59 protein-coding genes and 4 tRNA genes (1 of these 63 running past the window's edge) are annotated in these 56,152 nt (G+C 68.5%); 54 read left to right on the top strand and 9 right to left on the bottom strand.

Translation table 11 applies throughout. The features are described 5' to 3' along the window. Window positions 1-44: 44 nt before the first annotated feature. On the top strand, window positions 45-1,289 hold the full coding sequence (locus tag G4X40_RS03590) for an MCE family protein (protein WP_277831250.1): 1,245 nt from the start codon (window positions 45-47) through the stop codon (window positions 1,287-1,289). Window positions 1,290-1,310: 21 nt separating this feature from the next. After that, on the top strand, window positions 1,311-1,964 hold the full coding sequence (locus G4X40_RS03585) for a class I SAM-dependent methyltransferase (RefSeq protein WP_277830185.1): 654 nt from the start codon (window positions 1,311-1,313) through the stop codon (window positions 1,962-1,964). A 15-nt stretch (window positions 1,965-1,979) separates the two neighbouring features. Here the strand turns inward: G4X40_RS03585 and G4X40_RS03580 are convergent, their stop codons facing one another. The 3 genes from G4X40_RS03580 to G4X40_RS03570 form a co-directional block, all read right to left on the bottom strand. After that, the gene (locus tag G4X40_RS03580; RefSeq protein WP_277830183.1) at window positions 1,980-2,786 is read right to left on the bottom strand and encodes a hypothetical protein; all 807 of its coding nucleotides are present in this window, start codon (window positions 2,784-2,786) and stop codon (window positions 1,980-1,982) included. Between the two features lie 31 nt (window positions 2,787-2,817). Then, window positions 2,818-3,234, bottom strand: coding sequence for a VOC family protein (locus G4X40_RS03575; RefSeq protein ID WP_277830181.1), 417 nt, complete (start codon window positions 3,232-3,234; stop codon window positions 2,818-2,820). A 320-nt stretch (window positions 3,235-3,554) separates the two neighbouring features. Then, entirely contained in the window at window positions 3,555-4,448 is an 894-nt protein-coding gene (locus tag G4X40_RS03570) for a 1,4-dihydroxy-2-naphthoyl-CoA synthase (protein WP_277830180.1), read from the bottom strand. Window positions 4,449-4,554: 106 nt separating this feature from the next. Between G4X40_RS03570 and G4X40_RS03565 the strand changes: the two genes are divergently transcribed. Further along, window positions 4,555-5,193 (top strand): PaaI family thioesterase, encoded by a 639-nt coding sequence (locus G4X40_RS03565; RefSeq protein ID WP_277831248.1) that lies wholly within the window; start codon window positions 4,555-4,557, stop codon window positions 5,191-5,193. 90 nt (window positions 5,194-5,283) lie between these two features. After that, window positions 5,284-5,733, top strand: coding sequence for a DUF6918 family protein (locus G4X40_RS03560; RefSeq protein WP_277831247.1), 450 nt, complete (start codon window positions 5,284-5,286; stop codon window positions 5,731-5,733). A gap of 116 nt (window positions 5,734-5,849) precedes the next feature. On the opposite strand, the gene G4X40_RS03555 is transcribed toward G4X40_RS03560, so the two are convergent. After that, window positions 5,850-6,731: a LysR family transcriptional regulator gene (locus tag G4X40_RS03555; protein WP_277830179.1), complete on the bottom strand. Its 882-nt coding sequence runs from the start codon at window positions 6,729-6,731 to the stop codon at window positions 5,850-5,852. 130 nt (window positions 6,732-6,861) lie between these two features. Here G4X40_RS03555 and G4X40_RS03550 point away from each other — a divergent pair, with 130 nt between their 5' ends. Together G4X40_RS03550 and G4X40_RS03545 are read left to right on the top strand one after the other, a co-directional pair. Then, window positions 6,862-8,259 carry an NAD(P)/FAD-dependent oxidoreductase gene (locus tag G4X40_RS03550; RefSeq protein ID WP_277831246.1) on the top strand — a complete coding sequence of 466 codons (1,398 nt, stop codon included), beginning with the start codon at window positions 6,862-6,864 and terminating at the stop codon, window positions 8,257-8,259. Window positions 8,260-8,313: 54 nt separating this feature from the next. Continuing rightward, entirely contained in the window at window positions 8,314-9,294 is a 981-nt protein-coding gene (locus G4X40_RS03545) for an o-succinylbenzoate synthase (RefSeq protein ID WP_277830177.1), read from the top strand. A 33-nt stretch (window positions 9,295-9,327) separates the two neighbouring features. On the opposite strand, the gene G4X40_RS03540 is transcribed toward G4X40_RS03545, so the two are convergent. After that, window positions 9,328-9,501: a LysM peptidoglycan-binding domain-containing protein gene (locus G4X40_RS03540; RefSeq protein WP_277830176.1), complete on the bottom strand. Its 174-nt coding sequence runs from the start codon at window positions 9,499-9,501 to the stop codon at window positions 9,328-9,330. 345 nt (window positions 9,502-9,846) lie between these two features. On the opposite strand from G4X40_RS03540, the gene G4X40_RS03535 reads away from it, so the two are divergent. From G4X40_RS03535 to G4X40_RS03515, 5 genes are all read left to right on the top strand, one after another. Beyond that, complete coding sequence (locus tag G4X40_RS03535) at window positions 9,847-9,972, top strand: hypothetical protein (RefSeq protein ID WP_277830175.1); 126 nt, start codon at window positions 9,847-9,849, stop codon at window positions 9,970-9,972. 262 nt (window positions 9,973-10,234) lie between these two features. Further along, on the top strand, window positions 10,235-12,616 hold the full coding sequence (locus G4X40_RS03530; protein ID WP_408642105.1) for an APC family permease: 2,382 nt from the start codon (window positions 10,235-10,237) through the stop codon (window positions 12,614-12,616). 185 nt (window positions 12,617-12,801) lie between these two features. Continuing rightward, entirely contained in the window at window positions 12,802-14,487 is a 1,686-nt protein-coding gene (locus tag G4X40_RS03525) for an FAD-dependent oxidoreductase (protein WP_277830174.1), read from the top strand. Between the two features lie 79 nt (window positions 14,488-14,566). After that, window positions 14,567-16,213, top strand: coding sequence for a 2-succinyl-5-enolpyruvyl-6-hydroxy-3-cyclohexene-1-carboxylic-acid synthase (menD, locus tag G4X40_RS03520; protein WP_277830172.1), 1,647 nt, complete (start codon window positions 14,567-14,569; stop codon window positions 16,211-16,213). 22 nt (window positions 16,214-16,235) lie between these two features. Next, a complete protein-coding gene (locus G4X40_RS03515) occupies window positions 16,236-16,649 on the top strand; it encodes a DUF3592 domain-containing protein (RefSeq protein WP_277830171.1) in 414 nt (137 codons plus the stop codon). Between the two features lie 3 nt (window positions 16,650-16,652). On the opposite strand, the gene G4X40_RS03510 is transcribed toward G4X40_RS03515, so the two are convergent. Then, the gene (locus tag G4X40_RS03510) at window positions 16,653-18,041 is read right to left on the bottom strand and encodes a lipase family protein (RefSeq protein WP_277830169.1); all 1,389 of its coding nucleotides are present in this window, start codon (window positions 18,039-18,041) and stop codon (window positions 16,653-16,655) included. A gap of 131 nt (window positions 18,042-18,172) precedes the next feature. On the opposite strand from G4X40_RS03510, the gene G4X40_RS03505 reads away from it, so the two are divergent. Both G4X40_RS03505 and G4X40_RS03500 read left to right on the top strand, forming a co-directional pair. Beyond that, complete coding sequence (locus tag G4X40_RS03505; protein WP_277830167.1) at window positions 18,173-18,871, top strand: demethylmenaquinone methyltransferase; 699 nt, start codon at window positions 18,173-18,175, stop codon at window positions 18,869-18,871. 157 nt (window positions 18,872-19,028) lie between these two features. Continuing rightward, the gene (locus G4X40_RS03500; RefSeq protein ID WP_277830166.1) at window positions 19,029-20,819 is read left to right on the top strand and encodes a protein kinase family protein; all 1,791 of its coding nucleotides are present in this window, start codon (window positions 19,029-19,031) and stop codon (window positions 20,817-20,819) included. Window positions 20,820-20,841: 22 nt separating this feature from the next. On the opposite strand, the gene G4X40_RS03495 is transcribed toward G4X40_RS03500, so the two are convergent. After that, the gene (locus G4X40_RS03495; RefSeq protein WP_277830165.1) at window positions 20,842-21,576 is read right to left on the bottom strand and encodes a TetR/AcrR family transcriptional regulator; all 735 of its coding nucleotides are present in this window, start codon (window positions 21,574-21,576) and stop codon (window positions 20,842-20,844) included. Between the two features lie 104 nt (window positions 21,577-21,680). Between G4X40_RS03495 and G4X40_RS03490 the strand changes: the two genes are divergently transcribed. The 14 genes from G4X40_RS03490 (at window position 21,681) to G4X40_RS03425 (ending at window position 34,648) form a co-directional block, all read left to right on the top strand. Beyond that, window positions 21,681-22,883 carry a lipid-transfer protein gene (locus tag G4X40_RS03490; protein WP_277830163.1) on the top strand — a complete coding sequence of 401 codons (1,203 nt, stop codon included), beginning with the start codon at window positions 21,681-21,683 and terminating at the stop codon, window positions 22,881-22,883. Between the two features lie 59 nt (window positions 22,884-22,942). Then, window positions 22,943-23,374, top strand: a complete 432-nt coding sequence (locus tag G4X40_RS03485) for a type II toxin-antitoxin system Rv0910 family toxin (RefSeq protein WP_277830162.1) — start codon at window positions 22,943-22,945, stop codon at window positions 23,372-23,374. Continuing rightward, window positions 23,371-24,261, top strand: coding sequence for a MaoC/PaaZ C-terminal domain-containing protein (locus G4X40_RS03480; RefSeq protein WP_277830161.1), 891 nt, complete (start codon window positions 23,371-23,373; stop codon window positions 24,259-24,261). The genes G4X40_RS03485 and G4X40_RS03480 overlap by 4 nt, the downstream gene beginning before the upstream one ends. Window positions 24,262-24,321: 60 nt before the next feature. Continuing rightward, complete coding sequence (locus G4X40_RS03475) at window positions 24,322-25,191, top strand: SDR family oxidoreductase (protein WP_277830160.1); 870 nt, start codon at window positions 24,322-24,324, stop codon at window positions 25,189-25,191. A 3-nt stretch (window positions 25,192-25,194) separates the two neighbouring features. Next, window positions 25,195-27,396, top strand: a complete 2,202-nt coding sequence (locus G4X40_RS03470) for an acyl-CoA dehydrogenase (RefSeq protein WP_277830159.1) — start codon at window positions 25,195-25,197, stop codon at window positions 27,394-27,396. Between the two features lie 92 nt (window positions 27,397-27,488). Next, a complete protein-coding gene (locus tag G4X40_RS03465) occupies window positions 27,489-28,064 on the top strand; it encodes a hypothetical protein (RefSeq protein WP_277830158.1) in 576 nt (191 codons plus the stop codon). A gap of 23 nt (window positions 28,065-28,087) precedes the next feature. Then, on the top strand, window positions 28,088-28,744 hold the full coding sequence (locus G4X40_RS03460; protein ID WP_277831244.1) for a DUF6308 family protein: 657 nt from the start codon (window positions 28,088-28,090) through the stop codon (window positions 28,742-28,744). Between the two features lie 167 nt (window positions 28,745-28,911). Further along, window positions 28,912-29,829, top strand: a complete 918-nt coding sequence (locus tag G4X40_RS03455) for a restriction endonuclease (RefSeq protein ID WP_332520398.1) — start codon at window positions 28,912-28,914, stop codon at window positions 29,827-29,829. 238 nt (window positions 29,830-30,067) lie between these two features. Further along, window positions 30,068-31,564, top strand: a complete 1,497-nt coding sequence (locus G4X40_RS03450) for an HNH endonuclease signature motif containing protein (RefSeq protein ID WP_277830156.1) — start codon at window positions 30,068-30,070, stop codon at window positions 31,562-31,564. A 221-nt stretch (window positions 31,565-31,785) separates the two neighbouring features. Further along, window positions 31,786-32,082, top strand: a complete 297-nt coding sequence (locus tag G4X40_RS03445) for an SAV_915 family protein (RefSeq protein ID WP_277830155.1) — start codon at window positions 31,786-31,788, stop codon at window positions 32,080-32,082. Then, entirely contained in the window at window positions 32,079-32,366 is a 288-nt protein-coding gene (locus tag G4X40_RS03440; protein ID WP_277830154.1) for a hypothetical protein, read from the top strand. Before G4X40_RS03445 ends, G4X40_RS03440 begins: the two co-directional genes overlap by 4 nt. Further along, window positions 32,366-33,502: a hypothetical protein gene (locus tag G4X40_RS03435; protein WP_277830153.1), complete on the top strand. Its 1,137-nt coding sequence runs from the start codon at window positions 32,366-32,368 to the stop codon at window positions 33,500-33,502. The genes G4X40_RS03440 and G4X40_RS03435 overlap by 1 nt, the downstream gene beginning before the upstream one ends. 1 nt (window position 33,503) lies before the next feature. Beyond that, the gene (locus G4X40_RS03430) at window positions 33,504-34,124 is read left to right on the top strand and encodes a hypothetical protein (protein WP_277830152.1); all 621 of its coding nucleotides are present in this window, start codon (window positions 33,504-33,506) and stop codon (window positions 34,122-34,124) included. 17 nt (window positions 34,125-34,141) lie between these two features. Continuing rightward, window positions 34,142-34,648 (top strand): type I restriction-modification enzyme R subunit C-terminal domain-containing protein, encoded by a 507-nt coding sequence (locus G4X40_RS03425; protein ID WP_277830151.1) that lies wholly within the window; start codon window positions 34,142-34,144, stop codon window positions 34,646-34,648. Window positions 34,649-34,657: 9 nt separating this feature from the next. Here G4X40_RS03425 and G4X40_RS03420 read toward each other — a convergent pair whose 3' ends face one another. Then, window positions 34,658-35,926: a geranylgeranyl reductase family protein gene (locus G4X40_RS03420; protein ID WP_277830150.1), complete on the bottom strand. Its 1,269-nt coding sequence runs from the start codon at window positions 35,924-35,926 to the stop codon at window positions 34,658-34,660. 198 nt (window positions 35,927-36,124) lie between these two features. Here G4X40_RS03420 and G4X40_RS03415 point away from each other — a divergent pair, with 198 nt between their 5' ends. After that, window positions 36,125-37,141, top strand: coding sequence for a polyprenyl synthetase family protein (locus tag G4X40_RS03415; protein WP_408642104.1), 1,017 nt, complete (start codon window positions 36,125-36,127; stop codon window positions 37,139-37,141). Between the two features lie 135 nt (window positions 37,142-37,276). Further along, on the top strand, window positions 37,277-38,149 hold the full coding sequence (htpX, locus tag G4X40_RS03410) for a zinc metalloprotease HtpX (protein WP_277830149.1): 873 nt from the start codon (window positions 37,277-37,279) through the stop codon (window positions 38,147-38,149). Between the two features lie 6 nt (window positions 38,150-38,155). Here htpX and G4X40_RS03405 read toward each other — a convergent pair whose 3' ends face one another. Further along, window positions 38,156-38,647, bottom strand: a complete 492-nt coding sequence (locus G4X40_RS03405; RefSeq protein ID WP_277830148.1) for a YajQ family cyclic di-GMP-binding protein — start codon at window positions 38,645-38,647, stop codon at window positions 38,156-38,158. Between the two features lie 167 nt (window positions 38,648-38,814). Here G4X40_RS03405 and G4X40_RS03400 point away from each other — a divergent pair. From G4X40_RS03400 to G4X40_RS03280, 25 genes are all read left to right on the top strand, one after another. Beyond that, a tRNA-Tyr gene (locus tag G4X40_RS03400) sits at window positions 38,815-38,897 on the top strand. Window positions 38,898-39,136: 239 nt separating this feature from the next. Then, a complete protein-coding gene (locus G4X40_RS03395) occupies window positions 39,137-39,727 on the top strand; it encodes an alpha/beta fold hydrolase (RefSeq protein WP_277830147.1) in 591 nt (196 codons plus the stop codon). Continuing rightward, a complete protein-coding gene (locus tag G4X40_RS03390) occupies window positions 39,724-40,557 on the top strand; it encodes an alpha/beta fold hydrolase (RefSeq protein WP_277830146.1) in 834 nt (277 codons plus the stop codon). Before G4X40_RS03395 ends, G4X40_RS03390 begins: the two co-directional genes overlap by 4 nt. A gap of 176 nt (window positions 40,558-40,733) precedes the next feature. After that, window positions 40,734-40,806: transfer RNA gene (locus G4X40_RS03385), tRNA-Thr, on the top strand. A gap of 38 nt (window positions 40,807-40,844) precedes the next feature. Beyond that, window positions 40,845-40,917 (top strand) — tRNA-Met (locus tag G4X40_RS03380). 100 nt (window positions 40,918-41,017) lie between these two features. Then, entirely contained in the window at window positions 41,018-41,182 is a 165-nt protein-coding gene (rpmG, locus tag G4X40_RS03375; protein WP_277830145.1) for a 50S ribosomal protein L33, read from the top strand. 85 nt (window positions 41,183-41,267) lie between these two features. Continuing rightward, complete coding sequence (gene hadA / locus G4X40_RS03370) at window positions 41,268-41,714, top strand: (3R)-hydroxyacyl-ACP dehydratase subunit HadA (protein WP_277831239.1); 447 nt, start codon at window positions 41,268-41,270, stop codon at window positions 41,712-41,714. Then, window positions 41,714-42,142, top strand: a complete 429-nt coding sequence (gene hadB / locus G4X40_RS03365; RefSeq protein WP_277830144.1) for a (3R)-hydroxyacyl-ACP dehydratase subunit HadB — start codon at window positions 41,714-41,716, stop codon at window positions 42,140-42,142. The genes hadA and hadB overlap by 1 nt, the downstream gene beginning before the upstream one ends. A 154-nt stretch (window positions 42,143-42,296) precedes the next feature. Then, window positions 42,297-42,369: transfer RNA gene (locus G4X40_RS03360), tRNA-Trp, on the top strand. Between the two features lie 44 nt (window positions 42,370-42,413). Beyond that, a complete protein-coding gene (secE, locus tag G4X40_RS03355) occupies window positions 42,414-42,848 on the top strand; it encodes a preprotein translocase subunit SecE (protein ID WP_277830143.1) in 435 nt (144 codons plus the stop codon). Window positions 42,849-42,903: 55 nt separating this feature from the next. Then, window positions 42,904-43,752, top strand: a complete 849-nt coding sequence (gene nusG / locus G4X40_RS03350) for a transcription termination/antitermination protein NusG (protein WP_277830142.1) — start codon at window positions 42,904-42,906, stop codon at window positions 43,750-43,752. Between the two features lie 67 nt (window positions 43,753-43,819). Continuing rightward, window positions 43,820-44,254, top strand: a complete 435-nt coding sequence (gene rplK / locus G4X40_RS03345; RefSeq protein ID WP_277830141.1) for a 50S ribosomal protein L11 — start codon at window positions 43,820-43,822, stop codon at window positions 44,252-44,254. Window positions 44,255-44,353: 99 nt separating this feature from the next. Next, a complete protein-coding gene (gene rplA / locus G4X40_RS03340; protein WP_277830140.1) occupies window positions 44,354-45,067 on the top strand; it encodes a 50S ribosomal protein L1 in 714 nt (237 codons plus the stop codon). Between the two features lie 115 nt (window positions 45,068-45,182). Continuing rightward, window positions 45,183-45,725, top strand: a complete 543-nt coding sequence (locus G4X40_RS03335; protein ID WP_277830139.1) for a hypothetical protein — start codon at window positions 45,183-45,185, stop codon at window positions 45,723-45,725. 300 nt (window positions 45,726-46,025) lie between these two features. Beyond that, on the top strand, window positions 46,026-46,562 hold the full coding sequence (gene rplJ, locus G4X40_RS03330; protein ID WP_277830138.1) for a 50S ribosomal protein L10: 537 nt from the start codon (window positions 46,026-46,028) through the stop codon (window positions 46,560-46,562). Window positions 46,563-46,674: 112 nt separating this feature from the next. Continuing rightward, window positions 46,675-47,061, top strand: a complete 387-nt coding sequence (rplL, locus tag G4X40_RS03325; RefSeq protein WP_277830137.1) for a 50S ribosomal protein L7/L12 — start codon at window positions 46,675-46,677, stop codon at window positions 47,059-47,061. Between the two features lie 239 nt (window positions 47,062-47,300). After that, entirely contained in the window at window positions 47,301-48,344 is a 1,044-nt protein-coding gene (locus G4X40_RS03320; protein WP_277831237.1) for an ABC transporter ATP-binding protein, read from the top strand. A 110-nt stretch (window positions 48,345-48,454) separates the two neighbouring features. Continuing rightward, window positions 48,455-49,165 (top strand): MlaE family ABC transporter permease, encoded by a 711-nt coding sequence (locus G4X40_RS03315; protein ID WP_408642103.1) that lies wholly within the window; start codon window positions 48,455-48,457, stop codon window positions 49,163-49,165. 3 nt (window positions 49,166-49,168) lie between these two features. Further along, on the top strand, window positions 49,169-50,026 hold the full coding sequence (locus G4X40_RS03310) for an MlaE family ABC transporter permease (protein ID WP_277830136.1): 858 nt from the start codon (window positions 49,169-49,171) through the stop codon (window positions 50,024-50,026). Next, complete coding sequence (locus G4X40_RS03305) at window positions 50,027-51,349, top strand: MCE family protein (RefSeq protein WP_277830135.1); 1,323 nt, start codon at window positions 50,027-50,029, stop codon at window positions 51,347-51,349. Next, complete coding sequence (locus G4X40_RS03300) at window positions 51,346-52,437, top strand: MCE family protein (RefSeq protein ID WP_277830134.1); 1,092 nt, start codon at window positions 51,346-51,348, stop codon at window positions 52,435-52,437. Before G4X40_RS03305 ends, G4X40_RS03300 begins: the two co-directional genes overlap by 4 nt. Beyond that, on the top strand, window positions 52,437-53,432 hold the full coding sequence (locus G4X40_RS03295; protein ID WP_277830132.1) for an MCE family protein: 996 nt from the start codon (window positions 52,437-52,439) through the stop codon (window positions 53,430-53,432). Before G4X40_RS03300 ends, G4X40_RS03295 begins: the two co-directional genes overlap by 1 nt. A gap of 3 nt (window positions 53,433-53,435) precedes the next feature. After that, the gene (locus G4X40_RS03290; RefSeq protein ID WP_277830131.1) at window positions 53,436-54,686 is read left to right on the top strand and encodes an MCE family protein; all 1,251 of its coding nucleotides are present in this window, start codon (window positions 53,436-53,438) and stop codon (window positions 54,684-54,686) included. Continuing rightward, window positions 54,683-55,978: an MCE family protein gene (locus G4X40_RS03285; protein ID WP_277830130.1), complete on the top strand. Its 1,296-nt coding sequence runs from the start codon at window positions 54,683-54,685 to the stop codon at window positions 55,976-55,978. The genes G4X40_RS03290 and G4X40_RS03285 overlap by 4 nt, the downstream gene beginning before the upstream one ends. Then, a protein-coding gene (locus tag G4X40_RS03280) for an MCE family protein (protein ID WP_277830129.1) crosses the window boundary here: on the top strand, window positions 55,975-56,152 show its 5' portion. 1,070 nt of this gene lie beyond the right edge of the window; the window shows 178 of its 1,248 coding nt (coding positions 1-178); its start codon is at window positions 55,975-55,977; its stop codon lies beyond the right edge, outside the window. The genes G4X40_RS03285 and G4X40_RS03280 overlap by 4 nt, the downstream gene beginning before the upstream one ends.

Below are 56,152 nucleotides of genomic sequence, written 5' to 3'. Positions count from 1 at the left end.
TGTCGGCTTCGGGACGTCTCGCAGTTGGGTGGTCGGTAGTGAACATGGTGTCGCGCAGCGACAAGGTCAAGATCGCGATCCTGGGCCTGCTCGCGCTGGTGGCGATCGGCTTCGTCGGTGTGCGCTATGTCCGGCTGGACCACATGCTCGGGCTCGACCAGTACATCGTGAAGGTCGAACTGCCGGACTCCGGCGGGATCTTCCCCAATGCCGAGGTCACCTACCGGGGGATCCCGGTAGGCCGGGTGGGCGACCTGTCGCTGACGCCGACCGGGCTGCAGGTGCAACTCGTCCTGAACGACGGCGGCCCGAAGATCCCGGCCTCCGCGCACGCGGTGGTGGCGGACCGGTCGGCGATCGGTGAGCAGTTCGTCGATCTGCAGCCGAGCACCGACAAGGGCCCGTATCTGACCGACGGGTCGGTGATCGCGCAGAACAAGACCTCGACGCCGGTGCCGGTGCAGGACCTGTTCGCGAATGTGACCGCGCTGGTCAAGTCGGTGCCGGTCGATTCGCTGCACACCGCGTTCACCGAGTTGGGCACCGCCTTCGACGGGCAGGGGCAGAACCTGCAGTCACTGGTGGATTCGGTGGACGACCTTAGCCAGGCCGGGTTCGACAACCTGTCGCAGAGCTCGGCGTTGATCGCGGACGCCCGCCCCGTCTTGAAGACCCAGGCCCAGCAGTCCTCGCCGATCGAACAGTTCAGCAAGAGCCTGAGGGACATCACCGCGCAGCTCAAGTCGTCGGATCCGGACATCCGCCGGTTGATCGACAACGGCATGCCGGCGAGCGATCAGGTCGGGGATCTGGTGAACACCAGCGGCAACGACATCACCGACCTGCTCGGCAACACCAGGACCATCAGTGGCGTCGTCGCCGAGCGCAGCTACGCGTTCCGCGGCTTCATGGCGATGCTGCCCGCATTGGCGGCCGTCGCACCGTCGGTGACCCAGGGCAACACGATCCGTCTCGGGCTGGTGCTGGAGACGAACAATCCGGTGGCCTGCACCCGCGGCTACGAGGGCTCGCAGAAGATCCTGGCGGAGATGAAGGCGAAGAACCCGAACTTCGACCCGAACCGCGACGAGTTCCCGGTGAACCTGGACGCGCACTGCGCGGTGCCGCAGGGCAACCCGACCGACGTGCGCGGGTCGCAGAACGCGAAGTACATGGATCCGAGCCGCTCGGTTCCGTGGGACAGCAAGCCGAAGGTCGACCCGGAGAAGCTGGACCTGAACCCGATCGCGACCCAACTCGCCACGCTGATGGGCATCACGGTCCGCTGACCCGCTGGCACGATGAGGGCCATGCGCGCAATCAGGGAGTCGCTGCTGGCCGGGCTCGCGGGACAGCTGGGCCATCCGCGCGGCGTGCCCGGCCGGGCCGTCGCCGGAGTGCTCAACCGGGTGAACAACCGGACGATCGCGGACGCGGTCGACGCGCTGGGTCCCGCCCCCGGCGACGTGGCCGCGGACTTCGGCTTCGGTGGTGGGCTGGGACTGGGCCTGCTGCTGGACCGGGTGGGCGAATCGGGCTATGTGCACGGCATCGAGTTCTCACCGGACATGCTCGAGAGGTGCCGGCGGCGTCACCGCGACGAACCGCGATTGTGCCTGCAGGCCGGGTCGATCCTGGAACTGCCGTTGGCGGACGGCGCGATCGACTGCGCGATCACCGTCAACACGCTCTACTTCCTGCCGGACCTCGGCCGGGCGGCGGCGGAACTGACGCGGGTGCTGCGCCGCGGCGGGCGACTGGTCATCGGGGTGGGCGATCCGGAGGCGATGGCCGCGATGCCGTTCATCCGCGCGTTGCCGTTCGAGCGGCACGGTTTCCGGTTGCGTCCGGTCGCCGAGGTGGACGCCGCGCTCGAGGCGGCGGGCCTGACGGTGATCGACCACCGGCGCGCCGGAGACGGTGACCGGGCGCCGCATCTGCTCGTCGCCCGTCGCGACCGCTGATCCGCGTACTGACGGTCAGAGGATCCGCACTGCGGCCCGCACCAGTCCCAGAAGCTCGTTGATCGGGATGTTCGACAGTCGCTCCCGAGCCCGGTCGCTGATGCCGTACACGAGCAGTTGCCGGTCCCCGGCCTCGACTGCGGTCACCCGCAGACCGTAGGGAAGCGGGGGGATCTCGACCGTCCAGGGCCGGATCCGCCGGACCAGGTCGAAGCGCACCCGGGAGATGCCCGCGGTCGTCGGCTGCAGGGAGACGGTCGACTCCTCGACCCGCGGTTCGATCACCAGATGCCCGGCCCGTTGCAGCCGTGCCCAGTGCGCGCGGATCACCCGGTCCCGCCCGATGTCGACAGTCAACTCGGGGTGCAGCCGCGCGACCTGCTCGCGGACCTCCTTCGCCGCGACCGCGACGTGCACCTCCACCGAGCCGAACACCAGCGCCGGGGCGTACACCGACCGCAGCCGGATGTCGCGGCAGATCAGCGTCAGCCGTTGCAGCCGGACGTCGCCCCAGCGGACGTTCTCCGCGGTCATCCGGATGGCGGCGAACTGCCCCCGCGCGAGGCCGATCGAGTCGACGCGGCAGTCCAGTTCGATCGGGGTCATGGTGACGATGGCGCCGCCGGCCCGGAACCGTACTCGGCGGTGCAGGAACTGCTCGCCGATGGTCTGGACGGCCGTCTGCAACATCTGCGCCGGAGTGATCGGCACATTCGGCAGCAGCGCCCGCCCGACATCCAGGCCGACGCCGACGCCGCGACCCACCACGCGCTCCAACTCGCGCCAGGGCAGCCAGCCGCCGAAGGCGTTCACTCCTGACATCGGTGCACTTTCCGCGTCTCCATGCCCGCGGTCACGCTCCGCTGGGGCGGACCCGGTCCGCGGGGCGCGTATCGCGGCGGATCGGATGTTCGGCGGGGACCTCGACGAACACGATCGGCACGCCGTCGGGATCGTGGATCCACATTTCGATCAGCCCCCACGGCTCCTGCGTGGCCGGCCGGACGATCTCGACACCGGCAGCGGTGAGTTCGTCCTGTGTCCGGTGCACGTCGCGGACCTGCAGCCACAGCGCCGTGTGGCTGCCGGCGCCGCTCGCGGGCTCGGGGCCGGGATGGCCGGCGATCTCCACAAGGCTCTGCCCCGCGAAGAAGACTGTGCCGCCGGGGTACTCGCGGTAGACGGCCAGACCCAGAAGATCACGGTAGAACGTGAGCGTCCGTTCGTAGTCCAGCGGACGGAGGACGGCGCGGCTGCTCAAGATCTCCATGGTGGTACCAGTGTCCCATCCGCGTTTGCTTCTGGTCGGTCGATCGGGGGTGTTTCAACCATCGCTGTGGTGGGTGACAATGTTCACTGGCGGAAGTGCGAGATGATCATTCGCGACAGAGGTGCCACACTCTGGGTAACTCGGACGAGAGGGGAGGTGCGGCGATGAACGAGTACGCGGAACTCGCCGTCGTGACCGTCATCTACTGGATCGGCAGCGCCGGCAATCTCGCGAGCACGATCGCCGGGTTCGTCGCGGGGGCGTGACGAACCCGGCGACCGTGCCGGTTGCCTGGGATCGGGCCTGGCAGAACCAGGGGCTCAGTAGTACCAGGGGTACGGGCTCCAGTCCGGATCCCGCTTCTCCAGGAACGAGTCGCGGCCCTCGACCGCCTCGTCGGTCATGTAGGCCAGTCGCGTCGCCTCGCCGGCGAACAGCTGCTGGCCGACCAGCCCGTCGTCGGGCAGGTTGAACGCGTACTTGAGCATGCGCTGCGCCTGCGGCGACTTGCCCAGGATGTCGGCCGTCCACTCGAGCGCGAAGTCCTCGAGGTCGTCGTGGTCGACGACCTCGTTGACCGCGCCCATACGGTGCATGGCCTCGGCCGAGTAGGTGCGGCCCAGGAAGAAGATCTCGCGGGCGAACTTCTGCCCCACCTGGCGGGCCAGCAGGGCGCTGCCGTAGCCGCCGTCGAAGCTGCCCACGTCGGCGTCGGTCTGCTTGAACCGTGCGTGTTCGCGGCTGGCGATGGTCAGGTCGCAGACCACGTGGAGGCTGTGCCCGCCGCCGGCGGCCCAGCCGTTGACCAGCGCGATCACCACCTTCGGCATGAACCGGATCAGTCGCTGTACCTCGAGGATGTGCAGCCGTCCGGCGCGGGCCGGGTCGACGGTCTCCGCGGTTTCCCCGCTGGCGTACTGGTAGCCGCTGCGGCCGCGGATGCGCTGGTCGCCGCCGGAGCAGAACGCCCAGCCGCCGTCCTTCGGGCTGGGGCCGTTGCCGGTCAGCAGCACCGCGCCGACGTCGGAGGTCATCCGCGCGTGGTCGAGGGCGCGGTAGAGCTCGTCGACCGTGTTCGGGCGGAAGGCGTTGCGCACCTCCGGACGGTTGAACGCGACTCGCACCGTGCCCTGGGAGATGTGCCGGTGGTAGGTGATGTCGGTGAGGTCCTCGAAACCGGGAACCGTCTGCCACAGATCAGGGTTGAAGGTCACCGACTGAGGATAGGCCCGAATGTCGCGGGCAGGCGGGGATGACCGGGCCGGGGGCGTTACCGTGCTGGGTGTGAGCGAAGAACTGCAGGACGCGCGGATCGCGGCCATGGAGAACCGATCGCACGAGTCCGACGGCGACTACCGGCGGCACGGAGGGTTCCCGGTGTTCGGTCCGGCCGAGGACGACGGCGGCCCGGACTGGGGCCGGTTCGTCGAGGCGATGCGCCGACTGCAGGACCTGGCCGTCTCGGTGGCGCCGCCGTACGACGTCATCCGTGAGGCCGCGGACCGTGCCGAATCGCTCGCCGAACTGCTCGCCCCGCACCAGGTGCCCGAGGGACACTCACCGGCGAACCGGTCGGTGAGGCTCCCGGGCCGGGGGAGCCTGCTGATGCTGCCGTGGACCATCACCGGCTACAGCCCGGAGAGGATCGTCGCGGCCGGGGTGTTCCGGCGCTATCACCTCGGTGGGAACGGCGCCGCGCACGGCGGTGTGCTGCCGCTGCTCTTCGACGACATGTTCGGGATGATGGTGCACGCCGCGGGGCGGCCGATCAGCCGAACGGCCTACCTGCACATCAACTATCGCAACGTCACGCCACTGGACACGGAGCTGACCTTGGAGGTCGGTGTGGACCGGGTGGAGGGACGCAAGACCTTCGTCACCGGCCGGTTGCTCCACGGCGAGACGCTGCTTGCCGACGCCGAGGCATTGATGGTGCAATTGCTGCCCGGCCAGCCCTGACGTGCGTTACGCTCACCAGCATCTTTGTGCCTCACAGGCTTTCGTATAGTGTCTGGCGCGACAGATCGTCGGATGCGTGGAGGCATGGAAGTGGTTGCAGCACTCAAGGAAGCTCTGCTCGGGGACTCTCGACTGAAGGTTGTCGTGGCCGACGTCCAGGGCCTGATCGACGCCGAGGTGGCGGACAAGAAGGGCGCGTCCGGACTCGCCGTCAAGGGTGGCTACGCCGCGGTCAAGAAGGTCGGACCGTCGATCGTGCCTGACGCGATCGAGGGCCTGCTGCCGGGCTTCGTCGGCAAGCTCGAGCCCTACTGGGACGACTTCCGTTCCACCGGCGGGTCGAGCTTCGCGGAGTACCTCACCGCGCGCGGTGACGAGGTCGCCGACGCGTTGTTGGGTGTGACGGACGAGCGGATCGAGGGCACCAGCAAGACCGCGGTCAAGAAGGTCTACTCGTCGATGCGGTCGTCGGCCAAGAAGAACGTCGTCGAGGCGCTGCCGCGGCTCGGCGCGCTGGTCGAGCAGCACGCGTCTGCCTGACGCAAGCGGTTTCGACAGGGCGAGGGTCTGCGGACCCTCGCCCTTCGTGCGTTCGGGCCACCTGTCGTGTCCACAGCCGCGGGTGCAGCCGGGAAACGCCTGCGGGACAGCTCCGCTCAGTCGAGGACCATCGACTGCCGCAGCGCGGCGACGAGTTCGGTCAGGACCCGGGATTCGCCGGCGCCCGAGCGGATCACCCCGGACACCGGGATGCGCAGCCGATTGTCCTTCTCGCGCATGATGCACAGGCCGGCGCGCGGTGTCTCGGCCGCGGTGCTCGAGTACAGCGCGGTCCAGGCCCGCGGATTCGTGAGGACGTCGAGGGTCGCGGTGTGGTTGCTCGCGATCGGCGGTCCCAGCAGCACCTTGCGCCCGACCTCCACGAACGCGTCCTCGATCACGCTGTGGATGAGCACCTGGTTGTGCCGGGGCGGCAGCAGCAGCGGGTACGGTGCCAGATCGGCGAGTTCGACGGTGTCGAACGCCGACAGCGGGTGCTGACGCGACGTCACGATCATCAGTTCGTCGACGCCCAGGTCGATCGTCTGCAGGCCCGGGCGGTCCACACCGCCGCGGACCAGCGCGATGTCGGCATCGCCGGTCGCGATCGCGTCGATCCGGTCGGTGAAGGCCTGGATGACGAACTCGATGTCCACGTTCGGATGCCGGTCCCGCACCCGCGCGATCGCCTCGAGGCTCTGCGCGGCGAAACTCATGTTCGCGCTGATACGCACCCGGTTCCGCGGGTCGCGCACCACGCTGTACGCGGTGGCCTCCAGGCTCAGCGCCTGTTGCGCCACGGGAACGAGGCGTCCGCCGGCCGGGGTCAGCTTCACCTGTCGGGTCGAGCGTTCGAAGAGCTGCGCGCCGAGTTCCTGCTCCAGGCGGGCGATCTGGTGACTGATAGCAGATTGTGAGATGAAGCACTTTTCGGCGGCCCGGGAAAAGCTCAGCTCCTCGCCCACAGCCAGGAAGTATCGCAGCTGCCGAAAGTCCACCCGTCCTCCTCATTCATGAGCGATCCAGATAAGAGTCTTCGCGATGTAGCAGTTTGCTGGCAAATCGACGGTTCACCTACCTAACGTGTTTCTCACAGACGCGAGTTGTGCAGGAGGGCTGATGAGCGAGATGGAACTGGTTGCCGACACCGGGGCGATCACCACGGGGGCCGGGGCGGTCCGGGACGAGACCGATGTGGTCATCGTCGGTTCGGGCTTCGGCGCGCTGGCCGCGGCCAAGAAGCTGGCCAAGGCGGGCAAGCCGTTCGTGCTGATCTCCGAGACCACCGAGCATCTCTTCCAGCCGCTGCTCTATCAGGTGGCCACCGGCGTCATCGCTGCCGGCGAGATCGCCCCGTCGGTGCGGGCCATCCTCGCCAAGTACCCCAAGGCCGATGTGCGGCTGGGCCGTGCGGTCGACGTGCGGCCGGAGGCCGGCGAACTCGTCTACGAGGCCGACGGCAACCTGCACACGATCGGCTACCGCTCACTGATCGCGGCGACCGGTGCACGTCAGGCGTACTTCGGCCGTGACGAGTTCGAGGACGTCACCTACGCGCTCAAGACCGTCGCGGACGCCGAGCGGCTGCGTCGGCAGATCGTGCGCTGCTTCGAAGAGGCGCACACCACGACCGATCCGGAGCTGCGGCGAAACCTGCTGAGCTTCATGGTGGTCGGCGCGGGCGCCACCGGAGTCGAGCTGGCCGGCCAGATCAAGGAGCTCGCCGGGCGCTACTTCGCCCAGGCGATCCGCGGCGTCACCGCCGACGATGTGACCGTGACGCTCGTCGAGGGTGCCGGTGACGTGCTGCCCGTGTACGGCGGCAAACTGAGCACCTACACCCGTGCCTCGCTGGAGAAGTCGGGCATCGAGGTCGTGCTGGGGACCATGGTCACCGACATCGACGAGCACGGCGCCATGGTCAAGGACGCCGCCACCGGGACCGAGAAGCGGCTGACCGCCGAGACCATCATCTGGTCGGCGGGCGTGCAGGCCAACGACTTCGCGAAGGTGTTGGCCGCGCGCACCGACTGCGAGACCGACCGGGCCGGGCGGCTGCTGGTCAACGGCGACCTGACTGTCGGCAACCGCGCCGACATCTACGCGGTCGGCGACATGACCTCGCTGAACAAGCTGCCGGGACAGTCGCCGGTGGCGATGCAGGGCGGTCGGCACGTGGCCCGCACCATCCTGGGCAAGACCGCCCCGGGCACGCCGTTCGCCTTCCGGGACAAGGGCAGCATGGCCATCATCAACCGCTTCAACGCGGTCACGAAGGTCAAGAAGATCGAGCTGACCGGCGTGATCGCCTGGCTGCTCTGGCTCGCGGTGCATCTGGTGTACCTGGTCGGCTTCCGCAACCGGTACGTCGCGGTCATGTCGTGGTGCGGCTCGTTCCTCGGCCACCGTCGTCCGCACTTCCACTATGCGCAGGCGCCCGGCCGACCCGTCGCGGTCGGGGCAGGCGACGGCGACGGACGCGACGCCGACACGCTCGCCCCGGTGGCGGACGAACAGGCCGCCTGACCCGCCGGGCCGGATGAGCAGTCCGGCCTGGGTGTTCGGGGAGATAATGGCGCGATGTTGCCCGAACTGGAGGATCTGCGCGCCGGCGTCCATGTGGTGAGCCTGCCGATGCGGGTGCGTTTCCGCGGCATCGACCGGCGCGAGGTGCTGCTGCTGCGCGGCCCGGCCGGGTGGGGCGAGTTCGCGCCGTTCCCCGAATACGGTGACGACGAGGCGAAGTGGTGGCTCGCGTCGGCGATCGAATCGGCCTGGACCGGTCCGCCGGCCGCGGTGCGTTCGACCGTCCCGGTCAATGCGACCGTGCCGGCCGTCGAACCCGCCCGCGTGCCCGAGATACTCGCCCGGTTCCCCGGCGTGACCACCGCGAAGGTGAAGGTCGCCGAGCCTGGCCAGAGTCTCGACGATGACGTGGCGAGGGTGCGCGCCGTGCGAGAACTGGTGCCGCACGTGCGGGTCGACGCCAACGGCGGGTGGACGGTCGATCGGGCCGTGCAGTCGCTGTCGGCGTTGACGTCCGAAGGCGAGTTGCAGTACGCCGAACAACCGTGCGCGACGGTCGACGAGTTGGTCGAGCTTCGGCGGCGGCTCCCCATGGTGCGCATCGCGGCAGACGAGAGCATCCGGCGGGCCGACGACCCGCTACGTGTGGTGCGGGCGGGCGGAGCCGACGTGGCGGTCGTGAAGGTGGCGCCGCTGGGCGGCATGCGGCGGCTGCTGACACTGGCCGGCGAACTCGGTGTGCCGGTGGTGGTCTCGAGCGCGCTCGACTCGGCGGTCGGGATGGGTGCCGGGCTCGCCGCTGCGGCCGCACTGCCGAATCTGGAAATGGCCTGCGGCCTGGGCACCGGCGAACTGCTGGCCCGCGACGTCGCCGCCCCGCGCCGGATCGTGGCCGGAGCACTCGAGGCGACCGCGCTCGAGCCGGAAGCGTCGCTGCTCGAAGAGCTCTCGGCAGAGCCCGTCCGGCGCAGGTGGTGGCTCGAGCGGCTCGAGCGGTGTCACGCGGAGTTGCAGGCCATCGGCCACGGTGCGTGAGATCGCGGGGGCCGTCCTGGCGACGGCGAGCCGTCAAAGATGAACCGTCGGTTGCGGTACCACCAGGTGCTGACCGGCTCGTAGCCGCGAACGCTCGGACAGTTCGTTGCAGGCGCGCAGTGTGCTGATCGTGGTGTCGTAGCAGGTGGCGATCTCCGCGAGCGATTCGCCTTCCGCCACCACGTGTACGCGGTGATCTGCCGGCATATCGGCTCCGGCCCGACCCGGAACGCTCATCGACATGTGCTGCAGTCCTATCGATTACGTCGCCCGACCGACCCGCGGGCGCGTCGCCTGAGAATCCTGCCAGGCAGCATAGAGGCAGTTTCGATCTTGCGACGCCGAATCCTGGGAATCGCACCCGAACTGTATCGCCGATGCCGTTGCCGTGACCGGACTCCCGTTCCCGCTCAGTGAGATATGCCGTCGTCCAACGGGTTTCCTTTTGGTATCGAATCCCGATTCCCGCCGCGAACCGGGGAGTCGGCAGGTTTACTCGGCGAGGTGCGCGCGAAGTCCGTGTCGCACGCAGCAAACCCGATGGGAGTGATCATGACCGGATCGACGCTCATAGATTCCTGGATCAGTGCCCTCATGGACCTGGTGAACGCCGGCTCGTCAGCGGGATCGGCGATCATCCAGTCGCCGTCCGAGGCGATCAAGAGCCCGTCGAGTTAGTGCCGGTCGACGTTCAGGACAACTGAACACGGCCGTGTCGTGGCGGTCCCCCGTGCCGTGGGGGCCGCCACGATCTGTTGCATCGATCACTTCATCGCGGGGCTCCCTTTCGGTACCGATGCAGAGCAGAATCGGACAGTGCGACACCGGCGATCGTCTTCGCAGGTTGAGGGTCTAAGTTCCTTACTCTGTCCACGCAGCGGTGCGGTAGCGAACCGGCGTGGGCCCTGGTGACGTAGATGGAGTTCGAAAGGCCGTTGTTGTGACGTCTGACGCCGGTCCGGGCCGTTTGAGCCCGGCGCCCGAATCGATCGGGTATGCGCTCAAGAGATTGTTCTTGGGCAGGCCGCTGATCACCGACAAGCTCAAGTCCGAGCGGCTGTCGAACCCGGTGGCGCTCGGTGTGCTCTCCCCGGATGCGATCTCCTCGACCGCCTACGGCACCGAGGAAGTGCTGGTCGAGCTGTTGCCCTATGCGGGGCTCGCGGCCTTCGCGCTCCTGCTGCCGATCACCGGCGTGATCCTGGTGATCCTGGTCCTGGTCGCCGCCTCGTACCGCCAGGTCGTGATGGCCTACACGCGGGCGGGCGGCTCGTACATCGTGGCCCGGGAGAACTTCGGGCCGCGGGTGGCCCAGATCGCCGCTGCGGCACTGCTGATCGACTACATCGTGACGGTCGCGGTGCAGGCGGCGGCCGGCACGGTCGCGGTGGTCTCGGCGATACCGTCGCTCGGCCCGTACAGCCTGGAGATCACCGTCGGCGTGGTGCTGCTGATGTGTTACGCCAATCTGCGCGGTCTTCGCGAGGCGGGCCGCCCGTTCGCGATGCCGACGTACTTCTTCGTCATCATGCTGGTGCTGATGATCGTGGTCGGGGTCATCCGGGAGATCTTCTGGGGCCTGCCGCAGTACGACGCCACGCATCTCGTGGGTGCGGTGGACGTGCACCAGGGAAACGGGCTGGTGATGGGGGCGACCATCCTGGTGGTGCTGCGCGCCTTCGCCAACGGCGGTTCGTCGCTGACCGGTGTGGAGGCGATCTCCAACACCGTGAGCTCGTTCCGCAAGCCGGAGGGCCTCAATGCCCGCAAGGTGCTCACGGTCATGGCCGTCATCCTGGCGTTCCTGCTGGCCGGTGTGGCGTACCTGGCGTTCGCCACCCACGCGACGCCGTACCAGAGCGGGTATCCGTCGGTGCTCTCCGAGATCGCGCGGGCCGTGTTCGGGCACGGGGCGATCGGGCAGATCCTGTACGTGATGCTGCAGGTCGCGACCGCGGCGATCCTTTACACCGGCGCCAACACGAGCTTCAACGGATTCCCGGCGCTGACGAACTTCGTCGCCGAGGACCGCTTCCTGCCGCGCCAGCTGACCAAGCGCGGGCACCGGCTGGTCTTCTCCAACGGCATCATCGTGCTGGCCGTGCTGTCGGTGGCGTTGCTGGTCGCGACCGGCGGCTCGGTGAACGCGCTGGTGCCGTTCTATGCGATCGGTGTGTTCACCGGCTTCTCGATGGCCGGCTACGGCATGACCAAGCACCACCTGACCCAGCGTGAGTCGGGCTGGCGGTACAAGCTGGCGATCAACCTGTCCGCGGGCATCCTGTCGACGATCGTCGTCGCGATCTTCGCGGTCGCCAAGTTCACCGAGGGCGCCTGGCTGGTCGTGGTCGTGTTCCCGTTGCTGGTGTTCGTGCTGATGCGGCTGAACCGCGAGTACCGGGCGGAGGCGGCGATCCTCGAGGAGTTCCGCAGCGAGCACGCCGAACCGGTGAACTACGCGCGGCACCGGGTGATCGTGCTGGTCAACAGCGTCGACCTGGCCGTGCTCGAGGCGCTGCGTTACGGCCGGGGGCTGCGCGGCGACAGCCTCACCGCCGTGCACTTCATGATCGACGCCGAGGCGTCGGCGCGCCTGCGCAAGCGCTGGGACCACTTCCAGATCGAGACGCCGCTGAAGATCATCGACTGTCCCGACCGCCGGGTCGCGCGGGCCGCGCAACGCTACGTCGCCGACCTGACCGCGGAGTACTCCAACACCGGGGTGACCGTGCTGCTGCCGCGCCGCAGCTATGCGCCGCTGCTGGGCCGCGTGCTGCACGACCGCACGGCCGACAAGGTCTCGCGGGCGATCAGCCGGCTGCCGCATGCCGCGGCGACGATCGTGCCCTACGACGTCCAGTCCCAGATCCGGCAGACCTACCCGGACATGTGGGAGGAGAAGTTCGCCCGCAGGATCGAACGGTTCCAGAACCGGCTGACCCGGGAGGAGGACGAGGCCGTCCAGCAGGCGGAGCACCCGACGCCGCCGCCGAACATCGTGGCGGTCAGCGGGCTGATCGCGGGGCACCGGAGCACGATCGAGGGCAAGGTCATCGAGGTGACGCAGGAGGAGTCGCGGTCCGAGCGCAAACGCGAGGACGGCAGCAGCGTGCGTGCGATCCTCGTCGAGGTGGGCGACAGCAGCGGCACGATGCGGATCCGGTTCACTCCGGGTCGCGGCGGCGACGACGTCCAGGCGGGTCAGGTGCTGCGGGTCAGCGGCAAGGCGCGGCAGAGCGGCAACCGCCCGGTGCACATGCTCGATCCGGACTATTCGATCATTGAACCTGCTCCAGGATCGCCGGCTGACAAGGGGCGGTGAACTGCGAAATCCAATGTATTCGCAGGTGAGGAACGTGTTCTAGTTTTGGTAATAGCTGTAACGTTGAGTCACTTATAGTTTGGCGCTATTGTCTGACTAGCCGTCGGCATTTACGGTGATGCTTCCAGCTCGCCGCGAATGCCGGTCGGGCAGCTTTCGGACAACGCAAACGATTGAGGATCGTCATGGCCTATGTGATCACCCAGGCATGTTGCAACGACGCGTCGTGCGTCGAGGTCTGCCCGGTGGACTGCATCCGTCCGACTCCGGACGACCCGGAGTACGCGACCACGGAGATGCTCTACATCGAGCCGGGCACCTGCATCGACTGCGGTGCCTGCGTGGATGCCTGCCCGGTGGATGCGATCTTCCCCGAGGATCAGCTCAGTGCGGCCAACGCGCGCTACCAGACGATCAACGCGGAGTACTTCGAGAAGCACCCGCTGAAGTCGAGCTGGGACTCGTTCGAGCCGATGGTCCCCGTCGCGGTGCCGAAGGACGAGGCGCCGCTGCGGGTCGCGATCGTCGGTTCCGGCCCGGCTGCCTGCTATGCCGCCGCCGACCTGATCACCCAGGGCGGCAACTCGGTCGAGGTCGAGATGTTCGATCGACTGCCCACCCCGTGGGGCCTGGTCCGTGCCGGCGTCGCCCCCGATCATCCCGGCACCAAGGCCGTCACCGACGTGTTCCGGTGGACGGTCTCCAAGCCGTCGTTCGAGTTCCACCTCAACGTGGAGATCGGCAAGCACCTGACCCACGACGAGCTCATGGCGCACCACCACGCGGTGATCTACGCCGTGGGCGCCGCCGGTGACCGCCGCCTCGGCGTTCCCGGTGAGGACCTGCCCGGCAGCCACGCCGCGACCGAGTTCGTCGCCTGGTACAACGGCCACCCTGACTATGCGGACCTGCAGTTCGACCTGTCCGCCGAGCGTGCGGTGATCGTCGGCAACGGCAACGTCGCCCTCGACGTCGCCCGCGTGCTGGTGATGGACCCCGCGGACCTGGCCGGCACCGACATCGCCGAACACGCTCTCGAGGCCTTGCGCAAGAGCAACATCCGCGAGGTGGTCGTGCTCGGCCGCCGCGGCCCCGCGCAGGCGGCGTACACCAACCCGGAGTTCATCGCCCTCGGGCACCTCGACGGCGTGGACGTGGTCGTGGACCCGGCCGAGGTCGTGCTCGACGACCTCAGCCAGGCACTGGTCGACGCCCCCGACGCCGAGCCGTCGGTCGTGCTCAAGACCCGGCTCGCCCAGGAGTACTCGGAGCGCACGCCGAACCCGGCGAACAAGCGCATCGTGCTGCGGTACCTGGCGTCACCGACCGAGGTGCTCGGCGACGACCACGTCACCGGCATCACTGTCGCGCACAACGAACTGGTCGAGCAGGACGGCGCGCTGCGGGCCCGGGCGACCGACCGCACCGAGACCATCGAGACCGGACTGCTGCTCCGCTCGGTCGGCTACCGCGGCACCCCGGTGCCCGGCATCCCGTTCGACGAGCGCCGCGGCACCATCCCGAACGAGGGCGGCCGGGTCGTCGACCCGGAGACCGGCGAACCGGTGGCCGGCGTGTACACCGCGGGCTGGATCAAGCGCGGCCCCTCCGGCGTCATCGGCACGAACAAGAAGTGCGCCAAGGACACCGTCGCGCTGCTGTTCCAGGACTTCAAGGACAAGAAACTGGTCCGGCCGATCGGCGACCGCAAGGCGCTCGACAAGCTCGTCCACGAGCGCCAGCCCGAGGTCGTCGACTACAAGGGCTGGGAGGCCATCGACAAGGCCGAGCGCGAGCGCGGCAAGGAGGCCGGCCGGCCGCGCACGAAGATCACCGACGTCAAGTCGATGATCGAGATCGCCCGCCACTGACCGCGCAAGGGGAAGCGGGCCACGGGAACCCTTCGGCCCCCGTGGCCCGCCGCGCGGCCCGTCTGACACTCTGGACATCGTGAATCCGTCGACCACCCAGGCCCGCGTCATCGTCGACGAACTCGTCCGCGGCGGCGTCCGGGACGTGGTGCTGTGCCCGGGCTCGCGCAACGCCCCGCTGGCGTTCGCGTTGCACGACGCCGATGCCGCCGGACAGCTGCGGCTGCACGTGCGCATCGACGAGCGCACCGCCGGGTTCCTCGCCGTCGGGCTGGCCGTATCGTCCGGTGTCCCGGTACCGATCGCGATGACCTCCGGCACCGCGGTGGCGAACCTGGCCCCGGCGGTGTTCGAGGCGAACTACGCACGGGTGCCGCTGGTGCTGCTGGGGGCGAACCGGCCCTACGAGATGCTGGGCACCGGCGCCAACCAGACCGTCGAGCAGTTCGGCATGTTCGGCTCCCAGGTGCGCGCGGCGATCAGCCTCGGCCTGGCCGAGTCCGACCCCGAGCTGCGGCAACTGCAGAACGCCCAGTGGCGCTCGGCGGTGTGCCGGGTGCTCGCCGCCGCCCGCGGCTGCCGCACCGGCAACGCGGGGCCGGTCCAGTTCGACATCCCGCTGCGCGAACCGTTGGTCCCCGAGGACGCGATCGCCCGCCCGGACGAGCTGCCGGCGGGGCGCGCGGACGGCGGGCCCTGGACCGAGGTGTCGGCGATGGCCGTCGACATCCCGCTGCCGATCGACCTGACCCCCGACACCGTCGTCATCTCCGGGCACGGCTCCGGACCACACCCCGAACTGGCCGCGCTGCCGACCGTCGCCGAGCCGACCACGGACCGACCGCGCAATCCGCTGCACCCGCTGGCGCTGCCGCTGCTACGTCCGAAGCAGGCGATCATCACCGGTCGGCCCACCCTTCATCGGCCGGTCTCGAAGCTGCTGGCCGACCCCGAGGTCACCGTGTACGCGCTGACCACCGGTCCGCGCTGGCCCGACGTCTCGGGCAATGTCACCGCGGCCGGCACCCGCGCAGTCGCGACCGGCGCACCGGCGCAGGCGTGGCTCACCGGGTGCGCCTCGGCGTCGGAGCGTGCGGTGGCGGCGGTGCGCGCCCAGCTGGCCGCGCACCCGAAGCCGACCGGTCTGCACGTGGCCCGTGTCGTGGTCGAGGCCATGCGGTCCGGCGACCAGCTGGTCCTCGGCGCATCGAACCCGGTGCGCGACGTCTCGCTGACCGGCGTGTGCGCCGACGGTGTGCGGGTGCTCTCGAACCGCGGCGTGGCGGGCATCGACGGCACGGTGTCCAGCGCGATCGGCGCCGCCCTGGCGCACGAGGCGAGCCACCCGGACGGTCGGACCGTCGCCCTGCTCGGCGACCTGACCTTCCTGCACGACGCCTCCGGCCTGCTGGTCGGTCCGGGCGAACCGCGCCCCGCCGACCTGACGCTGGTGGTCGCCAACGACGACGGCGGCGGCATCTTCGAAACCCTCGAGCAGGGCGACCCGCAGTACGCGCGCGCCTTCGAGCGGGTCTTCGGCACGCCGCACGGCGCGGACATGGCCTCGCTGTGCGCGGCGTACGGCGTCGCGCATCGCCGCGTCGACCTCACGGAATTGCCGGGTGCGCTGGCCGCCGGGCCCGCGGCGGGGATCCGGGTGCTCGAGGTGCCCACCGACCGGTCGGGGCTGCGTGAACTGCACGCCTCGATCCGCAGGGCGCTCTGAGCGCCCACTACGCTCGATCCCCGTGACCTCCCGAGTAGCGCGCCGCCTCCGCCGCGGCATCGTCGCCGTCGCGACCGGCATCTCGGTGCTCGCGGTGATCCTGGTGCTGGCCGCGTGGAAGGACGACGTGACCATCCAGTCCGACATGGGGGTCGCCAGCGCCGAGGTCATCTCGGCGGGCTCGCTGCGCTCGGCGATCAGCTTCGTCACCCCGGACGGCGTGACCCACAGCCCGAAGCTGGGTGTGCTGTACCCGACCAAGCTCGTCGCCGGTCAGACCATCGACGTCGAGTACGCCAAGTCCGACCCGGACCTGGTGCGCGTCGCGGGGCGCAACGCGTCCGTTGCGATCATCCCGGCCGGTTCGGTCGTCGTCGTCACCTGGCTGGTCGCCGGGGCCGCGCTGCTGCTCGTGCGGCGGCTCGAACGCCGGTAGTGCTCAGCCGCGGCCGCACTCGTTCGGCGCCGGCTGCCCCTGCAACCGCTGGTCGAGCCACGTCATCGCGCCCGGATAGCCGGTGAGTGCGGCGATCGCGTGTTCCCCGGGAACCGCTCGGTAGACGGCGGAGACGCCCATCCGGCACTGCTCGTCGTACAGTTCGCGCGCGCCCTGCGCCGGGATCCAGAACTCCTGGGCGCCGTTGTAGATGTACAGCGGGGCGGTCGAGCGCCTCCCCGGCATCCGCATCTCCGTGTAGATGTGTTCGGCAACCGGAGAGTGCAGCGGGTCGAGCACGTTGGCCATCACGTTGATGGGCAGCAGCGTGACCCCGGTGGCGCCGAGTTCGTAGACGCACTGGTCCTTGAGCGGCGAGGTCGCCATTTGCTGGGCCAGGTTGTTCGCCAGCTCGAGAATCTCGGGCCGTTCCCGGGCGATGCCGAGCGTCGCCGCCTGGAACAGGCCGCTCGCGAGGTTGCCGTTCATGCTGTGGGTGAGCATCTCGAAGTCGGCGGGCACGCCGCCGAGTGCGGAGCCGACGATGTGGCCGGCCAGCTCGGGCGCGTACGAGCCGATCAGCTTCGTCGCGCCGTAGGTGGCGATGGCCCCGCCGGAGTAGCCCGTCATCGCGATGCGGCTGTCGCCGAACTCCGCCGGTCGCAGGTTGCGCAGGCCGCGGATCGAGTCGAGGATCGCGTGCCCGGCGACGTACGGCTCGGCGTAGGCCATGCGCGGGCCCTCGTGGTCGGGGATGAGCACCGCATAGCCGTGCTGGATCGCCAGTTGTGTTGTGGGCGGGACGAAGTCGGTGACGGTCGTGGTGAAGGACAGACCGTGGGCCATCGTGTAGCCCGGCGTGCAGGCCCGGCCCAGCGCGTCGATCGGCAGATTGTTGACAAGCACCGGTCGCGTGCCGGGCCCGGTCCACGGCGTCCGCGGCAGCAGCATGGTGGCGGTGGCGAACGAGGGCGCCCCCGACGAGTCGGTGGTCTTCACCTTGAACTGTAGCGCCTGGGCGATGCCACCGCCGACCAGGGGTGCTGTCGGTGCGGTCACGTCGCGGGTCGCCAGCACGGCGCCGTCGGGCCGGGCGTCGAGACCCTGCGGCCAGGCATCGAAGAACGGGTCGCCGACGTTCGAGGGCATGATCGCCGCGCGCAGCGCCTCGACGGCGGCCGGGGTGCCGGCGCCGACGATGGGCGGGACGGGCGCGGTCACCGGCGGCAGCATCGGCGCCGGGACGAGCGAATCGACCGTGCCGGGCAGTCCCGGCGCGGGCGCCGCGGGCGGACCGGCCTGCGCGGCGGGAGCGGCGACGAGCGCTGGACCCGCGCAGAGCAGTGCCGCGGCGGCGGCACGCAGCAGGACCGTGGACCATGTCGTCTTCATCTCGGCTCCCTGGCTGGTCGGGTCCGATCCGGCATCGCAGCGAACGTTACCCGGGTTCGGGCGCCGCGAAGGGGTGTTCGGCCCGCGGTCCCGCCGGGTCCGCTGACCTGCGTGCCGGGTACGGTCGTGCGGTGGCAGCAACACACGGCACGAGGGCGACGCTGGACAAGCAGCCCCGCGAGGTCGCCTCGATGTTCGACGGCGTCGCCAAGCGGTACGACCTGACGAACACCGTTCTGTCCTTCGGCCAGGACCGGGTGTGGCGCGCCGCGACCCGAAGGGCGTTGTCGCTGCGCCCGGGCGAGCGGGTGCTCGATCTCGCTGCCGGCACGGGTGTGTCCACCGTCGAGCTCGGCCGGTCCGGTGCGTGGTGCGTGGCCACCGACTTCTCCAAGGGGATGCTCAAGGCGGGCCGGACGCGCCCGGTGCCGATGATCGCCGGGGACGCGATGCATCTGCCGTACGCCGACGGCGTGTTCGATGCGGTGACCATCTCGTTCGGGCTGCGCAACGTGGTGCAGTTCGACGAGGCGCTGCGGGAGATGGCCCGCGTGACCAAGCCCGGTGGCCGACTTGTGGTCTGCGAGTTCTCCACTCCGGTGCTGCCGCCCTTCCGCACGGTGTACATGGAGTACCTCATGCGGGCGCTGCCGGCCGTCGCGCGCGCGGTCTCGAGCAATCCGGATGCGTATGTGTACCTCGCCGAGTCGATCCAGGCCTGGCCCGATCAGGAGTCCCTGGCGCGTCGCATTGCCGCCTGCGGATGGGGAAATGTACAGTGGCGCAACCTCACCGGCGGGATCGTCGCGCTGCATCGGGCGGTGCGCTGACGCCGGCCACCGGCGAATTTGTGACTTCTCCACCATATCTGCGCCGCTGTCGATGTAACGTCTGTGAAAGTCGACAATGCGGCTGGGAATTCCTGTCGGGTACCCAACCTGTCGAGGGGCCGTTCCCGGACGGTCGGAGGTCGGGGAGGAAATACCGATGCAGACCAAGGAGCGCGGCGAGGACAAGCCGAAACCCCTTCGTGTGCCACCTGTTCTGACGATGCCCGAGGCCGTCGGTGCCGAGTCCGCCGAGGGGCCGCTCGCCGGAGCTCCCGAGCCTGTCTCCCCTTCGCGCCAGGAGTCGAAACCCGCTGCGCAGACCCTCGTCGACAACCCTGCCGACACCCCTGCGGCCCGTCCAGCCGGCGAGACCGGCCGCGTCATGGTGCCGGGTGCGATGCTTCCGGGCGGACGCTACCGGCTGATCGAGCGGATCGGCGACGGCGACCAGGCGCAGTGCTGGCGCGGCCGCGACACGCTCATGGGCAGGGATGTCGCACTCACCCGGCTGGCCTTGAGCCGGCCGGATCCTGTCGTGGCGCACCGGATCGGTGCCCGCACGGCGCGGGCGTCGGCCGCCGACAACGGTCGGTCGGTCGCCCGCGTCTTCGACGTCGTGGAGACCCCGCTCGAGGTGGTCGTGGTGGCCGAGTGGATCCCGGGCTGGTCGGTGCTCGACGTGGCCGAGTCCGGTCCCGGCGCCGCCGGCGTGGCCCGGGCGCTGGTAGGGCTGGCCCGCGCGGGCGCCGAGGCGCATGCCGTCGGCGCGGTCCTGGGTCTGGGTGATCCCGCACGGTTGCGGATCGACGACCGTGGCCGGGTCGTGCTGGCGTTCCCGGGCGTCTCGCCCGAGGCCGATCGCGCCGGCGACCTGCGGGGGATCGGCGCCGTGCTGTACGCGCTGACCGCGCGGGTGTGGCCGGAGGACGAGGCGCGCGACCCGACCCCGCCGCGCCGCCTGTACCCCGAGGTGCCGATGCGCCTGTCCGCGCTGGCGGTCGACGCGTTGGGCGGGCGGGTCGCGGGCATCGCCACCGTGGTGGCCACGCTGGAGAGTTGCGGCACGTCCGACGGCGACCTCGAACTCGCCGACATCGAGCTGAACGAACTCGAGACGGACGGTGCGCCGGACCCCGCCAGGCGGGCGCAGGCACCCGGGAAGCACGCCGACGAGCCGACGGGCGGACCCGCCGCCGCTACTCCCGACGCGGCCACGGCCGACACCCCGGTGGCTGAAACCGCAGTGGCCGGCACCGCAGACGACGCACACAAGATCGATGCGGACGAACTCGACGCGGAGGACGAGGCCGGGGACGCCGATCTGCGGTCGTCCTGGCGGGCGGCGCTGATCGCCGGGATCGCGGTGGTGTTGACGCTGGCGACGATCGCCTGGCTGGACTGGTCGCCGCCGAAGCCGGACAACCCGCCGGCGCGGTCGGTCGCGGCGGTACATCCGGCCGCGCACGCCAAGGCGCCGATGGGGCCGGCGGTGCCCGCCCTGCCTCCGCCGCCGCCCCCTCCGGTGGTTCCGGTCGCCGCGGCCGTGTATTCGCCGCAGAAGTTCCCGGACGACGCCGCCGACGCGGGCCTGGCGATCGACCAGAACCCGGCGACGGCCTGGACCACCGACCCGTACCACCAGCAACTGCCGGCATTCAAGAACGGCGTCGGGCTGATCCTGACCCTGCCGGATGCCTTCGATCCGCACTCCGTGACGATCACATCGCCGACGCCGGGGACGCACGTCGAGATCCGGACTGCGCCCGGGCCGACCGGCGACCTCGCGCAGACCCAGGTGCTCGGTACGGCGGCGCTGGCCCCGGGCGTGACGACCATCCCGCTGACCCCGGGTGCGCCGGTGAACTCACTGCTGGTGTGGATCGACGGGCTCGGCCGGGTGGGTGACTTCTTCCAGTCGTCGATCCAGGACATCACGGTCGGGCGCTGACGCCCGCAACGCGCCGGCCGGGTCAGGACAGTTCGCTGATCGGGGTGGCCGGATCGATCGCCACTCCGAGGCGGCGCAGGTTCGCGTCGAGCACCTGCCACAGCGAGACCTCGAGGAATGCCGCGAGCTCCTCGCTGCCGATGGTCGGGTGCGTGAGCCACCGGTTGACGCTCACGTCGACCAGCCCGATCAGTCCGAACGCCAGCGGCTCGGCGGGGGCGGGGTCTCGTCCGGCCCGGGTCAGCACCGACTCGAGCAGCGTCGTCAACTGCACGCCGATCGCCGTCTTCGTCCCGGTCACCGCGCGGGATCCGGTGGTGCGCCGGGACGGTGAACCGATGCCCAGGAACTGGTGCAGCCGGGGCGACTCGACGATCCAGCTCAGGTAGGTCGAGACCGCACGGCTGATGGCCTCGCCGACCGTGCCCTCAGGGTGCAGGGCCGGCGCGATGTGGGTCAGCAGCCGGCCGAGGATCCGGGCCCGCAGCTGTTCGTCGAGGTCGCCGCGGTCTTTGAAGATCCGGTAGACGACCGAACGCGGCACCCCGGCGCGCTCGGCGATCTGCTGCACACCGACGTCGGTGCCGGATTCGTCGATGGACGCGATGGCCGCGTCGAGGATCTGCTCACGCCGCTGTGCCTTGTGCTCGTCCCATCGGGTGGCGCGTCCGTCCGGCGTGGCGCGTCCGTCCGGCGTGGTGCGTGTGTCCGACGGGGCGCCCGCGGGGCGGGCGGCGGTCTGCGCTTGTTCGGACATCAATCAGACGTTACCGCTTCGACCCTTGACGGGACGCAGTGTCTCACTTACTTTGACGGGACAGCGTGTCGCAGATAGTTCTGCCGTGAGCGAGGAGTCGCCAGATGGGTAACAGGGTTTTCGTCGTCGGCGTGGGCATGACGAAGTTCGAGAAGCCGGGGGCGCGGGAGTGGGACTACCCCGACATGGCCCGCGAGTCCGGAACCAAGGCACTGCAGGACGCGGGCGTCGACTACGCCGAGGTGCAGCAGGCGTACGTCGGCTATGTCTACGGCGAGTCGACCTCCGGACAGCGCGCGGTCTACGAGTTGGGTCTGACCGGGATCCCGATCGTCAACGTCAACAATAACTGCTCGACCGGGTCGACCGCGCTCTACCTCGCCGCGCAGGCGATCCGGGGCGGTCTGGCCGACTGCACGCTGGCGCTGGGTTTCGAGAAGATGCAGAAGGGCTCGCTGGGCTCGACCTACGACGACCGCGAGCAGCCGATGATGCGCCACCTGTTGGCGACCGCCGAGCTGCAGGAGTTCGCGATGCCGCCGGCGCCGTACATGTTCGGCGCGGCGGGCAAGGAGCACATGGAGCGGTACGGCACCACCGCCGAGCAGTTCGCGAAGATCGGGGTGAAGAATCACCGCCACTCGCAGAACAATCCGTATGCGCAGTTCCAGGACGAATACACGCTCGACGAGGTGCTCGGGTCGAAGCAGATCTACGGTCCGTTGACCAAGCTGCAGTGCTCGCCGACCTCGGACGGCTCCGGCGCGGTGGTGCTCGCGAGCGAGGACTTCGTCGAGCGCCACGGGCTCGTCGACCAGGCCGTCGAGATCGTCGGACAGGCGATGGTCACCGACCTGCCGAGCACCTTCGAGGACCGCAGCGTGATCAGCCTGGTCGGCGCCGACATGACACGCACCGCGGCGCGCAGCGTGTACGACCAGGCCGGGATCGGGCCGGACGACGTCGACGTCATCGAACTGCACGACTGCTTCTCGACCAACGAACTGATCACCTACGAGGCGCTCGGCCTGTGCGCCGAGGGGGAGGGCGGCAAGCTCGTCGACGCCGGCGAGACCACCTACGGCGGCCGCTGGGTCGTCAACCCGTCCGGAGGCCTGATCTCCAAGGGACACCCGCTCGGCGCCACCGGACTCGCGCAGTGCAGCGAGCTGACCTGGCAGCTGCGGGGCGCCGCCGACGCCCGCCAGGTCGCCGGCGCGGCCACCGCTTCGGGCGTCGCGCTGCAACACAACATCGGGCTCGGTGGCGCGGTCGTGATCACCGCCTACCGGCCCGCGCAGCGCTGAATCCGTTCGCTCTCCGATACATCCACCCCGAACATCCCGTCATCGCAAGGAGTTTCGTCATGGCATCGGTTTCCGTCTCCGTTCCCCTGCCCGTCGCACCCGAGAAGGCCTGGGATGCGCTGTCCGACCTGTCGCGCTGGGAGGAGTGGCTGTCCATCCACCAGAGCTGGAAGAGCGAGCTGCCCACCGAGGTCGCCCTGGGTGCGCGGTTCACCGAGGTCGTTTCCGTCATGGGTATGGCCAACAAGATCGAGTGGGAGGTCGTCGAGGTCGAGGTCCCCAAGCTGGTGAAGATCTCGGGCACCGGCATGGCCGGGGTGAAGGTCGAGTTCACGCTCAAGGTCGAACCCGACGGCGCCGGATCGAGCGTGGTCATCGACGCGTCGTTCTCCGGCACCATGATCGTCGGGCCGATCGGCAAGGCCGTCGCCAAGAACGCCAAGGCGGACCTCGAGACGTCGCTGGCCAAGTTCGCGGAGCTCTACGGATGACGACCGCCCAGAGCGTCGTGTTCGATGCCACCGGGCTCGGCGAGTGGACCGAGGAGCAGCGCTTCGAGGTCACCGCCGAGCGCATCGCCGAATACGCCGCGGCCACCAACGATCCGATCGAGCGCCACCTCCGCGGAGAGGTCGCGCCGCCGGTGTTCGCGGTCGTGCCGGTGTTCACCTCGATGGCGCCGGCGGCACTTTCCGTCGCCCCGGTCGAGCTGCTGATGAAGCTCGTACACGGCGAGCAGGACTTCCGCTTCCACCGGCCGATCCTGCCGGGCGACACCCTGATCGCCAGGGCCAAGCCGGTCGGGTTCGTCGGCCGGGAGAACGGTTCGACGGTCGTCGTGTACGCCGAAACTCGCACGGATGCAGGTGATCTGGTCAACGAGCAGTGGATGACGGCGTTCTTCCGCAAGGTCGACGCCGGTCCCGGTGTGGGGGAGCCCGCCCCGGAACACCGCTTCGACGAGGCCTTGCGCGAGTCCAGTCCGGTGGCCGAGGTGACCGCGCACATCGACAAGGACCAGACGTTCCGGTACTCGCCGGCCTCCGGGGATCCGATGCCGATCCACCTCGACGACGAGATCGCCAAGATGTCCGGTCTGCCCGGGATCATCAACCACGGCCTGTGCACGATGGCGTTCACCTCCTGGGCGGCACTGACCGAACTCGCCGACGGCCGCGTCGAACGGCTGCGCCGGCTCGCGGTGCGCTTCGCCAAACCCGTGCTGCCCGAACAAGACATCGACACCCGCTTCTGGGCTTCGCCCGTGAGTGAGTTGCGGGGTCCGGTGGGCGCACAGCGCGCACAGGCGTACGCCTACGAGACGACCGTCGGCGACGAACTGGTCATCAAGGACGGCCTCGTCGTCATCGGCGAGTGACCGTTTCTCGGCCTGACGCACTGACCCAACTGCACCGACTTGCACTGGAGGACAAACGAAATGGGAACACTCGACGGGCGTGTCGCGATCGTCACCGGCGCGGGACGGGGCATCGGCCGTGAGCATGCGCTGCTGTTCGCCCGGGAGGGCGCGAGCGTGGTGGTCAACGACCTCGGCGGCGCCAACGACGGCACCGGCGCCGACTCCGGGCCCGCACAGCAGGTCGTCGACGAGATCGTCGTGGCAGGTGGGAAGGCCGTCGCCAACACCGACAGCGTCGCCGACTGGGCCGGCGCGAAGGCGCTGATCGACCAGGCGGTGAGCGCCTTCGGCCGCCTCGACATCCTGGTCAACAACGCCGGCATCCTGCGCGATGCCTTCATCGCGGGCATGGAGGAGAGCCAGTGGGACGCTGTCATCGCCGTGCACCTGAAGGGCCATGCGGCCGCGTTGCACCACGCCGCGGCGTACTGGAAGGCTCAGTCCAAGGCGGGCAACCCCGTTGACGCTGCGGTGATCAACACGGCCTCGGCGTCGGGCACGTTCATGCCGAACGCCGGGCAGGGCAACTACGGCGCGGCCAAGGCGGGCATCGCCGCGCTGACGCTGGTCGCCGCCGACGAACTCGAGCGCTACGGCGTGCGGGTCAACGCGATCGCGCCGATCGCCCGGACCCGGCTGACCCTGGCCACCCCGGGCATGGGTGCGCTGTTCGCCGCCGAGGTGCCCGAGGGAGAGTTCGACGCCTTTGCGCCGGAGAACATCTCGCCGCTGGTCGCCCGGCTGGCCGCGGCGGACTGCAAGCTCACCGGAAAGGTGTTCGCCGTGCAGGGCGGCGCCATCACCGAGCTGGTCAACTGGCACGGCGGCGACACCATCGAGTCCGAGGGTCCGTGGACCATCGGCGACCTCACCGATCGGCTGGGCTGAGCCATGGGCAGGGGCAGCTACGAGCTGGGCTTGGGCCTGAGCGAGGAACACCGCGCGCTGGCTGAATCGGTGCGTGCCTTCGCCGAACGGGTCATCTCTCCCGACGAGGTGCGGGCGGCGCTGGAATCGACGACCGAGGACAAATTCCCGGCGTTCTGGCCGGCGCTGGTCGGTCAGGATCTGCTCGGGCTCGCGGTGCCCGAGGAACTGGGCGGTCAGGGCGGCGGGCTGCTCACCCTGGCGGTCGCGCTCGAGGCGCTCGGCCGCACGGTCGCGCCCGGGCCGTTCGCGGCGACGGCGCTTACGGGTGCGGTGCTGGCGGCGACCGACGCGAAGGCCGGCGTCGAACTGTTGCCGGGACTGCTCGACGGGTCCCGCACCGGCGCGGTGGCGCTCGACGGCGCGTTCCGGGCCGAGGCGGCCTCCGGCGGCTACCTGCTCACCGGGTCGGCCGACGCGGTGCTCGGTGCGCGCGGCGCCGACGTGCTGATCATCCCCGCCGAGGTCGACGGGACGCGCCGCTGGCTGGCCGTCGACGCGGGTCTCGTCGTGGTGCAGCCGCAGGACAGCATCGACCTGCTGCGGGGGTCGGCCCGGATCCAGGCCGACGGGGTGCGGGTCGACGCAGAGCGGGTGCTCGGCGACCTCGACGAGGCCCGGGTGCGCTCGATCGCCGCGGTGGTGCTCGGCGCCGAGGCGCTCGGCGGCATGTCCTGGTGCGTGTCGACCGCCACCGAATACGCCAAGACCCGTGTGCAGTTCGGCCGGCCCATCGGACAGTTCCAGGCGGTCAAGCACAAGTGCGCGAACATGGGTATCGCGCTGGAGAAGGCCCGCGCGGTCGTGTGGGACGCGGCCTCGGCCCTCGACGCCGGCGACGAGACCGCGGACTTCGCGGCCGACATCGCCGCCGTGGTGGTGCCGGACGCGGCGGTGCAGGTCGCGCAGGACTGCATTCAGGTGCACGGCGGGATCGGCTTCACCTGGGAGCACGACGCGCACCTGTACTACCGGCGCGCGCTCGCGGTCCGGGGCGTGCTCGGCACCCGCGACGACCGGGTCGAGCGGGTCGCGCGGCAGGCGTCGGCCGGGGTCGTGCGGCACGTCGAGCCGGAGCTGCCGGCGGAGGCCGAGACGCTGCGCGTGCCGGTGCGGTCGGCGTTGGCCGCCGTCGCCGCGATCGACGACGAGGACGATCAGCTGGTCGCGCTGGGCGACGGCGGCTGGGTGCAGCCGCACCTGCCGAAGCCGTACGGTCGCGGCGCCGCCCCGCTCGAGCAGATCGTCATCGCGCAGGAGATCGCCGCCGCGGGAATCGCGATGCCGCAGCTGCTGATGGGCGGCTGGGCCGTGCAGGCGGTGGTCGGGCACGGCACCGAGCGGCAGAAGCAGGATCTCGTCGTGCCGACGCTGCGCGGCGAGCTGGTGTGGTGCCAGCTGTTCAGCGAGCCGGGCGCGGGTTCCGACCTGGCGTCGCTGACCACGAAGGCGGTCAAGGTCGACGGCGGCTGGAAGGTCACCGGGCAGAAGATCTGGACCACCGTCGCCCAGTTCGCCGACTGGGCGATGCTCATCGCCCGCACCGACCCGGACAAGCCGAAGCACGAGGGCATCACCTACTTCGTGCTGGACATGGCCACGCCGGGTGTGACGGTGCGGCCGCTGCGCGAGATGACCGGATCGGCACTGTTCAACGAGGTGTTCCTCGACGACGTCTTCGTGCCCGACGAGAACGTGGTCGGCGCGGTGAACGACGGCTGGCATGTCGCCCGCACCACGCTGGCCGGCGAGCGGGTGGCGCTGAGCCAGAAGATGGAGGCCTACGCGACCGACAAGGACCTGCTCGCGTTCGCCCGCGGTCGCGAGCTGGGCGCGGTCGGCCGGTACCGATTCGGCGGGTTGATCGCCGAGAGCCAGGCCATCGACCTGATCGGTGCGCGGATCGTGCTCGGCCAACTGGCCGGCTCGGACGTGAGCACCACATCGTCGGTCGGCAAACTGCTCGCGATGGGGCTCGGCCAGTCGATCTCGGAGTTCGTCGTCGCCGAACTCGGGCAGGCGGGAGTGGTCGCCGTGCCGGGGCAGCCGAGCGACAAGGCGATGGAGCAGTTGATCGCGGGCCGCGCCACGACCATCTACGGCGGCACCACCGAGGTGCAGCTCAACGTGATCGCGGAGCGGATGCTCGGGCTGCCGCGGGACTGAGAGCTGGAAGTGGGCCCCGCCGGCTGTGCCGGCGGGGCCCGCCCGTGTCCGCGGCAGGCGCGGTCGTCGGTGGGCTCGATACAGTTCTGGCGGTGACCACCATCCACCCCTCTGCGAGCGACGCCAATTTCGAGGAATTGCGCCAGGACCCGTTCTTCGAGGTGGCCCGCGACCTCGCCGCCGACTATCTGGCCGACGCCTTCGACGACCCGGCGGCGGGGGAGGCGGACCGCTGGACGCTCAGTGCGTTGCCGTCGACCGACTACACGCCCGACCGGCACCGGTTGTTCACGCTGAACGTCGGGCCGATGGAGGTGCTGTACATCGAACGGTTCCTCGAGGTCGGCGAGATCGTCGACTACCGGGTGGCGCTCTGCCTGTCGCGGTCCGCGCTGCTCGGCGAGACAGGCCTGAACCCGGAGGGGCTCGCGATGCGGTATCCGCTGCTGCGCTTCCACGACACGGCCATGGTGTCCGCGGAGGGCGACGGTGTGGTCGTCGACTGGTTCGTCTCCGATGACGGTGCGGACGACCAGTTCTTCGATCTGCCGCTGGAGAAGGCGATCCGGCCCCTGGCCGAGCGTCTCGTCGCGAAGGGGCGCGGACCGTACGCCCAGTTCCACAACCGTGCCTTCGCCGCTGCCGTTCTCGCGGGTGGCGAACGATGAGCACGGCGGCGAAGCCGACCACGATGGCCGAGTCTCCGCCGATCCGGCTGCCGCGGGTGCTGCGCGAGGGCGACGACGCGGCCGCCGTCGACGTGTTGCAGGAGTACTTCACCCGCAAGCTCGTCAAGACCGGCTATCTGCGTACCGGGGCGCTGTGGGACGCATGGGATCCCAGCGGTCGACGCCACGACGACCGCGACGTCATCACCGCCGACGACCTCGTCGCCGTCACGCTGCTGTCGGTCGAGGTCCCCGCGCAGGGCGCGCTGTTCCTGTTGGGGGACAAGCGCGCCGAGCTGGCCGCGCTGCTCCGCGAGGTCGGCGATGACCGCGACCTCGCAGGCGAAGCCGAACCACTGACCGAGGACTCCCCGGTGCGCCGGCTCGAGGCCGCGCTCACCGAGATCCACGGCATCGGCCGGACCACCGCATCCAAACTCATTGCGCGCAAACGTCCCCGGCTGTATCCGATCTACGACCGCACGGTCGGCCTGCAACTCGGCACCGCGGTCGCGCACGTCGAACCGATCCGCGTCGCGCTGCGGGCGAACGACGGCGAGCTGCATCGTCGGCTGATCGACCTGCGCGAGCAGGCCGGTCTCGACGACTCGGTGCCGGCGCTGCGCATCCTCCACGTGCTCGCGTGGATGCAGGGCAAGAAGTACGTGCCACGGAGCTGACCTGCGACGGCGCGGCCATCGGGAGCCTTTCGGTGGTCCGGTCTATACAGTTCTGTTGGTCATCGACGACAGGACAGGCAGGTAACGGCACCCGTGATCACCGGTGGCATCAAGAATGCGGTCGACACAGTCGCCTCCCTGCAGTCCCGCGCGTTCCGGGGCGAGCTGTGAGCGCGCCGGTGTCGGAGATGCCGGTGTGGTCGGGGTTCCTCACTCCGGTCCTGGAGGTGCTCAGCGATGGCGACACCTGGAAAAAGCGGGATCTACACGAGGCAGTGGCCGACCATCTCGGCCTCACCGCCGAGCAGCGCGCGGAGACACTCCCATCGGGGCAGGGGCGCGCTGACAATCGGGTCGGGTGGGCACTCAGTGGCTTGTACCGGGCGCAGTTGATCGTGAAGCCGGCGCGGGCGACATTCACCATCACCGACGCCGGTCGCGCGCTGCTCGCCGTCCATCCAGCGGGGATCACCGAGAAGATCCTGAAAGCTGTTCCCGCATATCAAGATTACGTGCCGGTCCGCCAGCTGAACACAGTCACCGAGCCGATCGGTGATCCCGACACGCCCGCCGATCCGGTTGAGCAGATCGAAGCCGGCGTCTCGCGACTGCACGCGGAGGTCGCAGCCGATCTGCTCACGCGGCTGCGCGAGCAACACCCCGACTTCCTCGAACAGTCCGTGCTCGACGTGCTCGTCGCGATGGGGTACGGCGGCGCCGAGGGCAGGGCCACCCGCATCGGCGGCACCGGGGACGGCGGCGTCGACGGCGTCATCGACCAGGACCCGCTCGGTCTGGACCGAATCTACGTGCAGGCCAAGCGGTATGCCGCCGACAACACGGTGGGGCGGCCGGAGATCCAGGCGTTCGTCGGCGCGCTGCACGGCGTCGGCGCCGCCCGCGGCGTGTTCATCACCACGAGCGTGTTCACCTCCGGTGCCCGCGAGTACGCGCAGAACATTGGCACCCGGATCATCCTCATCGACGGCCGGCGGCTCGCGGCGTTGATGATCCGCTACGGCGTCGCCGTCCAGACTCGGCAGACCTTCACCGTCGTCGAGGTCGACGAGGACTACTTCGAATAGGAGCGTGCATTTCGGTGTGCAGCTGGTCGTCCGGCGGGGTGCCGCACTCCGGAAACGAGATCCGGCAGAGCCGATTCATGGCACCTGACCTGCAAATATACACAAACATGCACAAATAGAGAGTCGAGTGTGCAGGTGGGCTGCCCTCGATTCCCGAAGCGAACCCGGACTTCTTGTCGGTGGGCCTCGCTACAATTCGAACATGCTTTCGGGAGGCGGGGTTGGAGGGGGAGACCGGGTGGAACACCACCTGGCCGCCCTTGATTCCGCTGTCGAGGGCTTGCTGACGGAATCGCTGACCGGACTGTCCGAGGCCGACGTCGTGGAGTCCCTGCAGCGGATGGAGGTGTCGCTACGGAAGGCGTCCGTGGTGGGGCATCGGCTGATCGTCGAATCTGTCGAGCGATCCATTCCCGGGAACCTGGCGTGCAAGTCGATCAACGACTTCCTGATCACGACCCTGCGGATCTCGGCCGGGGACGCCGCCCGGCGAGTGAAGGGCGCGAAGAAGGTCGGCACCTGGCACACCGTCAGCGGGGATGAGATGGACGCGACGCTGCTGGCGACGGCGGCGGCTGTCCGCGCCGGAACGATCGGCCCCGATCACGTCGCCGCCATAGCGAAGACCATACGGAAGGTCCCCCACAGCGCCGGGGTCGACGAGATCGCCGTCGCCGAACAGATCCTGGCCGATCTCGCCTGCTCCACCACCCCCGAGGACGTGACCAAGGCAGGCATCCACCTGCTCGCACACCTCAATCCGGACGGCGACGTGCCGGAAGAGCGGGAACGCAAGCGCCGCCGCGGCATCCGGATCGGCAAGCAGGGCGCGGACCTTCTGACCCCTATGTCCGGGATGCTCGACCCGGAATTGCGGGCCCTGCTCGACCCAGTGCTCGCCAAGCTCGCTCGGCCCGGGATGAACAACCCCGACGACCCCGAATCCCCGTCCGGCGACGCCGATTCCCCGACCCTCGACCGCGCCGCCCTCGCGCAGGCCGCCGCGCGTGACGGCCGCACGCCTTCGCAGCGCAACCACGACGCGATGAAAGTGGCTCTGCAGAGCTTGCTCTCGTCCGGTGCGCTGGGCAGTCACCGGGGGCTGCCGGTCACCGCGATCATCACGATGACCCTGCAGCAGCTCGAAGTGGCGTCCGGGGTGGTGACCACCGCCTCCGGCGGGATCATTCCGATCAAGGATGCCCTCCTGATGGCCGAGAATGCCCACCCGGTCCTTGTCCTGTTCGACCACAACGGCCGGCCCCTGCACCTCGGCCGCAGCAGGCGGCTCGCCTCCGCGGATCAGCGGCTCGCACTCATTGCCGCGTCCCGCGGCTGTACTCGCCCCGGATGCGACGCCCCTGCCACCATCGCCGCAGTCCACCACGTCACCGAATGGAAGGACGGCGGCGGCACCGACATCACCAACGAGGACCTCGCCTGCGATCACTGCCACGCACTTGTCCACGAGGGACCCGGCGGCTGGAAAACCGAGGTGGCGCCGCCCGGCGCGGCCCATCCGGGCTGCACCGAATGGACCGCGCCGCCGCACATCGACCCAGAGCAGACGCCGCAGGTCAACCATCGGCACCACCTCGACCAGCTCATCGCCGGGGCACTCGCCCGCTATCGGGCACGGTGCGACGCAGGCCTGCGCCGACGGCGAGCGCAGTGGGAACCGCAGGATCGTCGGCGCACTGGTGAGAGCGATGAGAGCGACGGCGACGTTCCCTGACCATGTCGTTGAACACCAGGTCTTTGCATCCGCATGGCGACGGTCCGCCGCAGTGCCGCAACTGGGCCATGTCGTCGATGCTGTAGGCGTCGGCGCGATCCGCCACCTGCGTCCACGCCCGGGGGTGAGGCCGGATTGGTGTGAGTGGGGCTGGTTAAAGTGGGACGGTTCCGTGATGGGACGTACGAGGGGGATTCGTTGTGCAGGGTGGGGTTCAGGCTGTGATTCCGGTTGGCAGTGCCGGCTCCGACGCCGCGGTGTTCGTGCCGGCCGAGCCGATCGGCGAGGGGGATGCTCAGGCGCGGGTGCAGATGCGGACCTTGTCCGACGGTCGGCTGGCGCTGCTGGCGTACACGTCGTTGCCGTTGTTGGTGGCCGGGTGCGGGTCGGATCAGGGGTGGATGGGCATTCCGCAGGCGTGGGTCGAGTCGTTGCGGGTGCAGGTGGGGGCCGAAGGGATCGCCTATGACGTGGCTTTGCCGCCGCAGTCGCGGGTGAATCGAGAGGGGCTCGCATGAGCGGCGGCACGCTGGATGTGCGTGATCTCAATCCGTTGGCGCAGACACTCGCGACGAGCGCGATGGCGCTGGAACGGCTCGGGTCCAGTGCGCCGGCGGTGCCGGACGCGGGTTCCTCGACTGGGGAGGTCGGGTCCGCGTTGGCGACGATCTGTCAGGCGATGAGCAACCTGGTGGAGGCGACCGCGAAGTCGGCGGACCTGGTGCAGGCCAACGACAAGGCGTTCCAAGGTGCCGAGCACCAGAACGCGGCGGACCTGCACCGGGCAGCTAGGGGGCGTTGATGCCGATCGACACGCATGTGGCCGGGGACGAGAACTCGGTACGCGCCACCGCTACCAGCCTGCGCGGTATTGCGCGGGGCGCCACCGCAGGCGCTGACGCGTTCATCAAGGCCCGCAACGATTCCGAGTACCAGTGGGCGTCGGGGGAGGAGTTCCGGTCCCGGATGGGGCCGATGAGCAGGAGCGCCGACCAGATCGGTGAGCACTGCCAGGACATCGCCCGTGGACTCGACGAGTTCGCCGGATCGCTCGCGGCGGTCAAAGGCCACATGGCCGACATCCGTCATGACGCCCAGGCCGGGATGCTCACCGTCAGCGGGGACACCATAGACAATCCCGTGCTCGGTCGTACCGAGGCCGCCTACGCCGTTGACCGGGTGAAGATCGCCGCGTATCAGGCAAGCCTCGAAGCCGTCGCTGCCGCCCGCACCGATGAGGCCAACGCGCACAACATGCTCAACGAACTGCTCGTCGGCGGGAAGACGGCGCTGATCGATCTGCTCAAACAGTCCGTGTGGACCGTGCCGTCGACCGCCGCTGGTGCTGTCAGTTCCCTGGTGCAGAACTCTCGTGAGTGGGGCAAGCTCGCCGACCAGCGTGCCGACCAGGTCGAGTTGTGGCAGAAGATCATGAAGGCCGACGCCGGCGACCCGTACTGGGAGTCCATCGACGCGCGCAAGGTCGGTGTTTACGCCGCCGGCTACGACGAGTACTCGAGCCTGCAGAAGTCCAGCGCAGGCATCCTCGACAAACTGCACCTGTCCGAAGGCACCAAACTCCGGGGGTTCCTCGGGGCGACCGCCTCCGACATTCCGGGTATCGGCGGGGCATTCGGCGAGGTCGGATCCAAAATCCCTGTCGTTGGGACCGGTTTCGCGGTTGCACAGACCATTGCAGATGTCTCTCAGGCGCATGGGACGGCGGAGAAGGTCAAGGCGGCTGGTTCCGACATCGGCGGCACCGTTTTGGGCACCGTTCTCGGGGGCGGGGCCGAGACCGGGCTGATCGCGCTCGGTGTGGCTGGTGGTCCGGCCACGATCGGCGCGGTCGTCATCGGGGCCGGTGTCGCCTACGGCGTCGGCGAGGTCGTCAACCACTGGTCCGGCATCACCCACTTCATGGGAGACCTCTTCTGACATGACCAGCCCCTACCCGATCCCGGAACAGCTTCCGCCCTGTCCCGACGCACAAACCGGTCTGCCGCGGCCCCCGCAGGCACCCCGCGGCTACAAGGGCAAGAACCGGACCCCCACCAACCGGATCCCACGCAAAGCCCCGCCCCCACCCGAAGGTCAAGGCCCCCGGATCGAATGGTTCCAGGAATCCAATAGGTCATCCCTTGTGGCAGGGGGCCTGACCATCGTGTTCATGGCCGCGTTCTTCACACTCAGGAATGGGTTTGGCTGGGCGACGAACTGGGCGGTGTGGCTGACGTTCTTTCTGACCGGTCTGGCTATCTTTTCCTGCTTCCGTAATTCCTGGGTTGCCGCGGGAGCGAGATGGTTGCAGTGGCGTAAAGCGGGGTGGGTGGATGTCTACACCCTGACGAAGATCAACATTCGGGCGTCAGGTCCGAACGCCTACATCGACCTCGCGGACAGCGCCGGACGGTCGATCTCGCCGAAACTGTCCGACATCCAGGACAGTCAGCGCATCTGGGATCTGGTCTACAACGGCATCGTGCATTCGGTTGCGAACGGCACTGCGGACCCGGACCGCAAGACCAGGCTCAACCTCAAACTTCCCCCGCGCCCCTGAGGTCTGACCCGGAGAGCATGCTCCTGCGAGGACGGGGACTGCTGCACGATCAGGTCAAGATGTCACCTATCCATGCAGCAGCCCTGCGTCGACAGCCGGACAACCTGGCGCTGCAGAAGGTGCGGTCCGGAAAGGCCCTGACCACAGCCGATCTCGACTCCCTCGAGGAACTGCTCGCCCGCAGCAGGGCCGGTGAGCCCGAGAACCTCGAACGGGCGGTGGCCAACGCGCACGGACTCGGCCGCTTCATCCGGTCGCTCGTCGGGCTCGACCAGCAGGCGGTGCAAGAGGCATTCGCGGAATTCCTCGGTGAACGGACCGCCACTGCCAGCCAGATCGACCTCGTCAACCACATCGTCGGGTATCGGACCCGCCACGGCGAGATGGATCCGAAGCTGCCGTTCGAGGCGCCGTTCACCGACAGCGCCCCGCAGGGTCCGACGCAACTGTTCGAACCGGAGCGGGCTCGGCGACTGGTGCAGGTGCTGCGGACGTTCAACGCGTCGGTCGAGGTCAGCGCCTGACCGACACCCTCAGCTGAACGGCGGCCGCGCGTCCACCCGCAGCGACGCCCGCCCGGCGGTCCGCCACGACCGCGCCACCAGGTCCGCGTCCTCGTCGGTGACCAGGTTGCCCATCACCCGCACGGTCACGCTCATCAACGCGCGCGACCGCATGCCGACCGGGCCGGTGACCGGCAGGAACCGCGGCAGTGTCAACAGTCCGGCGAGCCGGCGCGCGATGGAGAAGGCGCGGCCATAATGCCTCCGCAGCAACGCGGGCCACGCATCGGTCAGGTCGGATTCGCCGAGCAGGTCGACGACCAGTCGGCCGCCCTCGAGGCCGTAGTCGATGCCCTCCCCGTTGAGCGGGTTCACGCAGGCGGCGGCGTCGCCGATCAGCGCCCAGTTCCTGCCCGCGACCGTCGAGACCGCGCCGCCCATCGGCAGCAGCGCGGACGCCACCGAGGTCAGTTCGCCCGACAGCGCCCAGTCGCCGCGCCGGGCGGTCGCGTAGTGGTCGAGCACGGGCCGCAGCGCGCCGGGTGCCGGGCGCTTGGCGGTCGCGAGCGAGCCGACGCCGATGTTGACCCGGCCGTCGCCGAGCGGGAACACCCAGCCGTAGCCGGGCAGCAGCGCCCCCTCCGGGGTGCGGACCTCGAGGTGCGAGGAGATCCACTCGTCGTCGTGCCGGGTGGAGTCGATGTAGGCGCGCGCGGCGACCCCGTAGGCGGTGTCGCGATGCCATTGCCGGCCGAGGATCTTGCCCAAGGGCGACCGCACCCCGTCGGCGACGATCAGTCGCTCGCAGCCGATCGTGTGCTCGCCGGACCTCGTGCGAAGCCGCACCGACCGGACCCGGTCGCCGTCGCGTCCCACCCCGATCGCCTTGGCGCCCTGCACCATTGCCGCGCCGTCGGCGACTGCGGTGCGACGGATCCGGTCGTCGAGGGTGCTGCGTGGTACGGCACTGCCGACCGGTGGCAGCGTGCCGCCGGGCCAGGGGAGTTGCAGTTCCTGGCCGAACCCGGTCAGCCGCAGGCCCCGGTTGACGGTGTGCGAGCGCGCCCATTCGCCCAGACCCAGCCGGTCGAGTTCGCCCATGGCCCGCGGGGTCAGCCCGTCGCCGCAGGTCTTGTCCCGCGGGAACTCTGCAGAATCGACGAGGACGACATCGCGTCCCGACCGCGCGGCCCAGGCCGCGGCCGCGGAGCCGGCCGGTCCGGCGCCGACCACGAGCACCTCGGTGCGGCCGGGCAGGACGGCCGGGTCGGGGAGGTTGTCGGACGATTCGGTGACCACGTATCCATCCTGTCAGCCGTCGCGGCGGGACCGTCCGCGGCGGCCCCCTGTCGGTAATCCGGCCCCGTGCACGTGGTGCTCGGCAGGTTCACTACCGTAGGGAGTTCTATGGGGAATTCGGCGTCGGCGAGTCGGGCACCGACGCCGGGACCCCGGACAGCGCCCAAGGCACTCGAGGACAGGACGGGTACTGAGATCGTGAGCACTGAGGGTTCGACCAACACGGTCGTTGCGGGGGTCGATCTGGGTGATCCCGGACTCGCCGCCGTCGTGCGCGGGCGTCTCGGCGAGGTCGAGGACCTGCTGACCAGCGAGCTGTCCACCGGCGAGGACTTCCTCACCGAGGCGGCGCTGCACCTGGCGAAGGCCGGCGGCAAGCGTTTCCGCCCGCTGTTCACGGTCTTGACCAGCCAGTACGGGCCGCGCCCGGAGGATCCGGAGATCATCACCGCGGCCGCCGTCGTCGAGTTGGTCCACTTGGCGACGCTGTATCACGACGACGTGATGGACGAGGCCTCGATGCGCCGCGGCGCCGTCAGCGCCAACTCGCGGTGGGGCAACAGCGTCGCGATCCTGGCGGGCGACTTCCTCTTCGCCCACGCGTCGCGGCTGGTCTCCACGCTCGGGCCCGACGCCGTCGAGATGATCGCGATGACGTTCGCCGAGCTGGTCACCGGCCAGATGCGCGAGACGGTCGGCGCGAAGGAGGGCAGCGACCCCGTCGAGCACTACCTGAAGGTGGTGCGGGAGAAGACCGGCTCGCTGATCGCCGCTTCCGGCCGCTTCGGTGGCACGTTCTCGGGTGCCGACGAGGCCCAGACCGAGTGCCTGTGGCGACTCGGCGACGCAGTCGGGACCGCCTTCCAGATCTCCGACGACATCATCGACATCTCATCGGTGCCCGACCAGTCCGGCAAGACGCCCGGCACCGACCTGCGTGAGGGAGTCCACACCCTGCCGGTGCTGTACGCGCTGCGCGAGGAAGGCGCCGATGCCGACCGCCTGCGCAAGTTGCTCGACGGCCCGGTCACCGACGACGGCGTGGTCGCCGAGGCGCTCGAACTGCTGGAGCGGTCGCCCGGCATGGACAAGGCGAAGCGCAAGCTCGGCGAGTACGCAGACCGGGCGCGGGCCGAACTCGCCACGCTGCCGGCGGGACCGGTCACCGAGTCGCTGCTGCGCCTGGTCGACTACACGGTCGAGCGGGTGGGCTGAGCCCGCGACACGGTGTCCGGGGAACGCCTTCCCGCCCCGGTTCGTTGAGATGATGGGCTTCCCGCGTGGGCGGGAGGCTCGCTCGACTGCAGTTGACCGGCGACCTCGCCGCCGGACACCCGGGGAAGGAACGGCATGCACTCGCACGGAAACGGCCTCAAGACCGCGGGTCTGATGATCGGCATGTCGGCGTTGATCGTGTTCATCGGCGCGCTGTTCCGCAGCCCCGCCATCCTGATCATCGCGATCGTGCTGGCCGTCGGCATGAACGCGTACGTGTACTTCAACAGCGACAAGCTGGCCCTCAAGGCGATGCACGCCATCCCGGTCACCGAGGTCGAGCAGCCGGTGATGTACCGGATCGTCCGCGAACTGGCCACCGCGGCGCACAAGCCGATGCCGCGGCTGTACATCAGCCCCACCAACGCCCCCAACGCCTTCGCCACCGGACGCAACCCGCAGAACGCGGCGGTGTGCTGCACCCAGGGGATCCTGCAGATCCTCGACGAACGTGAGCTGCGGGGCGTGTTAGGCCACGAGCTTTCGCACGTCTACAACCGCGACATCCTGATCTCCTCCGTCGCCGGCGCGCTGGCCGCGGTCGTCTCCGGTCTGGCGAACATGGCCTGGATCGCGGGCATGTTCGGCGGAGGACGCGGCGACGACCGGGCCAACCCGTTCGCGCTGATGCTGGTGTCGATGTTCGGTCCGCTGGCGGCCGGCATCGTCAAGATGGCCGTCTCACGGTCGCGTGAGTACCAGGCCGACCAGTCCGGTGCCGAGCTGTGCGGGGACCCGCTGGCGCTGGCCTCGGCACTGCGCAAGCTCGAGATGGGCGTGCAGGCGGCGCCGCTGCCGCCCGACCCGAAGATCGCGGCGCAGTCGCACATGATGATCGCCAACCCGTTCCGCGCGGGTGAGCGGATCGGCAACCTCTTCGCCACCCACCCGCCGATGCCGCAGCGGATCGAGCGGCTCGAGCGGATGGCGGGCCGGCAGCTGCCGTGAGCCCTGCTAGCGGTAGTTGACGAACTGCAGCGCGATCCCGAAGTCCTCGCCCTTGAGCAGAGCGATGACGGACTGCAGATCGTCGCGCTTCTTGCTCGACACCCGCAGCTCCTCGCCCTGGATCTGCGCCTTGACGCCCTTGGGCCCCTCGTCGCGGATCTTCTTGGAGATCTTCTTGGCGTTCTCGCTCGAGATGCCCTGGACCAGCGATCCGGTGATCTTGTAGATCTTCCCCGACGCGGCGGGCTCGCCGGCGTCGAACGCCTTGAGGGAGATGTCCCGGCGGATCAGCTTCTCCTTGAAGACCTCGAGCGCGGCGTTGACGCGCTCCTCGGTCTCGGCGGTCAGCGTGATGGCCTCCTCGCCCGACCACTCGATGCCGGCACCGGTGCCGCGGAAGTCGAAGCGGGTGGCGAGTTCCTTGGCGGCCTGGTTCAGGGCGTTGTCCACCTCCTGCCGGTCAACCTTGCTCACCACGTCGAAGGACGAATCAGCCACTGCACACTCCAGAGATCGACATCGGGTTCTGACCGGGACGACGCTATCGGGTCGAGGACCCCGCGGGTCGGCAACCCCGTTTTCCACCCGGTTTGCACTTCGGGGGGACTCTCGTTGTATTCTGCTTGTCGCATCGACGCACGAAGTTGTTCAGCGTCGTAGCACCAGGCAGGTTGCCCGAGCGGCCAATGGGAGCGGACTGTAAATCCGTCGGCTTATGCCTACGTAGGTTCGAATCCTACACCTGCCACCGAGGTCGGCCCCGGTCCACACGGACCGGGGCCGACTTGCATTTCCCGGGTCCGGCGCGGTCTTCCCGATGCCGCCGTCCGGAGGCGATGGCGGCGCCGCCGGCCCGGGGTCCGCGGGTATATACGGGTAGGTGACCACGTAGTTCTGCCGTGGTGTGGCGGAGTTCACGCGACGACGATGAACTCGTCGAAGACCGCGCCGCCCGATGGCGGCCCCGCAGAACGCAGAGGTCACTTCATGCCCGAACTCCAACTCCGCCTCGCCCCCTCCGCCGCGCTGCGCTGGGAGGGTGCCGGACCTGCGAGCGACCGACCGGCGATGGTGCTGCTGCCGGATCTGTACCGCACCCGCGGCGACTACGACCGCGCGGTCGCCAGGCTGTCGGATCACGGGCAGCGTGTGTTCACCCCCGACCGCCTGTCCGAGGACCTCGACGAGGCGATCGCCGACCTCGAGCGGTTCCTCGACGACCTCGCCGAGTCGGTCGTGTTGGCCGGGCACGGTCGCGGCGGCGCGGTCGCGGCCGCGGTGGCGAGTCGGCGGCCGGGGCAGGTCACGAAGCTGCTGCTGATCGACGCCGTGGTGTCCGAGGCCGACGCGGCCGCAGGGCTCGCGGAATCGGTTGCGCGGAGCCTTCCCGTGGCGGTGCTGTGGGGTCGTGACGGCGAGTTCGATCCGGGCGCCGGGTACCGGACGGTGCGTGGCGCGCTGGGCGGTGCCGCGACGTTCACGGTCCCGGGATCGCACGACTGGCCGATCGAGCGGCCGGCCTCGTTCGGCTTCGCCCTGCGGACCGTGCTGGCCGAACCGGCCGGGGTGTCCGGATGAGTCTCGGGGAGCGCTGGTACGACCGGGCTGACAACGGTCACTCCGTGTCGTTCGGTGTCGTCGGGTCCGGTCCGCCCGCGCTGTTCCTGCACGGGTTCGGTCTCACCCACCACACCTATCGGGGCGCGCTGCGGCGCCTGGCCGCGCAGGGGCTGCGGGTTTACGCGCCGGCGCTGCCCGGCTTCGGCGGCACCGACGCGTTGCCGAACGCGCAGCGCAACATCGCCGGCTACGCACGTTGGGTGCACCGGTTCCTCGACGACCAGGGCATCGACGAGCCGCTCACGTTGGTCGGGCACTCCTTCGGCGGCGGTGTCGCGATCCGTGCCGCGTTCGAACGCTCCGAGCGGATCCGCCGGCTGGTGCTGGTGAACTCGGTCGGCGGCGGTGTCTGGTCCTCTCGGAGCGGCGACCACCGGCCGCTGCGCGAGCGGCCGCTGTGGGGATGGGGTGCGGCGGCGCTCTCGGATGCGGTCGCCACCCGTCCGCCGCTGTCGGCTCTCGCCGCCATCGCCACCGACACGATGGCCAACGCGCTGCGGAACCCCGTGGAGGTCTGGCAGATCTCGCGGCTGGCGCGCACGGCAGACCTCCGCTACGAACTCGACGTCTTGGCGCGCCGGGGACTGCCGGTGGGGGTCGTGTGGAGCAAGGGTGACACCTTCATCCCGCGTGCCAGCTTCGAGCAGCTGCGGGCGGCACTGGGTAACCCGCACGTTCACCACGTGCCGGGGTGCCACGGCTGGCTGATCGGCAATCCCGACCGTTTCGGGGCGGTCATGTCCACGGTGCTGGGCCGCTTGCTGCCGGACCTGTCTGTGGCCGGGTGACCGGTTCCGGGGCCACGTGCCGGCCCTTGCCGAAGCTGTCGTGAATTGGTTGTTTTCCATGTCTGACCAGTCGGTTTGGCGTGTGCGCCCGGAAGTGTGTAACCTTCTGGGGGCTTGAGCGCAACGAACGGACTCCCGGTTCGAGTATCGGGAGAACAAAGGTGCGCAGCGAGCATGCCCCCTTAGCTCAGTCGGTAGAGCGTTTCCATGGTAAGGAAAAGGTCAACGGTTCGATTCCGTTAGGGGGCTCGCTGGATTCGACGGTCCCAGCGGCCGTCGGCCGACAAGGCGGTGTAGCTCAGTTGGTAGAGCAAACGACTCATAATCGTTGTGTCGCCGGTTCAAGTCCGGCCATCGCTACACAACACAAATGACCGAACGAGACGTCCGGCCGGATCACCGAGGGTGAGAAGGTCGCACGCTTCGACCGCAATCAGCTCGACCCGAAGGAAGGCATCCCGTGGCCGCCACCGACGTTCGCCCGAAGATCACGCTGGCCTGCGAGGTATGCAAGCACCGCAACTACATCACTCGCAAGAACCGCCGTAACGACCCCGACCGCCTCGAGCTGAAGAAGTTCTGCCCGAACTGCGGAACCCACCGGGCGCACCGCGAGTCTCGCTGATACGTCCTCCAACGCGGTAGCGAATCCTCGCTACCGCGTTTTCTCACGTGACGGGTAGGTTCTGGGCGTGGTATTCGATCAAAGCATGGTCGGCACCCACTATCGGGTGGACGACTACTACGAGGTCGGTCGCGAGAAGGTCCGCGAGTACGCGCGGGCCGTCAAGGACACGCACCCGGCCCACCACGACGAGGTGGCCGCCAAAGACCTCGGCTACGACGGCCTGATCGCGCCGCTGACGTTCATCTCCATCGTCGGGATGCTCGCGCAGCGCCGGCTGTTCGAGGACAAGGCGGCCGGTCTGGACCTGCGTCACGTGATGCAGACCGATCAGCGCCTCGTGTTCCACCGGCCGGTCGAGGTCGGCGACCGGCTCGTGTGCGACGTGTACATCGACTCGGTTCGGCAGATGGCCGGTGCGGACATCATCGTCACCAAGAACATCGTCCGCGACCAGGACGAAGAACTCGTGCTCACCACCTACACGACCCTCATCTACCGGGCCGACATCGATGTGGAGGGGATCGGCTGATGGGGCTCCTCAAGTTCGACGACGTCGTGGTCGGTCAGGAACTGCCCGAACGCACCGTGCAGCTCACGCGCGGTGACCTGGTGCAGTATGCGGGAGTGTCGGGCGACGAGAACCCGATCCACTGGAGCGACTCCGTGGTCGCGAAGGTCGGTTTGCAGGAAGTCGTCGCGCACGGCATGCTCACCATGGGCCTGGGGGCCGGCTTCGTCACCGACTGGCTCGGCGACCCGGGTTCCGTGCTCGAGTACAACGTCCGCTTCACCAGCCCGGTCTACGTGCCGGACGACGAAGCGGGCGGGTCGGTCGACTTCTCCGGCAAGGTGAAATCGTTGGACCCGCAGGACAAGACCGCCGTCATCGTGATCACCGCGCGATCCGGCGGAAGAAAGATCTTCGGCCGTGCCACGGCCGTGGCAAAGCTGGCGTGATCGGATCGGCCCGACCTGCCCGATTGGGTGAGAGTCGGACCGTGAAGTACACTGAGATTTCTGGGGTTACTCCGGCGTAACGCGCTGCCCGTGATCGGGTAGCGCGTCGTGTGTGACTTCAGTGGTCGGGCGTTCCGCAAGGTGCACCGACCAAAGGGGCGTAGCTCAACTGGCAGAGCAGCGGTCTCCAAAACCGCAGGTTGCAGGTTCAAGTCCTGTCGCCCCTGCACCAGATGTCAGGCACTGGTGGCCGGCGAACGAGAGGAACACGGTGAGCGACGAGCGCGAGCGGGACACCGCCGACTCGGCTGAGGCGGCAACGACGTCCGACGACGCCGCCGGCTCGAGCGGACTCGCCGGATCCTCCCGTCCTTCCGGCAAGCGTTCGGGTGCCCGTTCCAGGTCCGCCGCGGCGACCATCGAGTCCGATCCCGAGACTGCCGGCTCCTCCGCGGAGAAGCCGAAGAAGTCCGGGGGCGGGAAGAAGCCGAAGAAGACCAAGCAGTCCGGTCAGGGCAATCTGCTCAAGCGGGTCATCAAGTACCTGCGCGAGGTTGTCGCCGAACTGAAGAAGGTCATCTGGCCGAACAAGCAGCAGATGATCACCTACACGATCGTGGTGGTGATCTTCATGGCGTTCATCGTGGCGCTCGTGGCGGGTCTGGACATCGGATTCGCCAAGGGCGTCATGTGGTTGTTCGGCTGACGGTGGGGCGCCCCGTGAATCCCATCCGTGACGACGAGAGGAAGCGAGTGCCGCAGTGAGCACCCACGAGGACGACGCCGACGACTCGGCAGCCGAAGAGAATGTGGCAGCCATGACTGACGAGGCCGAGACCGGGAGCGACGCTGCGGCCGACGAGGCACCGGCCGTGGACGACGCCCAGGCCGAGGGCTCCGATTCCGAGGTCACCGAAGCGGACAGTGCCGAGGCCGACGAGGCAGTGGTCGCCGAGGAAGCAGCCGACGGTGACGCCGGCGAAGCCGAGGAAGAGGTCGACCCGGTTGCCGCGCTGAAGGCGGAGCTGCGTCGCCAGGTCGGCGAGTGGTACGTGATCCACTCGTACGCCGGCTACGAGAACAAGGTCAAGACCAACCTCGAGACCCGCGTCCAGAACCTGGACGTCGGCGATTACATCTTCCAGGTCGAGGTGCCGACCGAAGAGGTCACCGAGATCAAGAACGGGCAGCGCAAGCTGGTCAACCGCAAGGTGCTGCCCGGTTACATCCTGGTCCGGATGGAACTCAACGACGAGTCCTGGGGAGCCGTGCGCAACACGCCCGGCGTGACCGGGTTCGTCGGGGCGACGTCGAAGCCGTCGCCGCTGACGATCAACGAGGTCGTCAAGTTCCTGCTCCCGCAGGGTGAGCAGCGCAAGCCCGCCGCCAAGGCGGCCGGTGCGGCGCTCACGGAGACCGCGGCCAAGCCGACCATCGAGGTGGACTTCGAGGTCGGAGAGTCCGTGACGATCATGGACGGCGCGTTCGCCACGCTGCCGGCCAGCATCAGCGAGGTCAACGCCGAGCAGCAGAAGCTCAAGGTCCTCGTCTCGATCTTCGGCCGCGAGACGCCGGTCGAACTCGGCTTCACTCAGGTGTCGAAGATCTGAGTGGGTCCGCACCCGAAGTAACACCACATCCCGGTGTCAGATCCGGGACACGAAGCTAGGAATACAGATGCCCCCGAAGAAGAAGAAGATCGCTGGGCTCATCAAGCTCCAGATCCAGGCCGGCCAGGCCAACCCTGCGCCGCCCGTGGGTCCGGCGCTCGGTCAGCACGGCGTGAACATCATGGAGTTCTGCAAGGCCTACAACGCCGCGACCGAGTCGCAGCGCGGCAATGTGGTGCCGGTCGAGATCACGGTCTACGAAGATCGCTCCTTCGACTTCAAGCTGAAGACCCCGCCCGCCGCTCGGCTGCTGCTCAAGGCCGCCGGTGTGCCGAAGGGCTCCGGCGAGCCGCACAAGACCAAGGTCGCCACTGTGACCATGGACCAGGTCAAGGAGATCGCGAAGGTCAAGCAGGAGGACCTCAACGCGAACGACATCGACGCCGCCGCGAAGATCATCGCTGGCACCGCGCGTTCGATGGGGATCACCGTCCAGGACTGATCCTCACGTCGCGCGTCGCCGCGTACGTCAGGACACCACCGTGGGAGGGCCGGCCAGGCCCGACAACCACCTCTGAACCATTAGTTAGGACAGAACAACATGGCAAAGCGCAGCAAGGCATACCTCGCCGCCGCCGAGAAGGTCGACGCGACCAAGCTCTACAGCCCGCTCCAGGCCGCCAAGCTGGCCAAGGACACCTCCTCGACCAAGATGGACGCGACCGTCGAGGTCGCGGTGCGTCTGGGTGTCGATCCCCGCAAGGCGGACCAGATGGTGCGCGGCACCGTCAACCTCCCGCACGGCACCGGTAAGACCGCCCGCGTGATCGTGTTCGCCGCGGGCGAGAAGGCCTCCGAGGCCGAGGCCGCCGGCGCGGACGCGGTCGGCGCCGAGGACCTGATCGAGCGGATCCAGGGCGGCTGGCTGGACTTCGATGCCGCGATCGCCACCCCGGACCAGATGGCCAAGGTCGGCCGCATCGCGCGTGTCCTCGGACCGCGTGGCCTGATGCCGAACCCGAAGACCGGCACCGTGACCACCGACGTGGCCAAGGCCGTGGCGGACATCAAGGGCGGCAAGATCAACTTCCGCGTCGACAAGCAGGCGAACCTGCACTTCGTGATCGGCAAGGCGTCCTTCGACGACGCCAAGCTGGTAGAGAACTACGGCGCCGCGCTGGACGAGATCCTGCGTGCGAAGCCGTCGTCGGCGAAGGGCCGTTACGTCAAGAAGGTGACGATCTCGACGACCACCGGACCGGGCATCCCGGTGGACCCGAACCGCACCCGCAACCTGCTCGAGGACGCGGAGTAAGCACACTCCGCACCATGCCGGCGCACACGTCGGGACATCGCTTCGACGACGAAGGCCGACACGGATCAGTCCGTGTCGGCCTTCGTCGTCCTCCCGGCACCCGTAGGGTCGGCGCATGGGCTTGTTCGAGCTGATCACCCTGCCGCTGCGGGCCGGCATCGCATATACCCAGGCATCGATCGGCGTGGCGCGGTTGGTCGCGCCGGGCGGACCGATCAGGGTGGTCTACCGGTTGGCGGATCTGACCGACGAGGACCGACCGCTCGGTCAGGCGCTCGCGCCCGGCGGCACGCTCGACAGGTTGCTGGCCGAGGGCGACGTGCTGGTCCAACTCACAGCCGTCCTCGGCCCCCTCGACCGGGCGCTGAAGCCGGGCGGCCCGCTCGAGCGACTGCTGGCCGAGGACGGGCTGCTCGACCAGTTGGTCGCGGAGGGCGGAGTCCTGGACCGCTTGGTCGACGTGAGCGGAGCGCTGGCGCAGCTGACGCCGAGCCTGGATCTGCTCGACGAGCCGATCCGGCAGCTCGACCATGCGACGGGCGCGCTGACCGCGGCGGTCGCCCCGTTGACGGTGGCAGCGGAGTCGCTGCGTGACCTCGCGAGCCGGGTGCCCGGGATGCCGCCGATCCCCGGATTCGGGCGCCGGGACCGAGGCTGACCGCCCCGCCGGCCGCCGCCGCCTCGCCCCGTTTTGGCAAACGCTGAGGTCATCGCGTAGTCTGGTCCGCGAAGTTCGACCCGATCGAAGTTCCACCGAAGACCGTTGGTCACCGTTGCCGGTTCCGGCAGCGGGCGAAGGTCCGGGATGTGCCCGGCGGCCCACGCAGGAGGACGAGGTAGGGGAGGCCTGTCCGATTCCGGTTCGCCGGTGTGGGTACGGCTTCTCGGTTACGCCCCGTGCGCCCTGCGCCGGGGCGTTTTGCATGTCGCGGACTCTGAAGAAGAGAGGAGGCGAAGTATGGCAAAGTCCGAGAAGGTTACGGCAGTTGCGGAGATCACCGAGCAGTTCAACAGCTCGAACGCAGCCGTGATCACCGAGTACCGGGGACTCTCGGTCACCGCCCTCACCGAGTTGCGTCGTGCACTCGGCGCGAGCGCCAGCTACTCCGTCGCCAAGAACACCCTCGTCAAGCGTGCCGCTGCAGAGGCGGGCGTCGAGGGCCTGGACGAGTTGTTCGTCGGTCCGACCGCCATTGCGTTCATCAAGGGCGAGCCGGTCGATGCGGCGAAGGCGCTGAAGAACTTCGCCAAGGACAACAAGGCTCTCGTCATCAAGGGCGGGTACATGGACGGCGCACCGCTGTCCGTGGACCAGGTCAACAAGATCGCGGACCTCGAGTCCCGCGAGGTGCTGTTGGCCAAGCTCGCCGGCGCGATGAAGGGCAACCTGGCGAAGGCAGCCGGCCTGTTCAACGCTCCTGCGTCGCAGATGGCCCGCCTGGCCGCTGCGCTGCAGGACAAGAAGGCCGCGGAAGGTTCCGCAGCCGAGGGCTGATCCGCACGAGGGGCGCGGGACATCCCGTCTGGCGACCCTGCGTATCACGTAACACCACCACCACACCCCGTCGCGGATCAGCGACATGGGACTTACAGGAAGGACCGCCACCATGGCGAAGCTCAGCACCGAAGAACTGCTCGACCAGTTCAAGGAGCTCACCCTGCTCGAGCTCTCGGAGTTCGTGAAGGCGTTCGAGGAGACCTTCGAGGTCACCGCTGCCGCTCCGGTTGCCGTCGCCGCCGCGGGTGCCGCCCCGGCCGCCGCCGCTGCCGCTGAGGAGCAGGACGAGTTCGACGTCATCCTCGAGGGTGCCGGCGACAAGAAGATCCAGGTCATCAAGGTCGTCCGCGAGCTGGTTTCGGGCCTCGGCCTGAAGGAGGCCAAGGACCTCGTCGAGGGCGCCCCCAAGCCGATCCTGGAGAAGGTCGACAAGGACGCCGCCGACGCCGCCAAGGCCAAGCTGGAAGAGGCCGGCGCGAGCGTCTCGGTCAAGTAATTCCGACTCGGTCGAAGACGTCGAAAGCACTACGGTGCAAGGACGTTCGGTGAACGGGCGACCCCCTCTGGGGGTCGCCCGTTCGTCGTTTTCGGGGCCGTGCCACACTAACTTACCGCTGAGTAGTGTCGGTATTTCGCATACCAGGGACTTTGCGATACAGTGACCCAACCCACACTGGTGGATGGGTTGCAGCCCACACCGGTGGGTGCGGTGTGACTGAGGCGTGGGAGGTCAATGTGGGAGTCGAAGTTGCAGTCGAGGGGCTGAGCAAGTCCTTTGGTTCGCAAAAGATCTGGCAGGATGTCACTCTGACCCTCCCGGCCGGCGAGGTGAGCGCGCTGCTCGGACCCTCGGGTACCGGCAAGTCGGTGTTCCTGAAGTCGCTGATCGGTCTGCTGCGGCCCGAAGAGGGCAAGATCATCATCGACGGGACCGACATCCTCCAGTGCTCCGCCAAGGAGCTCTACGAGGTGCGGCAGATGTTCGGCGTCCTGTTCCAGGACGGCGCCCTCTTCGGCTCCATGGACCTGTACGACAACGTGGCCTTCCCGCTGCGTGAGCACACCAAGAAGTCTGAGTCCGAGATCCGCAAGATCGTCATGGAGAAGCTCGAGCTCAATGGTCTGCTCGGCGCCGAGAACAAGCTCCCCGGTGAGATCTCCGGTGGTATGCGCAAGCGAGCCGGCCTGGCCCGGGCGCTCGTGCTGGACCCCGAGATCATCCTGGTCGACGAGCCCGACTCCGGTCTCGACCCGGTCCGTACCACCTACCTGGCGCAGTTGTTGATCGACATCAACGCGCAGATCGACGCGACGATCCTCATCGTCACGCACAACATCAACCTGGCCCGCACGGTGCCGGACAACCTGGGCATGCTCTTCCGTAAGCGCCTGGTCATGTTCGGCCCGCGTGAGGTGCTGCTCACCAGCGACGAACCGGTGGTCAAGCAGTTCCTCAACGGCAGCAAGATCGGCCCCATCGGCATGTCGGAGGAGAAGGACGACGCGCAGATGGCCGCCGAGTTGGCCATGAAGGAAGCCGGTCACCACGACGGCTCGCACGAGGTCTACGGCGTCGTGCCGCAGATGCAGGCGACGCCGGGCATGCCCGTCCGTCAAGCCGTAGGACGCAGGCAGGCGCGAGTGCGAGAGATCCTCCACACGCTGCCGCCAGAGGCTCAAGAGGCGATTCTCGAGAGCTTGAACAGTGATCAGCCCACCCAAGTGATCCCAGTCGTAGACCCAGAGAATGGACAGTCTTCGACCGGGAGAATTGGGTGAGTCGGACAGCGTCGGGAACATCTTCTAGCAGTCGCGCTCTTTCCACCGTCTCGTCGGCGGTCAACTCCGGCCTCACACAGGCCGGTCTGATCGTTCAGATCTTCGTCGACGTGGCACGAAACATCTTCAGGCGTCCGTTCCAGTTCCGCGAGTTCGTGTTGCAGTCCTGGTTCATCGCCAGCGTCACGATCCTGCCGACCATCCTGGTGGCGATTCCGTTCGGTGCTGTCGTGTCACTGCAGACCGGCAACCTGATCCGCCAGATCGGAGCGGAGTCGTTCACCGGTGCGGCCAGTGTCGTGGCGGTGATCCAGCAGGCCAGCCCCATGGTCGTGGCCCTGCTGGTGGCCGGCGCCGGCGGCTCTGCTGTCGCGGCGGACCTGGGGTCGCGCACCATCCGCGAGGAGATCGACGCGATGGAGGTGCTGGGCATCAACCCGATCCAGCGCCTGGTGGTGCCGCGTGTGCTGGGCATGGTGCTGGTCGCGATCCTGCTCAACGGCATGGTCAGCGTCGTCGGCGTCGCGGGCGGTTACGTCTTCAACGTCATCGCGCAGGGCGGCACGCCCGGCTCGTACCTGGCGTCGTTCTCCGCCCTGGCGCAGCTGCCGGACATCTGGATCGGTGAGATCAAGGCCGCGGTCTTCGGGGTGATCGCGGCGGTCATCGCCGCATACAAGGGGCTCAACCCCAAGGGTGGACCGAAGGGCGTGGGGGACGCGGTCAACCAGGCGGTGGTCATCACCTTCCTGCTGCTGTTCTTCGCGAACATCATCTTGACGATGGTCTACCTGCAAATCGTTCCGCCAAAGGGGGCCTAGTCGATGACGATCGCGAAGGAGCACGGCCAACTGGCCGTCCGCGCGAAGCGGATCGTCAATGCGCCGCTGGTCGCGCTGGACAAGGCCGGCGACCAGATGTCGTTCTACGGCCGGGCGATCGCATGGACGCCGCGGACCCTGCGGCGCTACCACAAGGAACTGATCCGGCTGCTCGCCGAGGTGTCCTTCGGCAGCGGCGGCCTCGCCGTCATCGCCGGCACCGTCGGCGTCATCGCAATGATGTCGCTGTTCGTCGGTGTCGTCGTCGGCCTGGCCGGTTACGCGTCGCTCGATCAACTGGGCGCATCGGTGCTCACCGGCTTCCTGTCGGCGTACATCAACACCCGCGAGCTGGCGCCGATCATCGCGGCCCTGGGTCTGTCGGCGACCGTCGGGTGTGGTTTCACCGCCCAGCTCGGCGCCATGCGGATCTCGGAGGAGATCGACGCGCTCGAGGTCATGGCCGTGCCGAGCCTGCCGTTCCTGGTCACCACCCGGATGATCGCCGGCTTCGTCGCGGTGATCCCGCTGTACATCGTCGGCCTGCTCGCGGCGTACCTGGCGTCCCGGGAGATCAACACGATCGCCAACGGCCAGTCGACAGGGTCGTACGACCATTACTTCAGTCTGTTCTTGGTACCCACCGACGTGCTGTGGTCATTCGGCAAGGTGTTGGTGTTCGCCTTCGTGATCATCCTGATCCACTGCTACTACGGCTTCAACGCCTCCGGCGGACCCGCCGGCGTGGGTGTGGCCGTCGGCCGTGCGGTGCGCACGGCGATCGTGACGATCGCGATCCTGGACTTCTTCCTCAGTCTGGCGATCTGGGGTACCACGACGACCATTCACGTGGGGGGATAGATGCACAACACCGCCGCGGTCGTCCGACGCCGGTTGCTGGGGCTGCTGTTCTTCGCGATCGTCATCGGTTTCGTCGCAGTCACGCTGATGCAGTACAACAAGGTTTTCACCCCGGTGGTGAAGGTCGACCTGATCACCGACAGCGCCGGCAACGCGCTGCCGAAGAACGCGGACGTCAAGGTCCGGGGGATGCTCGTCGGGGAGGTCCGCAGCTTCGAGGCCAGTGGCGACCAGGTGCATCTGCACCTCGCCATCAAGCCCGAGGACGCCAAGCTCATCCCGGCGAACGCCACCGCGCGACTGCTGCCGAAGACGCTGTTCGGTGAGCGCTACGTCTCGCTGCAGATTCCGGAGAGCCCGAAGGGCACGCTCAGCAACGGCGACACGATCTACCAGGACAAGAGCGGCAACGCGGTCGAACTGTCCCAGATGTTCGACAACCTGCTGCCGATCCTGCAGGCCGTGCCGCCGCAGGACCTGGCCAGTACGCTCGGCGCCATCAACCAGGCGCTGACCGGGCGCGGCGAGAAGATCGGCCACGCGCTGGACCAGCTGAACACGGTCGTCGGCCGGTTCGACGACCAGCTGCCGGACATCAAGGCGGACCTGCAGGGTCTGGCGACGTTCTCGCAGACCTACTCGAAGGCGGCCCCCGATCTCGTCGACGCACTGGACAACCTGCGCACGACCAGCGGCACCGTGGTCAGCAAGCAGAACGACATCAAGGCGCTGATGGCCTCGATCACCGGGACCGCCGCCAGCACGTCCGATCTGCTGCAGGTCAACCACGACACGATCATCCAGGTCGCAGCCGACCTGAAGGATCCGCTGAACGTGCTCGCGCAGGCCTCGCCGGCGTTCGGGTGCACCTTCAAGGACTTCGCGGACGTCGAGAAGAAGGCCAAGTCGATCGTCGGCTACGGCAACAAGTACCCGGGGATCCGGGTGTCGCTGGAGATCGTCAACCCCCGCGGACGCTACATCCCGAGCCAGGACGAGCCGCGGCTCTTCGACACCCGCATCGCCAAGTGCTACCGCACCGCTCAGCCCGGCGAGAAGTACCCGATCCCGGATGGCACCCTCAACGACGGCTCGTACCAGCCGCCGACCCGCCATCCGGATCCGAACGCGCCGACGCTGTTCCCGCCGAACCCGCAGTACTCGCTGGTCCCGCAGGTCGGCTATGCCGGCTCGCAGGCCGAGCAGAAGACGCTGGCCGGGATCTACGGTGCCGCGACCGGCACCGCCCCGCAGGATGTACCGGGCTGGACCACGCTGATGGCCGCCCCCGCGCTGAGAGGAAATGAGGTGACGGTGAAGTGAAGTCTCAGTTCCGCGGCCTTGCCGGGCCCCTGACGAAACTGATCATCTTCGCGGTCGTCACGGTCCTGCTCACCGGGGTCCTCGCCGCCACCATCGCCAACATCGGCGGCGGGTCGGGTCAGCGCTACAACGCGATGTTCAGCGACGTGACGTCGCTGAACATCGGTGACGACGTGCGTATCGCGGGTGTCCGCGTCGGCCAGGTGACGGCCATCAAGGTCGTCAACCACAACGAGGCGGAGGTCCAGTTCGCGGTCAGCGGCCGGTCCTGGCTGCCGGCCAGCACCATCGCGACGATCAAGTACCGCAACCTCATCGGCCAGCGCTACATCTCGCTGTCCGAGGGGCCGGGGGAGCAGGGGCGCAAGCTCGCGGTGGGGTCGACCATGCCGCTGAGCCAGACCCGTCCCGCGCTGAACCTGACCACCCTGTTCAACGGGTTCCGGCCGCTGTTCCAGACCCTGCAGCCGGAGGACGTGAACAAGCTGTCTTATGAGATCGTCCAGGTGTTCCAGGGCGAGGGCGGCTCGATCGCGGACCTGGTCGACAACACCGCGACGCTGACGAACACGGTCGCCGACAAGGACAAGGTGATCGGTGAGGTGATCACCAACCTCAACAACATCCTGGCCACGGTGAACAAGCGGGGCGACGAGCTGAGCTCGCTGATCGTCAACACCCAGCACCTGGTCGACGGGCTGGCCGCGGACAAGGCGACGATCGGTTCTGCGGTGACGAACCTGGCCGATCTGACGACCGCGACCGCCGGGCTGCTCGATCCGACGCGGCCGTCCATCCAGGGCACCATCGCCGGGATCAACGGGCTCTCCACCGAGATCAACAAGGAGAGCGACGCGGTGAACAAGGTGCTCGCGACGCTGCCGAAGAAGTACGAGGCACTCGACCGCACCGCGATGTTCGGGTCCTGGTTCCAGTTCTATCTGTGCGGTATCGACATCGTGGCCGGTCCCGGCTCGTCGCCGCACCTGAACCTGCCGACGGGGCTGCCGACCGTCAACCAGCCGATCTGGACGTTCGCGTCCTCGCGCTGCACGGCCGACGGAAATGCGGCTGGGGGTACCAACTGATGGTGAAACGCCGTAAGCCGTTGATGACGGGCGTGCTGGGGATCTTCATCATCCTCATCGCGACGCTGGCCGCCTTCTCGTTCAAGACCCTGCCGTTCATCGGCGCGGGTCCGACCTACAAGGCCGAGTTCAGCGAGGCCGCGGGCCTGAAGAAGGGCAGCGAGGTCCGGGTCGCGGGAGTGAAGGTCGGCAACGTCGAGTCCGTGAGCCTGGACGGGAACAAAGTGCTGGTCTCGTTCCGGGTGCAGGACACCTGGATCGGCGACCAGACCCGTGCCTCCATCCAGATCAAGACGATCCTCGGCGACAAGTACCTCGCGTTGGATCCGCAGGGAACTTCGCTGCTCGACTCGAGCGATCCGATCCCGCTGAACCACACCACGTCGCCGTACGACGTGATCGAGGCCTTCTCGGATGCATCCAAGAGCCTCGACAAGCTCGACACCGCGCAGCTGGCGCAGAGCTTCCAGGTGCTGTCCGACTCGTTCGCCGGCACCCCGGCCGACATCCACGACGCCCTCACCGGCATCACCCGGTTGTCGAACACCGTGGCGAGCCGCGACGCGGACCTGCGCAAGCTGTTCGCCGCGACCACCGACACCAGCAAGATCCTGGCCGATCGGAACAAGGAGTTCGTCGACCTGCTGGACAAGGGCGGTCAGCTCCTCGACGAGCTGAACAACCGTCAGCGTTCCATCTCGGCGCTGCTGACCGGGACCGAGCACCTCTCGCAGCAATTGAGTGGGCTGGTCAAGGACAACGAGCAGCAGATCGGCCCGGCGCTGACCCAGTTGCAGGGCGTGGTCGACATCCTGAAGAAGAACCAGGCCAACATCGACAAGGCGATGGTCTACGGCGCCCCGTTCTACCGCCTGTTCAACAACTCGCTGGGCACGGGCCGCTGGTGGGACACCACGGTCACGAACCTGACCCCGCCGGCGCTGCCGCAGATCCCCGGCAACCGTCCGCCGATCCGTGACCTGGGAGGGAACTGACGTATGAGTGTCTTCGCCAAGTTCTCGCGCCGACAGATCGGCCTGTTCTCACTGTTCCTCGCGCTCGTACTCATCGTCGGCGCCGCGGTGTGGTGGGTGCTGCTGCGCCCGGCGAGCACGGTCATCACCGCGTACTTCGAACGGTCGGTCGCCATCTACCCGGGTTCGGACGTGAAGATCCTCGGGGTGGAGGTCGGTAAGGTCGACTCGGTCACCCCGCAGGGGACGCAGGTCAAGGTGGTGATGTCGGTCGACGGTGGCATCGACATCCCGGCGCAGGTCAAGGCCGTGCAGATCACCCCGTCGGTGGTGCCGGACCGCTTCATCCAGCTCACCCCCGCCTACAGCGGCGGCCCGAAGATGGGTGAGACGGCGACGATCCCGCTCGACCGCACCGCCACGCCGGTCGAGGTCGACCAGCTCTACAAGAGCGTGTCCGACATCTCGAAGGCACTCGGGCCCGACGGGGTGAACAAGGACGGCGCATTGTCGAATCTGGTCAACACGGCCGCGGCGAACCTCAACGGCAACGGCGAGACACTGGCCGAGACCATCACGAAGCTGTCGGCGGCCGCGCGGACCCTGTCCGACTCGCGGGGCGACATCTTTTCCACGGTCCGTAACCTGCAGACCTTCGTCAGTGCGCTGGCGGCCAACGACCAGCAGGTTCGTCAGTTCAACGACCAGATGGCGCAGTTCAGTGGCTTCCTAGACGGTGAGCGCCAGGACCTGGCCCAGGCGGTGCAGCAGCTGTCGTACGCGCTCGGCGACGTCGCGCGATTCGTCGGTGACAACAAGCAGAAGCTGGAGTCGAACGTCAACGGTCTGGCCTCGGTCACCGGAACCATCGCCAAGAACAAGGCGCAGCTCGCGGAGTCGCTCGAAGACCTGCCGTTGGCGATCGCGAACCTGATCAACGCGTACGACCCGGATTCCGCCACCCTCCAGATGCGCGTGAACATCCCCGAATTGCAGAATCCCCTCGGCGCCCTCTGCAAGATGTTGGACCTCGGCAAGCTGATGCCGGGCGATCCGCAGTTCGATGCGCTGAGCCGTCAGATGGCGCCGCTGATCGACAACTGCTCGACGATCGCCAACCAGATCACCGCGGGTATCAAGACGCCGACGCTGAATCTGCCGTTCGGCATCATGAGCGGTGACAACCAGCAGCGCAACCCGGTTCCGGGCACGGTGCCGGGCACCCCGTCGCCGCGGCTGCAGCCCGGTTTCGGAACCCAGGGAGGTGGCCGGTGAGCGGGTTCGATCGGGTCCGGTCGGTGTTCGCATCGCCGCGCCGTCTCGTTGCGGTCGCCGGTCTCTGTGTGGTCGCGGTGACGGCCTCGGGTTGTGGCTCGCAGGGGATCTACAGCCTGCCGCTGCCCGGTGGGCCGAACACCGGCAGCAACCCGATGACGCTGACCGCCGACTTCTCGGACGTGCTGGATCTGGTTCCGCAGTCGTTGGTGAAGGTCAACGGCGTCCCGGTGGGTAAGGTCGACTCGATCGATCTCGCACCCGACGGCTGGTCGGCGCGGGTCAAGATGACGCTGCGCAACGACGTGGATCTGCCGGAGAACTCGACCGCCGCGGTGAAGATGACCAACCTGCTCGGCGAGAAGTACGTCGAACTGGATCCGCCGACCTCGGCGCCGGCGACGACCAAGCTCGCCTCGGGTGACATGATCCCGCTCACCCGCACGGGACGCAGCGTGCAGCTCGAAGAGGTGCTGGGTGCGCTGTCGTTGCTGCTCAACGGCGGCGGTTTCGCGCAGGTGCAGCCGATCGTGCAGGAGCTCAACAAGGCGCTCGGCGGTCGCGAGGCGACCGTCCGGAGCCTGCTCGAGCGGACCGACAAGCTGATCGACGGCATCAACCAGCAGCGCGACGACATCACGAAGGCGCTCGACGGGCTCGGTGTGCTCACCAACACCGTCAACGGGCAGCGTGAGGAGATTGGCAAGGCGCTCGACGAACTGCCGAAGGGCATCGAGGTCCTCAACGCGCAGGAACCGCAGTTCATCGCGATGCTCAAGCAGCTCGATCGGCTCGGCCAGGTGGGCACCGACGTGATCACCAAGTCGCGTGACAACCTGATCGCCGATCTGCGGGCGCTGCGCCCGACGGTGCAGGCGCTGGCGGCATCCTCGCCGGACCTGATCGCCGCGCTGCCGATCCTGCCCACCTTCCCGATCCCCGACGAGATCCTGCCCGCCATCCACGGTCAGTCCGCGAACGTGTTCCTCTCGCTGGACCTGCGGATCGGACAGATGTTGTCGAACCTCGGTGTCGGCGAGCGCAAGCCGGTGTACGTCAAGCCGTACGGTCCGCACAACGTCCCGGTCGACCCGACCAACCCGTACATCAACGGCAACGGGCCCCGCGGTGGCTGGCCGACGGTGTCCCTGCTGCCGCCGCCGCTGAACGCCGCACCGCCGGCTCCGCCGCAGGCTCGGCCCGCGAAGGGTAAACCGGGTGCCAAGCCCGTGTTGCCCAACCCGTTCGCCCTGATCCCCGTCCCGCCGGCTGTTGGGGGTAATCGCCGATGACGTCGAAACTGGTCAAGACGCAGATCGTCGTGTTCGTGCTGATCGCGGTCCTGGGCATCGTGTATGTGGGTGCGAAGTATGTTCGGCTGCCGAACATGCTGGGGTTCGGGCAATACACGGTGAACCTGGAGTTGGCGTCGTCGGGCGGCATCTTCCAGAACGCGGAGGTCACCT

Source organism: Speluncibacter jeojiensis (assembly GCF_029589495.1).
Taxonomy (GTDB): Bacteria; Actinomycetota; Actinomycetes; order Mycobacteriales; family Mycobacteriaceae; genus Speluncibacter; species Speluncibacter jeojiensis.
This window is presented reverse-complemented; position numbering and strand designations above follow the sequence as displayed.

Bases quoted from the DNA above. Each gene is read 5' to 3' on its own strand.
- G4X40_RS03535 (WP_277830175.1), top strand. From the start codon at position 9,847: ATGACCGGATCGACGCTCATAGATTCCTGGATCAGTGCCCTCATGGAC.
- G4X40_RS03310 (WP_277830136.1), top strand. From the start codon at position 49,169: ATGACGATCGCGAAGGAGCACGGCCAACTGGCCGTCCGCGCGAAGCGG.
- G4X40_RS03510 (WP_277830169.1), bottom strand. From the start codon at position 18,041: ATGAAGACGACATGGTCCACGGTCCTGCTGCGTGCCGCCGCCGCGGCA.
- G4X40_RS03305 (WP_277830135.1), top strand. From the start codon at position 50,027: ATGCACAACACCGCCGCGGTCGTCCGACGCCGGTTGCTGGGGCTGCTG.
- htpX (WP_277830149.1), top strand. From the start codon at position 37,277: ATGCACTCGCACGGAAACGGCCTCAAGACCGCGGGTCTGATGATCGGC.
- rplL (WP_277830137.1), top strand. From the start codon at position 46,675: ATGGCGAAGCTCAGCACCGAAGAACTGCTCGACCAGTTCAAGGAGCTC.
- G4X40_RS03290 (WP_277830131.1), top strand. From the start codon at position 53,436: ATGAGTGTCTTCGCCAAGTTCTCGCGCCGACAGATCGGCCTGTTCTCA.
- hadA (WP_277831239.1), top strand. From the start codon at position 41,268: ATGGTCGGCACCCACTATCGGGTGGACGACTACTACGAGGTCGGTCGC.
- G4X40_RS03565 (WP_277831248.1), top strand. From the start codon at position 4,555: ATGGAGAACCGATCGCACGAGTCCGACGGCGACTACCGGCGGCACGGA.
- G4X40_RS03395 (WP_277830147.1), top strand. From the start codon at position 39,137: ATGCCCGAACTCCAACTCCGCCTCGCCCCCTCCGCCGCGCTGCGCTGG.
- rplJ (WP_277830138.1), top strand. From the start codon at position 46,026: ATGGCAAAGTCCGAGAAGGTTACGGCAGTTGCGGAGATCACCGAGCAG.
- G4X40_RS03490 (WP_277830163.1), top strand. From the start codon at position 21,681: ATGGGTAACAGGGTTTTCGTCGTCGGCGTGGGCATGACGAAGTTCGAG.
- G4X40_RS03335 (WP_277830139.1), top strand. From the start codon at position 45,183: ATGGGCTTGTTCGAGCTGATCACCCTGCCGCTGCGGGCCGGCATCGCA.
- G4X40_RS03425 (WP_277830151.1), top strand. From the start codon at position 34,142: ATGCTCCTGCGAGGACGGGGACTGCTGCACGATCAGGTCAAGATGTCA.
- G4X40_RS03575 (WP_277830181.1), bottom strand. From the start codon at position 3,234: ATGGAGATCTTGAGCAGCCGCGCCGTCCTCCGTCCGCTGGACTACGAA.
- rplK (WP_277830141.1), top strand. From the start codon at position 43,820: ATGCCCCCGAAGAAGAAGAAGATCGCTGGGCTCATCAAGCTCCAGATC.
- rplA (WP_277830140.1), top strand. From the start codon at position 44,354: ATGGCAAAGCGCAGCAAGGCATACCTCGCCGCCGCCGAGAAGGTCGAC.
- G4X40_RS03435 (WP_277830153.1), top strand. From the start codon at position 32,366: ATGCCGATCGACACGCATGTGGCCGGGGACGAGAACTCGGTACGCGCC.
- G4X40_RS03485 (WP_277830162.1), top strand. From the start codon at position 22,943: ATGGCATCGGTTTCCGTCTCCGTTCCCCTGCCCGTCGCACCCGAGAAG.
- G4X40_RS03480 (WP_277830161.1), top strand. From the start codon at position 23,371: ATGACGACCGCCCAGAGCGTCGTGTTCGATGCCACCGGGCTCGGCGAG.
- G4X40_RS03500 (WP_277830166.1), top strand. From the start codon at position 19,029: ATGCAGACCAAGGAGCGCGGCGAGGACAAGCCGAAACCCCTTCGTGTG.
- G4X40_RS03390 (WP_277830146.1), top strand. From the start codon at position 39,724: ATGAGTCTCGGGGAGCGCTGGTACGACCGGGCTGACAACGGTCACTCC.
- G4X40_RS03430 (WP_277830152.1), top strand. From the start codon at position 33,504: ATGACCAGCCCCTACCCGATCCCGGAACAGCTTCCGCCCTGTCCCGAC.
- G4X40_RS03550 (WP_277831246.1), top strand. From the start codon at position 6,862: ATGGAACTGGTTGCCGACACCGGGGCGATCACCACGGGGGCCGGGGCG.
- G4X40_RS03495 (WP_277830165.1), bottom strand. From the start codon at position 21,576: ATGTCCGAACAAGCGCAGACCGCCGCCCGCCCCGCGGGCGCCCCGTCG.
- G4X40_RS03585 (WP_277830185.1), top strand. From the start codon at position 1,311: ATGCGCGCAATCAGGGAGTCGCTGCTGGCCGGGCTCGCGGGACAGCTG.
- G4X40_RS03470 (WP_277830159.1), top strand. From the start codon at position 25,195: ATGGGCAGGGGCAGCTACGAGCTGGGCTTGGGCCTGAGCGAGGAACAC.
- G4X40_RS03440 (WP_277830154.1), top strand. From the start codon at position 32,079: ATGAGCGGCGGCACGCTGGATGTGCGTGATCTCAATCCGTTGGCGCAG.
- G4X40_RS03475 (WP_277830160.1), top strand. From the start codon at position 24,322: ATGGGAACACTCGACGGGCGTGTCGCGATCGTCACCGGCGCGGGACGG.
- G4X40_RS03545 (WP_277830177.1), top strand. From the start codon at position 8,314: ATGTTGCCCGAACTGGAGGATCTGCGCGCCGGCGTCCATGTGGTGAGC.
- G4X40_RS03295 (WP_277830132.1), top strand. From the start codon at position 52,437: ATGGTGAAACGCCGTAAGCCGTTGATGACGGGCGTGCTGGGGATCTTC.
- G4X40_RS03590 (WP_277831250.1), top strand. From the start codon at position 45: ATGGTGTCGCGCAGCGACAAGGTCAAGATCGCGATCCTGGGCCTGCTC.
- G4X40_RS03460 (WP_277831244.1), top strand. From the start codon at position 28,088: ATGGCCGAGTCTCCGCCGATCCGGCTGCCGCGGGTGCTGCGCGAGGGC.
- hadB (WP_277830144.1), top strand. From the start codon at position 41,714: ATGGGGCTCCTCAAGTTCGACGACGTCGTGGTCGGTCAGGAACTGCCC.
- G4X40_RS03580 (WP_277830183.1), bottom strand. From the start codon at position 2,786: ATGTCAGGAGTGAACGCCTTCGGCGGCTGGCTGCCCTGGCGCGAGTTG.
- G4X40_RS03540 (WP_277830176.1), bottom strand. From the start codon at position 9,501: ATGCCGGCAGATCACCGCGTACACGTGGTGGCGGAAGGCGAATCGCTC.
- G4X40_RS03525 (WP_277830174.1), top strand. From the start codon at position 12,802: ATGGCCTATGTGATCACCCAGGCATGTTGCAACGACGCGTCGTGCGTC.